The organism is Mongoliibacter sp., from assembly GCF_007692705.1.
Taxonomy (GTDB): Bacteria; Bacteroidota; Bacteroidia; order Cytophagales; family Cyclobacteriaceae; genus Mongoliibacter.
Map to the genome: position 1 here is coordinate 1 of NZ_REBN01000165.1, position 42392 is coordinate 42392.

At 39.1% G+C, this 42392-nt stretch carries 31 protein-coding genes; 23 read left to right on the forward strand and 8 right to left on the reverse strand.

Annotated features, from left to right (window positions below):
• The 7 genes from EA341_RS10775 to EA341_RS10805 form a co-directional block, all read left to right on the forward strand.
• Positions 1 to 408 (forward strand): hypothetical protein (locus EA341_RS10775; RefSeq protein WP_293014040.1); only part of this gene is annotated, 408 nt, incomplete at its 5' end.
• 529 nt (positions 409 to 937) lie between these two features.
• On the forward strand, positions 938 to 1318 hold the full coding sequence (locus tag EA341_RS10780; protein WP_293014043.1) for a hypothetical protein: 381 nt from the start codon (positions 938 to 940) through the stop codon (positions 1316 to 1318).
• 270 nt (positions 1319 to 1588) lie between these two features.
• Entirely contained in the window at positions 1589 to 5467 is a 3879-nt protein-coding gene (locus tag EA341_RS10785; protein ID WP_293014046.1) for an efflux RND transporter permease subunit, read from the forward strand.
• Positions 5468 to 5626: 159 nt separating this feature from the next.
• Positions 5627 to 6034, forward strand: a complete 408-nt coding sequence (locus EA341_RS10790) for a four helix bundle protein (protein ID WP_293014049.1) — start codon at positions 5627 to 5629, stop codon at positions 6032 to 6034.
• Positions 6035 to 6236: 202 nt separating this feature from the next.
• Positions 6237 to 7670 carry a TolC family protein gene (locus tag EA341_RS10795; RefSeq protein ID WP_293014051.1) on the forward strand — a complete coding sequence of 478 codons (1434 nt, stop codon included), beginning with the start codon at positions 6237 to 6239 and terminating at the stop codon, positions 7668 to 7670.
• Between the two features lie 129 nt (positions 7671 to 7799).
• A complete protein-coding gene (locus tag EA341_RS10800) occupies positions 7800 to 9542 on the forward strand; it encodes an efflux RND transporter periplasmic adaptor subunit (protein WP_293014053.1) in 1743 nt (580 codons plus the stop codon).
• 321 nt (positions 9543 to 9863) lie between these two features.
• On the forward strand, positions 9864 to 10445 hold the full coding sequence (locus EA341_RS10805; RefSeq protein ID WP_293014056.1) for a DUF2911 domain-containing protein: 582 nt from the start codon (positions 9864 to 9866) through the stop codon (positions 10443 to 10445).
• A 21-nt stretch (positions 10446 to 10466) separates the two neighbouring features.
• Here EA341_RS10805 and EA341_RS10810 read toward each other — a convergent pair whose 3' ends face one another.
• Positions 10467 to 11507 (reverse strand): PAS domain-containing protein, encoded by a 1041-nt coding sequence (locus EA341_RS10810; RefSeq protein ID WP_293014058.1) that lies wholly within the window; start codon positions 11505 to 11507, stop codon positions 10467 to 10469.
• A gap of 85 nt (positions 11508 to 11592) precedes the next feature.
• On the opposite strand from EA341_RS10810, the gene EA341_RS10815 reads away from it, so the two are divergent.
• Positions 11593 to 12192, forward strand: a complete 600-nt coding sequence (locus EA341_RS10815) for an HD domain-containing protein (protein WP_293014059.1) — start codon at positions 11593 to 11595, stop codon at positions 12190 to 12192.
• Here the strand turns inward: EA341_RS10815 and EA341_RS10820 are convergent, their stop codons facing one another.
• The 3 genes from EA341_RS10820 to EA341_RS10830 form a co-directional block, all read right to left on the reverse strand.
• A complete protein-coding gene (locus EA341_RS10820; RefSeq protein ID WP_293014062.1) occupies positions 12193 to 13335 on the reverse strand; it encodes a hypothetical protein in 1143 nt (380 codons plus the stop codon). It lies immediately after the preceding gene.
• Positions 13336 to 13439: 104 nt separating this feature from the next.
• Positions 13440 to 14207, reverse strand: a complete 768-nt coding sequence (locus tag EA341_RS10825) for a C4-type zinc ribbon domain-containing protein (RefSeq protein WP_293014064.1) — start codon at positions 14205 to 14207, stop codon at positions 13440 to 13442.
• A gap of 3 nt (positions 14208 to 14210) precedes the next feature.
• Positions 14211 to 15311: a Nif3-like dinuclear metal center hexameric protein gene (locus EA341_RS10830; RefSeq protein WP_293014066.1), complete on the reverse strand. Its 1101-nt coding sequence runs from the start codon at positions 15309 to 15311 to the stop codon at positions 14211 to 14213.
• A gap of 41 nt (positions 15312 to 15352) precedes the next feature.
• Between EA341_RS10830 and lpxK the strand changes: the two genes are divergently transcribed.
• The 5 genes from lpxK (at position 15353) to EA341_RS10855 (ending at position 22121) form a co-directional block, all read left to right on the forward strand.
• Positions 15353 to 16402 carry a tetraacyldisaccharide 4'-kinase gene (lpxK, locus tag EA341_RS10835; RefSeq protein ID WP_293014068.1) on the forward strand — a complete coding sequence of 350 codons (1050 nt, stop codon included), beginning with the start codon at positions 15353 to 15355 and terminating at the stop codon, positions 16400 to 16402.
• Positions 16399 to 18369, forward strand: a complete 1971-nt coding sequence (locus EA341_RS10840; protein WP_367127311.1) for a putative porin — start codon at positions 16399 to 16401, stop codon at positions 18367 to 18369. Before lpxK ends, EA341_RS10840 begins: the two co-directional genes overlap by 4 nt.
• Positions 18370 to 18371: 2 nt before the next feature.
• Positions 18372 to 18983: a tRNA-(ms[2]io[6]A)-hydroxylase gene (locus EA341_RS10845; protein ID WP_293014117.1), complete on the forward strand. Its 612-nt coding sequence runs from the start codon at positions 18372 to 18374 to the stop codon at positions 18981 to 18983.
• Between the two features lie 203 nt (positions 18984 to 19186).
• Positions 19187 to 20431, forward strand: coding sequence for an ABC transporter permease (locus tag EA341_RS10850; RefSeq protein ID WP_293014070.1), 1245 nt, complete (start codon positions 19187 to 19189; stop codon positions 20429 to 20431).
• The gene (locus tag EA341_RS10855) at positions 20424 to 22121 is read left to right on the forward strand and encodes a GMC family oxidoreductase (protein WP_293014072.1); all 1698 of its coding nucleotides are present in this window, start codon (positions 20424 to 20426) and stop codon (positions 22119 to 22121) included. Before EA341_RS10850 ends, EA341_RS10855 begins: the two co-directional genes overlap by 8 nt.
• Here the strand turns inward: EA341_RS10855 and EA341_RS10860 are convergent.
• Entirely contained in the window at positions 22114 to 22467 is a 354-nt protein-coding gene (locus tag EA341_RS10860) for a DUF805 domain-containing protein (RefSeq protein ID WP_293014074.1), read from the reverse strand. The genes EA341_RS10855 and EA341_RS10860 overlap by 8 nt on opposite strands.
• Before the next feature lie 99 nt (positions 22468 to 22566).
• Positions 22567 to 23886: a tRNA (N(6)-L-threonylcarbamoyladenosine(37)-C(2))-methylthiotransferase MtaB gene (mtaB, locus tag EA341_RS10865; protein WP_293014076.1), complete on the reverse strand. Its 1320-nt coding sequence runs from the start codon at positions 23884 to 23886 to the stop codon at positions 22567 to 22569.
• Positions 23887 to 24118: 232 nt separating this feature from the next.
• On the opposite strand from mtaB, the gene EA341_RS10870 reads away from it, so the two are divergent.
• The 6 genes from EA341_RS10870 to EA341_RS10895 all read left to right on the forward strand — a co-directional run bounded on the left by EA341_RS10870 (position 24119) and on the right by EA341_RS10895 (position 31060).
• A complete protein-coding gene (locus EA341_RS10870) occupies positions 24119 to 26281 on the forward strand; it encodes a glutamine synthetase III (RefSeq protein ID WP_293014079.1) in 2163 nt (720 codons plus the stop codon).
• A 205-nt stretch (positions 26282 to 26486) separates the two neighbouring features.
• Complete coding sequence (locus EA341_RS10875; RefSeq protein WP_293014082.1) at positions 26487 to 26894, forward strand: DUF2116 family Zn-ribbon domain-containing protein; 408 nt, start codon at positions 26487 to 26489, stop codon at positions 26892 to 26894.
• Between the two features lie 47 nt (positions 26895 to 26941).
• Positions 26942 to 27691: an EcsC family protein gene (locus tag EA341_RS10880; RefSeq protein WP_293014084.1), complete on the forward strand. Its 750-nt coding sequence runs from the start codon at positions 26942 to 26944 to the stop codon at positions 27689 to 27691.
• Positions 27692 to 28044: 353 nt separating this feature from the next.
• A complete protein-coding gene (locus EA341_RS10885) occupies positions 28045 to 30219 on the forward strand; it encodes a DUF5916 domain-containing protein (RefSeq protein WP_293014087.1) in 2175 nt (724 codons plus the stop codon).
• A 32-nt stretch (positions 30220 to 30251) separates the two neighbouring features.
• Complete coding sequence (locus EA341_RS10890) at positions 30252 to 30485, forward strand: VF530 family protein (RefSeq protein WP_293014090.1); 234 nt, start codon at positions 30252 to 30254, stop codon at positions 30483 to 30485.
• Between the two features lie 365 nt (positions 30486 to 30850).
• Positions 30851 to 31060, forward strand: a complete 210-nt coding sequence (locus EA341_RS10895; protein WP_293014093.1) for a hypothetical protein — start codon at positions 30851 to 30853, stop codon at positions 31058 to 31060.
• A 136-nt stretch (positions 31061 to 31196) separates the two neighbouring features.
• Here EA341_RS10895 and EA341_RS10900 read toward each other — a convergent pair whose 3' ends face one another.
• Together EA341_RS10900 and EA341_RS10905 are read right to left on the reverse strand one after the other, a co-directional pair.
• Positions 31197 to 31727 (reverse strand): hypothetical protein, encoded by a 531-nt coding sequence (locus EA341_RS10900; protein WP_293014097.1) that lies wholly within the window; start codon positions 31725 to 31727, stop codon positions 31197 to 31199.
• Between the two features lie 302 nt (positions 31728 to 32029).
• Positions 32030 to 33094 (reverse strand): Fic family protein, encoded by a 1065-nt coding sequence (locus EA341_RS10905; protein WP_293014104.1) that lies wholly within the window; start codon positions 33092 to 33094, stop codon positions 32030 to 32032.
• Positions 33095 to 33598: 504 nt separating this feature from the next.
• Between EA341_RS10905 and EA341_RS10910 the strand changes: the two genes are divergently transcribed.
• The 4 genes from EA341_RS10910 to EA341_RS10925 all read left to right on the forward strand — a co-directional run.
• The gene (locus tag EA341_RS10910; protein ID WP_293014106.1) at positions 33599 to 34168 is read left to right on the forward strand and encodes a porin family protein; all 570 of its coding nucleotides are present in this window, start codon (positions 33599 to 33601) and stop codon (positions 34166 to 34168) included.
• 489 nt (positions 34169 to 34657) lie between these two features.
• Positions 34658 to 39760 carry an adenylate/guanylate cyclase domain-containing protein gene (locus tag EA341_RS10915; protein ID WP_293014108.1) on the forward strand — a complete coding sequence of 1701 codons (5103 nt, stop codon included), beginning with the start codon at positions 34658 to 34660 and terminating at the stop codon, positions 39758 to 39760.
• A gap of 31 nt (positions 39761 to 39791) precedes the next feature.
• Positions 39792 to 41981 carry a lipoxygenase family protein gene (locus EA341_RS10920; RefSeq protein ID WP_293014110.1) on the forward strand — a complete coding sequence of 730 codons (2190 nt, stop codon included), beginning with the start codon at positions 39792 to 39794 and terminating at the stop codon, positions 41979 to 41981.
• 3 nt (positions 41982 to 41984) lie between these two features.
• On the forward strand, positions 41985 to 42392 hold a 408-nt coding region (locus EA341_RS10925; RefSeq protein WP_293014113.1), incomplete at its 3' end, for a hypothetical protein.

Genomic DNA, 42392 nt, shown 5'->3' on the forward strand with positions numbered 1-42392 from the left:
TTTGGTTTGTTTATTTCTCGAAATGGAGGTCAAGTTGGGGAAACAGAGATTTTGGGAGATTTTTTTGACAGGGTAAATTGGCAAAGCCAAGGAGGCATGTTGTTTTATGCAATTCCTTTAACCGATAAGTTTGTCATTGAAGCTGGTCTGGGAGTAGCGGTCAATACCATGACCCATTTTGATGGGGAAAATAAATTCAGATTGAATTACCATAGTTTCTTTCAAAGAACCAGGTTCAAATATCAATTGCATCAGTTAGAAAATAGAAATGCCCTGCATTTAATTTTAAGCGGAGATTTGAATATGGTAAGAGGTCCTCGGATTCGAATAAATGAGGATGATAGAAAATATGTTCAACAGGGACTTTATTCAAATTTTTCCCTTGGTCTGGCTTTTTCATTTTTTTAATCCAAGTGGAATAATTTCTTCTTTGTCAATACATAAATCCAAACAGCCATAAGGGAATCCGGTTCTGATTTCCGTATTCGATATCATCTGCTGCGATAAAGCTGTTTTTGACTCCTTGAATCTGCTTATTGCTTATATTTTTTCCAACTACTCGGAAGGTGTATGTACTGTCAATGTGGAAATCACTAACTTTTTCAGAAATCTTTCTTCAATTGATTCCATTATATTGCTTAATAAAGAAAACGATATTTGACTTTACACTCATTATTTACTCATAAAACTCATTAAATGCTTAATACACTAAGCAAAAAATTCAATAATTACTAAATATGTTAGCTAACTACTAGGAATGACCTGAGAAACTTTTGAATCGCTGTGATTGTCACGTATACCTTTTCATCTCTGTCTATCTGACAATCAGGATTGAGTGAATTGCATATGTCAAAAATTGCCTCATTATTAATTCAAATAAAAATTCTATACATTTACTAGGTAAAACCTTCTTACATTTGAAGCGTAAATAGCAACCGTGAAGTCATTTATAAAAATAGCACTCCTTGTTTTCTATGTGTTTTTCAACGCAGGGCTGAGCTATTCCATGCATTATTGTGGAGATGATTTTCAAAGGATCAATGTTTTTTCTGAATACAAAACTTGCTGCGAATCCAATACACCGATGCAGGGATGCTGCGATGATATTTCTAATTTAGAGCTTCCCAATACTGATCAACAAATTTCTGATGTGTTGAATCTTCAACATCAGACTTTTGAATATTCAAGTCCAGTTTTGCAATTTGAATCACCTTTTTACACATTCGATATTGATGAGAAAACAGCCTTTGCTGATTCTTCTCCACCCTTATTTCACGATACAGCGATTTATATTTTTTGTCAGGTATTCCTGATTTAGTTTCTCGCCAAGGTCGCCAAGAAGCAAAGACCGCAAAGTTTTAATTTAAAGTCACATCCCAAATTCAGGTGATTTCTTTAATTGTAGACCTAGCAGGTTTTCAAAATCTGACAGATTTATCCTACTTCTAATTTGCTCTTAGCGGTTCCTTTCTTTAACCTGTCTTGTTTTAAAGCAGACAAAATATCTATCAATATCTAGTATCCACTAATATCTGTTTCTTCGATTCAAAGAGAGTTATCAGATATAAAGCATTTAGTCCAAAGAACTATGCTAAATAATATCATCAAATTTTTCCTCGAAAATAAACTGGTGACAGTTATCCTCCTTTTGCTCGTAGTAGCTTGGGGGATTGTGACTGCTCCTTTCAATTGGAATACAGGTTTTCTTCCCAATGATCCTGTACCAGTGGATGCCATTCCTGATATCGGGGAAAACCAGCAAATTGTCTTTACCGACTGGATGGGCCGATCGCCACAAGATGTGGAGGATCAGATTACTTATCCCTTGACCACTTCCCTGTTGGGGATGCCCGGGGTAAAGTCTATCCGGAGCACTTCTATGTTCGGGTTCTCTTCCATCTATTTGATTTTCGAAGAGGATGTTGAGTTCTACTGGAGCCGTTCCAGAATTTTGGAAAAACTCAACTCTCTGCCTTCTGGATTATTGCCTGAAGGAGTACAGCCTAAGCTTGGACCTGATGCAACAGGATTAGGCCAGGTCTACTTTTACACCTTAGAAGGGAGGGATGAAAATGGTAATCCTGCCGGCGGTTGGGATTTACACGAACTTCGAAGTATCCAGGATTATTATGTGCGCTATGGTTTGGCAGGTACTGAAGGAGTTGCTGAGGTAGCGAGCATTGGGGGGCATGTGAAGGAATATCAAGTGGATTTGGATCCTGTGGCCATGAAGGCACACAATGTTTCCATGATGCAGGTGATGAATGCGATCAAGCAGTCCAATCTGGATATTGGTGCCAACACCATGGAAATCAATCAGGTGGAATTTATTGTGCGCGGGTTGGGCTATGTAAAGTCATTGGATGATATTGAAATGGCGGTGGTTAAAATGACAAATAATGTCCCTCTACGTATCAAAGATATCGCTAAGGTAAATATTGGTCCAGCCAGCCGTGCCGAAAGAGCGATTTTGGATAAAGGAGGTGCTGAGGCCGTTGGTGGGGTAGTAGTAGCCCGGTATGGTGACAATCCTTTGCAAGTCATTGATGCCATCAAGGCCAAAATAGATGAAATTTCTCCCGGACTTCCTACCAAGACTTTGGAAGATGGAAGTATTTCCAAGGTAACCATTGTGCCTTTTTATGACCGCTCAGGTTTGATCAAGGAAACGCTCAATACGCTGAATGAAGCCATCAGTTTGCAGATTCTGATTACCATTATCGTGATCATGGTGATGGTGTACAACCTCCGGGCTTCCATTTTGATTTCCGCACTATTGCCCTTGGCAGTATTGATGTGCTTCATCATGATGAAATATGTAGGGGTAGATGCCAATATCGTAGCCCTTTCAGGGATAGCTATTGCCATTGGAACCATGGTGGATCTGGGGATTATTTTGAATGAAAATATACTCCGTCATCTGGAAGAATCTGATGGGCAAAAAACAAAGCTTCAAATTATTTATGATGCAACCACTGAAGTGAGTTCGGCAATTCTGACAGCAGTAATGACTACTATCGTCAGTTTCTTGCCTGTATTCACCCTACAGGCCGCAGAAGGCAAACTCTTTGGCCCATTGGCTTATACCAAAACATTTGCTCTGATCGCTGCATTGATTTTCACCTTGGTCTTTATGCCTGCCTTTGCGCATTGGGTATTTGGGGCTAAGGTCAAATCCAAAAACTTCAAGACTATTCTTAATATCGGAATGGCTATTTTGGGCTTAGTACTCTTGTTTTATTTCCCTTGGCCAGGAATGGTGTTATTGGCTTTTGCTGCGAATCACTTGATCCATCATTTCTTCCCTACACAGACCAGAGAGGGTAAATACAAAAACCAGATAGCCATGTTGATTGCGGTTGTTGCGGTTTCAGTTCTTCTGGCTTTTGAATGGAGACCACTAGGGCTTACTCAGTCAGTTTTCATCAACTTCCTATTCATTGGTCTGGTTATCGGATTGGTATTGGGTACATTCTCACTTTTTATCAGGTACTATGCTGTTTTATTGAAATGGTGTCTGGAGCATGCTAGAGTATTTTTTGTCATCCCAGTCCTGATCATTCTTTTTGCAATTAATATTTGGTTGGGTTTCGGCTCTGTTTTTGGATTTGTCGCCAAAGGCTTTGATCAGGTGGGTTGGAATATCCGCACTACCTCAGTTTGGTCTGGACTTACCCATGCTTTGCCAGGAATGGGCAAAGAATTTATGCCAGCTTTGAATGAAGGCTCTTTCCTATTGATGCCGACTTCCATGCCACATTCGGGCGTAGAGGCCAATATGCAGATTGTGAAGCAGCTCGACATGTTGGTTCAGGCGATTCCTGAAGTAGAAACGGTAGTAGGAAAAGCAGGACGGGCAGAAAGCCCTCTGGATCCTGCGCCTATGTCCATGTATGAAAACATCATCAATTACAAGACGGAATATATACAGGATGACAATGCCCAAAAACTCCGCTTTAAAGTAGATAGAGAGGGGAATTATCAACTTCAAGTGGATGGCAAAAACTGGTGGTTTGACCGTCAGGACGGAGCCATCTGGGATGATGATAAAAACTATATGGAAGAATCCAGAAGAAGGGGGATAGTACGGAATGTTGCCAAATACTTAGTTTCTGATGAAAGAAGAGGACAATATTTCCGTCAATGGAGAGATGAAATCCGCACGCCGGATGATATCTGGGATGAAATTCAAATCCGAACTTCCAATATCCCTGGCGTGACTTCCGCACCAAAACTACAACCTATCGAAACCCGCTTGGTCATGTTGCAAACAGGCATGCGTGCTCCTATGGGGATGAAGGTTTATGGGCCAGACTTAGAGACCATTGAGAGTTTCAGTTTGAAACTGGAAAGCTTACTCAAAGAAGTGGCCTCTGTAAAAGCCGAAGCCGTCTTTGCTGACCGTTCTTTAGGTAAACCCTATCTGGAAATTGATTTGGATAGGACTAAGTTGGGTAGGTACGGGCTTAATGTAGCTGATGTGCAGGAGTTTATCGAAGTAGCGATAGGAGGTATGACCTTGAGTACCACGGTAGAAGGTCGTGAGCGTTATGCCATCCGTGCCCGATATGCCAGAGAGTATAGAGATGATCCAGATGCCTTGAAGCGGATTTTGATCAGCACTCCGACAGGAGCACAGATACCACTGGGTCAATTGGCTGAGATCAATTACCGTCCTGGGCCGATGATGATCCGAGGGGAAAATACTTTCTTGGTTGGTTATGTGCTTTTTGATAAGCGAGATGGATTTGCTGAAGGTACAGTGGTAGATGATGCCAGGGCATTTATTCAAAATAAAATCAACTCTGGAGAATTGGATGTTCCTGCTGGAGTTTCTTATACTTTCTCGGGAAGTTACGAAAACCAAATCCGTGCAGAGAAGCGCTTGGCGATTGTGATCCCACTATCCTTGGCGGTAATTTTCCTGATTTTGTATTTGCAGTTCCGTTCGACAGCCATGGTGCTGATGATTTTCTCTGCCATAGCTATGGCCTTTTCGGGAGGCTTTATGATGTTGTGGTTTTATGGGCAGGATTGGTTTTTCGATTTCAACTTCCTTGGTACCAATATCCGGGAACTCTTCCAGATGCGCACATTCAATCTTTCTGTGGCGGTATGGGTAGGTTTTATTGCCTTGTTTGGGATTGCCACAGACGATGGTGTAGTGATGGGAACGTACCTGAAACAAAGTTTCGAAAGAATACAACCTGAGAATGTCAAAGAAGTCCGCAAAGCAGTTTTGGAAGCTGGCTTGAAAAGGGTTAGGCCTTGTTTGATGACAACAGCAACCACTTTGTTGGCACTGCTTCCTGTATTGACAAGTTCAGGCCGAGGGTCGGATATCATGATCCCAATGGCAATACCTGCTTTTGGGGGAATGACGGTGGCGCTTATTTCTTTGTTTATTGTGCCGGTGCTATATGGGAAGTATCAGGAAACGAAGTTGAAATATGCTAAAGCGAAATAGAGTTGAAATATGCTTCGCGAAATATGCCTTCGGCGAAATAGGGTTGAAATATACTTCGTGAAATATGTCTGGGACGAAATACAGTTGAAATATGCCTTCGGCGAAATAGAGTTGAAATAAGGATTTGCCGAAATATGATTGATATATTTAAATAGAAATATGATGGATGGGAAAAAGAATTTCATTCCGCTAAAGGATCTGGAGATATACCAGTTATCAAGGAAGCTGTCGGCAATAGCATGGGAGATTTATAGCAGGCTATCATATCAAGAAAAAAAGACTTGGGGAGATCAGATGCTTGAATCTATAGATTCTGTAGGGGCTAATATTGCGGAAGGATATGGTCGATATCATTATTTAGAGAAGATGCGATTCTATTTTATTTCCAGGGCTTCTTTATCAGAAGGGAAAGAACATTGGTTAGATCTTGGATTCGAAAGAGGTCAGATTTCTCAGGAAGAATGGGATCAAATCTGTGCAATTCATAAACCCCTTCAAATAAAATTGAATAATATGATTTCAAAAACTTACGAATCAAAGAAAGGAGGAGAAAATGGAAGGAATTAAAGATATGCTTATTCACATAGAGCAGCCAAATACTTTCAAAGGTTTAGAGAAGAGATCTATTTCAACCCTATATAAAATGGTAAATAAAAGGGATAAAGGTCTGATGTTTAATATTATTTCTATCATATTTCAATGTATTTCTACCATATTTCAATTTCTGATCAATTTCTCCCAAAAGGTTACAAATAGTAAAAATGGTCTGATGCTTAAAATTATTTCGATAATATTTCTATGTATTTCCACCATATTTCAAGCCAATAGCCAGTCTCTAGATCAATATTTAGAAGAAGCCACAGAAAATAATCCATCACTTCAATCTTCATTTACGGTTTATAAGGCTAGCCTTGAAAAAGTGAATCAAGTAACCTTAGAAAGCCCCCAATTAAACATCGGTGTATTCACCAGACCTATGGAGTTATTGATGGGGAATCAGCGTGGGGAAGCATCCGTGATGCAAATGTTTCCTTGGTTTGGGATGCTTAAAACCCAGAAGGATGAAGCGACGCTGATGGCAGAAGCTAAGTACGAGGAATTCAGACAACAAAGGAATGTCCTGCTGTATCAGGTCAAAGAGACTTATTTCCAATTGCAGCAATTACAAAACACTATTGATATCACGGCTTCCAATCTGGAGATTTTGAAGTCTTTGGAAGAATTGGCCATCATCCGATATCAGGGAGGCAATACTTCTGAAGCAGCCTCTTCTGTTTCCAATGCTGTAAGAAGCTCTTCTAGAACAGGTCAATCTAATACTTCTGACGGTATGGGTATGGGAGGAAGTGGATCTTCTTCGGGAGGATCAGCCCCATCTGGAGGCTCGTCGGCAATGTCTACAATGGGCTCGGGTGGAGGCTCTGGCAAACTCACAGATGTTCTGCGCCTACAAGTTCAGATCAAGGCCTTAGAGTCTGATTTACAACAATTAGAAGTGGACAAAAGACCCTTATCGGCAAGGTTCAATCAATTGCTGGGGAAAGGAAAAAACGAACCAATAGCCATTGATTCGGACATTTTGACGGAAAAAGGGACTGGTTGGGAATTGGCTTTTCTGGAAGAAATTCTAGAGACTAATCCCATGTTGTTGATGCTGGAAAAAGAAGGTATGGCTTTTCAAAAGCAGGGTGAAATGGCGAAACTGGAAGGCAAGCCCATGTTTGGTTTGGGTTTGAATTATATGGTCTTTTCTCCAAGAGCTGAAATGGGTGTACCGGGAGGAATGGGAGGTATGGATTACATGCCTGCCGGTATGGGTAACAACATGGTCATGCCTATGGCAACTGTTACTTTACCGATATACAGGAAAAAATACAAGGCGATGGAAGCGGAGTCTAAGCTTTATTGGGAAGCCAATGAAAGGCAAAAAGAAGATTTACAAAGAAACTTGGAAACCGAATTTGAAAGTATCCTGGCTAATATCAAAGATTCTGAAAGAAAGATAAGGCTCTTGGAAGAACAAATTGAATTGACAGAGCAGACCATGGAACTTTCTGTCACATCTTATGCCACTGAAGGCAGTTCTTTCGAGGAAATTCTTAATATCCAAAGGGAATTATTGGATTTCAGGTTGAATGCTTTGAATACAAAAATTGAAAGGGAAATACAATTGGCTAAAATGGAGACTTTGGTTGGTGTTTAATAATTGAAATACAGTAGAAATAAAGTTGAAATAAAATAGAAATAAGGTTAATCCTAAGGTTAAGTTAGTCTTGAATCTTGCGTCTTATGTCTTACATCTTCAAAAAAAATGAACAATAAAAAACAAATCTTGATAATAATCCTCGGCTGCCTATTCTTTGGCGCAGTGGGAGGATACTTGATTCGTGGGGGTGGGGAAGAACATCCTGATCACGAACATACTCATATTGACGAAAACGGGGTGGAATATACTTGTTCCATGCATCCGCAAATCCGTCAAAATGAACCGGGGCAATGCCCACTTTGTGGCATGGCACTTACTCCAGTAAGTAATAAAAAAAATGGAGAATCCAGTCCTTTTATCCTGGAGATTACGCCTGAGGCAGTTGCTCTTTCCAATGTGCAGACCACGCGTGTGAAATCTGGATCTGGCTCTGGGAAACTCACCCTCACAGGTAAAATCCAGCCTAACGAGCAAAGGGTAAAGAGTCTGACGGCCAATTATGCTGGACGTGTAGATCAGCTTTATGTGAACTTTACCGGTCAGGAAGTAAGAAGGGGAGAAAAACTTGCTACGCTTTATTCTCCAGAATTGGTCAATGCTCAGAAAGAGCTTTTGGAAACAGCCAAAATTAAAGACCGTCAGCCTGCATTGTATCAGGCTGCCAAGGAGAAATTGAAGCTCTGGAAAATCTCTGATGATCAAATCGCGGCTATCGAAAGTTCAGGTCAGGTGAAAACCCAATTTGATGTCTTTTCAGATGTTGCAGGAGTAGTAACAGCCCGAAATATAGCTGTGGGAGACTTTGTCAATAGAGGTTCAGCACTTTTTGAAATCGTGGACTTGAGTTCTGTTTGGGTAATGTTGGATGCCTATGAATCTGACTTGGGTGCTATCAAAAAAGGAAATGATTTGACTTTTCAGGTCTCTTCTTATCCTGGAAGAGAGTTCAAGGCTAAGGTCACGTACATTGACCCTGTGCTCAATCCTGATACCCGTACAGTTGGGGTAAGGGCAGAAGCGGTCAACCGTAATTTTGAATTGAAGCCTGAAATGTTTGTTTCCGCTAATATTTCCACCTCCCAAGCCACTGCCTCTGGTTTGATGATTCCTAAAACTGCCATTTTGTGGACTGGTCCGAGGTCTGTGGTGTATGTTCAAGTAGGCGATAAAGAAGCTCCTGCTTTTGAAATGCGAGAAATAGAGATCGGAGCAAGAGTAGGAGATGATTATTTGATACTTTCTGGCTTGGAGGAAGGTGATCAGGTAGTTTCCAATGGAGTATTTGCTATTGATGCCGCAGCTCAGTTGAGCGGGAATTACAGCATGATGACGAGGCCTGAAGTGAAGACTTTAGATGTACCCGAGGAGTTTAGAAAGCAACTGACCACCTTTGTTCAAAGTTACCTGCCCATCAAAGATGCTTTGGTGAAAACCGATGCCAAGAGCACCCAAGCTACAATTAGCCCTGCCAAATCTAGCTTGAGTAAAGTGGATATGAAACTATTGGATGGTAAAGCCCATGATATTTGGATGGATTTGTTAAGGCCTATGCAAAATAGTTTGGATAAAATTGCCCAAACTTCAGATGTGGAGGAGCAGAGAAAGCATTTCGAAATCCTTTCTGATAACCTGATTGATGCAGTAGAATATTTCGGAGTGGTAGAGAACACCATTTATCGTCAATACTGTCCAATGGCATTTAAAGATCAGGGTGCATACTGGCTGAGTTCAGAAAAAGAAATCCGAAACCCCTACTTCGGAGATATGATGCTGACTTGCGGGGAAGTGAAAGATACTTATCAGCCTGGGAAAAGGGTGACTTCATCGTCCGGTAATCAGCCTGAAGTGCAGGTGGGGCATGTTCATTAGAAATGAAATATGGTTGAAATAAAGTTGAAATATGATTGAAATAAAGTAGAAATACGATGGGAATATAATGGAAATATTGTTGAAATAATGTAGAAATACAACGGAAATATAGTTGAAATAGATACTGTTCATTTAAGGGTTTTATCAATAAATTCAGTCACGAGTAAATCAATTATATTCCTTTGAACCTGTCTGGAGAAGGAATAGTCATATTTCAATCTTATTTCACGAAGTGTATTTCAACAATATTTCGCCGAAGGCATATTTCAACTTTATTTCACGAAGTGTATTTCCAAAAATGTAATATTCAAACTTTAAAATATGAAAAATAAATTAATCATCGCCGCTCTATTATTATCCATCTCTTGTTCTTCACCAAAGGAGGAGAAAGTAGCAGAGTCCAATGGGCATGAACATCATGACCATTCAGCCCATGCAGGAACATCCAACGCCAAGAGTCCTAGGACAGCTGCGATGGCCAATATAGGATCTAATCATGTGCATATTGATTATTCTGCTCCGAGTGTCAGGGGAAGACAGATTTTCGGAGGCTTAGTAGCTTTTGATGAAGTATGGGTAACCGGTGCGCATACCGCAACAAGCATAGCTTTCAATAAAGATTTGATCATAGAAGGTGAAAAAGTTCCAAAGGGGAAATATGCACTTTTTACAATTCCTGGAGAGAATAGCTGGACGGTTATCCTAAACAAAAATTACGAGCAACACTTGGCGGATGATTATGATGAAGCTGATGATGTATTGAGGATCAAAATTGAAACTTTCACTCCCGAAGTTCAAGCAGAACAACTTAAGTTTGAAGTAATTTCTAAAACTTCAAATTCAGGAGTTTTAAGGTTTTCTTGGGATCAGACGGCTTTTGAATTGGATATTGAAGTGGAATAGCTTGAATTTATGAAAAATGAATCAAGCTGAATCTTCAGGAGAGAAATGGCTAGAGTCGTGAATACTCTCCTGAAGCACTTTATCGAGTTTATTGGCTTCAGTTTTTAGGATATTTAAAAGTTCTGAAGCTTCTTCTGGTTTTTTTTTCATGTCAATGACTTGTAATATGCCAAGAATATTTGCCAATTTAGCCCTCATCAGGTGAGACTGATTAAATGCCAGTGTTTTCAGGAATTCATTCTGTTTTTCAAGTAATGCCTCTGACGCTTTCTTTTCTGAAATGTCAAAAAGACCTCCAACCATAAGTTTTGGGGTGCTCATTTGTGTCCAGTTTATGACTTTTCCATAACAGACCACATATTTTATTTCATCTTTGAGATTTAAAATTCTAAACTCACAATGAAAGGGGATTTTTCCCATAGAAGAAATATGCTCCTTTAATTGAGCTTCAACCTTATTGCTGTCAGGTGGGTAGACATGTTTTTTCCATTTTACCTGTCTATTTCTAGAGTCAAAATCATTTGGATCATACCCGAGAAAGATAAGAAGAGAAGCGCTAAGCTCATCTTTTTTTCGATTTAAATCCCAAAGCCAAAAACCCAATAAATGGTTTTCGAATAGGCCGTCCAGTACTTCATTTTTTACCTGGAGTTCATTCATTGTTTCAGGAATATCCCAATGATTATGGCGGTGATTGGGTATAGTGTGTGCAATACCAACATATAAAAATCCCTTCTCTAAAGAAGTGACTTTGAATTCCCAACTGGTCCAGATAAAATCATTTCCCTTATTATTGAGTTTTCTAAGCTTGACTTTGAAACTTGTTTTTTGGCTAGTTAGTGCTTTTTCTAATAAATATTGATAATTTGAAAAATCTTGAGGAAAGATTATCTCTGAAAAAGACTTACCTATTATAGGTTTATCTAAAAATGAGAGTTGCTTATTGAAGTTTTTATTGGCTTCAATAATTAAGTGATTTTGATCCAATACCACAAAGTAAATTTGATCTGAATTATTCAATAATTCAGGAAGAATATTGTGACTGTTGGGGAAAGGATTCACTTAAAAGCTTAGATAATTAGCGCTAATATATATAGAAAAAGCAAAATACAATATTTAAAATACAATAAAAGTTATTTAAAAGTTTATGACTGGATCTCTTATTTTAAATAGACAGGAATTTGGTTCTTCCGAAAACGATGGGAATGTTATGACTCGAGAGGAAGCAATGGTATTACTTTCGGATTGGGTTAAAAACGATAAACTTGCTTTCCACATGAAGCAAGTTGGACATCTGATGAAATCCTATGCTGAGTCCAAAGGTTATGATAATCAAACACAGCATAGGTGGTATATCGCCGGTCTACTTCATGATGCAGATTGGGATCGATGGCCAGATGAGCATTGTAAGAGAATTATTGAGGAGTTAGAAAGCAGGAATCAAGACCCGCGGATAATGAAGGCAATAGCCAGCCATGGTCCAGTTCATTTTGGGGTAGAACCGGAATCGGAAATGGATAAAATGCTTTATGCATTTGACGAGCTATCAGGATTAATCCATGCTTATTCGTTGATGAGGCCTCAAGGTTATGATGGCATGGAAATTAAAGGAGTAAAGAAGAGGTTGAAAGACAAGGGTTTTGCCGCTCAGGTAAGCAGGGAAGACATCGCTGATGCCTCAGTAAGGGCAGGAATACCTGTGGAGGATCTCATTAAATTTATAATTAACAACCAGTTGCGGGCTTGATCAGGGAAGTCTCACTTCTTCCCAAAAGTTTTCTTGGCTTTTTACAAACAGCCCATTTCTGGTAGCGACATAGACTTTGCCGCCAAAAAACTGTACATCATATATTTGTGCACTGTTTAGCCCTGTTCTGTCCAATTCCGTAAGTTGATGATTAGAAACAGCATTTTCCCGGAAATTTTCCAGAGAAGAAAGAACTTCAGTTCCAGGAATGAAAATCAATCCTTTGTCCCCATCAGATCTGATGATCAATGGACCATTGAGTTCGGTGATGTATTCCTTGGTTTCGGACAGGGGTGAATTGGAGTAAGAAATTCTTCCTACAGGGGATTCTGAAATCAAATATTCCAAAGGGGATACCTGAGCAAAATCGTAAAACCTGAAATTCGTACTCCCTGTGGAGGGGCCTATAAGTTTCTGTGTACTTCCATCTTTGGAAATCAGGTATGAATCTCCTGATTCGGGTTCATCGCCCTCTTTTCTAATGTGGGCTACCCATTGGTCTTCCAGCTTTTTGACACTTTGTATAATCAATCCCTGACCATTTTCGTCAGAAGATAACCCCAAACTTAATGGATTGATTTCCGCAACCTTACTTACTTCAATCCTGCCAAATCCAGTTCCAAAGTCTATTTCAAGAATAAGGATTCGATGATGTCCGGCATTTACAAGGTTCAGGATTAAATGATTGCCGTTAAGGTCAAAGGTTCTTTCGGGATGGATAAGTTCCTTCTGAGTATCTGATACCAACAGTCGATCGGCTCCATTTTCATTTAAATGATCAGCAAAAATTAATCCTCTTGTTTCTCCAAAATCTGTCGGGAAAATAGCTAGCCCTTTGAGGTTTTCGCTTGGGTGAAGAATATAATCTTCGGTAAAAGAAGGCCTGAATCTTCGGTTTAATCCACTTGTAAAGCAGCAAGAAAAAGTGATGGAGCCTTCTTTATTGATGTATCCCGGATAACTTTCATGGAGAAAAAAAAGCTTATCATCAATGATTTCCATCCCGAAAATAAAACCCCGGTTAAGAGTAGAATTATCAACTTGCTCGAAGTTTTCCGGATCAACTTCTATTACAGGTTCTCCAGGTTCTGAACAAGAAAATCCAAAGCAGATACATATAGTGAAAACAAAAAATCTTTTCATTGCTTGAATAATTAGATAGTAGAAAGTCTAAATTTATAGTTTATTGAGCATAAAAAAAAAGTCCGAAATATCTATTTCGGACTTTCAATTTATGAATCAGCCTGTTAGGACCTGCTGCTTCTTTTCTTTTTTACTGGTTCTTCCTCGATCTCGTCTTCAACTCCAGCGAATATTCTTCCACAATGCTCACACACAATAAGCTTTTTCTTTTCTCGAATATCTGCTTGCCTTTGTGGTGGTACAATATTGAAACAACCTCCACAAGCACCTCTTTTAACCATCACCACAGCCAAACCATTTTTGGCATTGTCTCTGATCTTGTTATAAGATTTTAAAAGCCTGTCTTCAATTTTTTTGGTTGCTTTCTCTCTGTCGTTTTTGAGCTTAGATTCTTCGTTTTCACTTTCAGAAACGATAGTATCCAATTCTTTCTTCTTTGTGTCAAGATCTTTTTGTCTTTCACTTAAAACTTCTTTCAAAGCCTCTACATCGGTGTTTTTACTCTCAATTCTAGCTTGAGATTCTCCGATTTTTTTCTTTGAAACCTGGATTTCAAGATCTTGAAGTTCAAGTTCTTTGGTGATGGCGTCATACTCCCTGTTGTTTCTGACATTCATCTGCTGCTCTTGATATTTCTTGATCAGCTTTTCAGATTCTTTGATATTTTCCTTAAAGGTTTTAATATCATTTTCAAGGCTACTAAGATCATTATTGAATTTCTCCAATCTTGTCTCGTATCCTATTATCTCATCTTCAAGGTCTTGGACTTCTTCTGGAAGGGCTCCTCTAACTTTAAAAATTGCGTCGAGTCTGGAATCTAATTTTTGAAGGTTTAATAAGGCTTCAAGCTTTTGTGAAACTGTACTTTCCATGTACTATATATAAGTTATGGGATTCGTAACTACTTTTGTCAAATAGAGTGCAATATTACTAAAATTTTGCGACAATAAATCCCTGAGTAGGTCTTTTGTGTAAATTTCACTTTCATAATGGCCAATATCGCAAATAATAAGCTGATTTTCAGCATCAAAGAATTCATGGTATTTTACATCTGAAGTTATAAAAACATCAGCTCCAGAGTTTTTGGCATCATTGAGCAAGAAAATCCCCGCTCCCCCACACACTGCTATCTTTTTGATAGGTCTGTCAAGTAAATGGGTGTGTTTTATTATTTTGAGGTTCATTTGTTTTTTGAGATACGATAAAAAAGCTGCTTCATCCATTTCAAAATCCAGTTCACCTACCATTCCTGCACCGACTTCCTGATTTTCATTTTCAAGCTTGGTGATAAAGTATGCAACTTCTTCATAAGGATGGGCTTTTTTGAGTGCTGACAAAACCTTCCTTTCCAAGTATGAAGGCAAAAGAACTTCTATCCTTAGCTCCTCTTCCTCGTGAGGTTCCCCTTTCTGCCCTTTGTATGGTTTAGACTTTTCCGACGGTGTAAAGGTCCCTATACCTTTACATTGGAAACTGCAGTCACTGTATTCACCAATCGCACCTGCACCTGCCGCAAACATTGCTTGGCTTACATCATTGACTGCATCAAGAGGGCAGAATGTCACCAATTTAGAAAGCAATTCTTTTTTTGGCCTAAGAATTCTTGTTTTGTTCAGGCCCAGGATATCACATATTTTTTTGTTTACGCCATGTGCTACATGATCTAGATTGGTATGTATGGCAAAAATCGCTATGTCGTTTTTTATGGCTTTTACGATAGTTTTTTCAACGTAATTTTTTCCTGTAAAACTTTTAAGCCCTTTGAAAACAATGGGGTGGTGGGCAACAATCATGTTGCACCCCAGATCTATGGCTTCATCTACAACAGCCTCAGTTGCATCCAAGCTACATAAAACGCCTTTTAATTCATCTTTTGGGTTGCCTGTGATCAATTGTGCGTTGTCATAAGACTCTTGGTAGCTAGGAGGAGCTATTTTCTCCAAATAAGAAACAATATCCTGAATCGTGTAAACCATATTTTTTCCATTACTTTGTCCCAAAATAAGTAAAATTATCCATGCGATGGTATGATCCTTTGCTCTATCCTTTAAGCTTATGTTACGATGCGGTTACCAAAGTCCGCAATCGGATGTTTGACTTGGACATTAAGAAAAGCCATAATTTTGAAGTTCCCAATATTGTAGTAGGGAACTTGAATGTTGGGGGATCCGGAAAAACTCCCATGGTTGAGTTTTTGGTGGAGCAGTTTGCCGAAAAGCACCAATTGGTGGTTTTGAGCAGAGGGTACGGGAGAAAGACTAGTGGTTTTTTGATGGTCAATGAAAACCTTGGGCCATTAGAAGTAGGAGATGAACCGTTTCAAATTTTTTCAAAATTCAAAGAAAAAATTCAAGTAGCAGTAGGTGAAAAAAGAGTTTCAGCAATTGCCAGTATTTTGAAAAATTATCCTGACACTGATCTCATTTTATTGGATGATGCGTTTCAACACAGGTATTTAAAAGCTGATTTTTATATTTTACTGACGACCTATCAAAAACCTTTTTTTGATGATCAGGTTTTGCCTCTTGGTAGGCTAAGGGAATCAAAAATGGGCGCCAGCCGGGCAGATGTGGTGGTGGTAACCAAATGTCCGTCAGATATGGGAGCCACAGAGAGAAATAGCTACAAGAACCGGATAGCGGAATTTACTTCAGCAAAAACTATTTTCTCTATGATCCAATATGGAGAACCTATTTCCGTTTTGGAAAATGGCATTCATGTCAAACCTAAAGCAATTGTGGTATCGGGGATTGCCAATGACAGTTTGTTTGTCCAAGAATGCGAAAGGAGGTTTGAGGTGGTTGAAAAAATAAACTATAAAGACCATCATGAATATAAGGTTTCGGAAGTAAAACACATCATAGGTTTGGTAGCTTCACATAAGGATTGCATGGTTATTACCACCGAAAAGGATGCTGTAAAACTAAAAAAACCAAGCTTTCATGATTATTTGGTAGAAATTCCGATTTTTGCCTTGCCGATAAAAATAAAAATGACTGAAAAGGATCAAAAATATTTGCTCAGTCAAATATCAAATATGATCGCCGAAAAAGCCTACCGTCTGTGAGATTACGATTTGCCATTTTCTTTTTGATATGCGCTTGCCTGATTGGTATTGAGGTAAAAGCACAGATACGGCCTATCAGTCCGACTACTACACCTCCTGGTCAGCAAAATCAGGGCATGCAGCAGCGTCAAGAAAGGGATCCTGAGCAAGAAATGCAGCAGGAATCAGGTGAGAGAAAAAAGCTTATTGATGATTCAACAAAGATGGTCTTTGGGCCAAAGACGACTTTGTATTTTTTTGAAAAAGATGTCAAACGAAATAAAGACATCAAACATGAAATTGATACACTGCTTAATAATTTTCATTATTACGAACCTGTAGCCAAAACCGGTTGGAAATACCAGGACTTAGGTAATATAGGCAGTGCTGCCCAACCTATTTTCTATCAATCACCCAAAATGATTGGTGTGACATCAGGATTTCATGCCTACGACCTCTATCATAATTCGTCTGACAGCATGAAGTATTTTGATTCCAAGTCTCCCTATACTGAAATGAATGCTTTTTGGGGAGGTGGAAACAGGAATATGCTTGATTTGGCTTTTGCCAGAAATGTGAATCCAAGATGGAATGTTGGTTTCAATCTGAGTACCATCAGAGCGAGAAAAACACTCAACCCCAATGCCAGAGATGATAATTTGACTGATCAGAACTCATACTCCCTGCATACCAATTACCGGTCAGAAAACGGGAAATATTTTTTATTGGGGAATTTTTCAAGGATGAAGCATCAGGTAAGGGAGCAAGGAGGCATCATTCCTCCTGAGATTGATGAAACATCTATATTGTTTGCCTACGAAGATGCAAAAGTATGGCTTAGGAATTCTAGGGCAGTAGATTTAAGGCAGGAATTACATCTTTATCATGAGTATGAGTTGTATAAAGGTCTTCAGGTTTATCATGTGTTGGACCGCAAAATCCAACAAATGGATTTTACTACTAATTTAAGGACGGGTGATTCTACTTATTTTAATTTGACCAATCCTGTCCGTTATAATACAACGGATAGTACCGCCAATAATTTCCGGTTTACCGAATGGAGAAACGAAGCAGGGTTTAAAGGAGATTTAGGACCGGTTTTTTACAATGCCTTTATCAGGTATAGGACTGGTAATATGTCCAGCCAATTTATGGTCAATCCAAATGGATTTGACGAATTGTACTTGGGAGGTGCCCTGAGAGGCGAAATTAACCCTCAATGGAAGTTTGAAGCAGAAGGAGAATACCTGCTTCCCGGAGCTTTCCGTATACACGGCTTATTCGTTTCGCCTTGGTTGGAGGCTTCATACACCAAAGCCCTTTACAAACCTACCTCAATCCAGCAACTCAACAGAGGCAATCATCATCGCTGGTCAAACAGGTTTGATAATATAGGCCTGGATCAGGTCAAGGGGGTTATCAAGGCAGATTTCAAGCATTGGAGCCTAAGGCCGAGTGTCACGATTAACAGAATCAATAATTATGTCTTTTTTGACGAAAATCAGCAAGCTGCACAGGCAAATGCGGAAGCATTTATGTTGATTCCTGGTTTGACATATTCCTTTAACCTCAGGAATAAATTTTTCTGGGAGTCTGAATTATATTACACTTTACTTTCTGGTGGAGGGGCTGAAAATTTCCGGATACCGGAGTTCTTTGCCAACAGTAGGATATTCTACGATAGCCCAATGTTTGATGAAAACCTATTCATACAAATTGGATTTGAGGGGAGGTTTAGAAGTGATTATTTTGCGGATGCCTATAATCCAGCCTTGCAAAATTTCCATTTGCAGAATGATTTTCTTGTTTTGGCTTATCCTGTGGTTGATTTTTTTCTTAATGCAAGAATCAACAGGACTAGGATATTGGTAAGGTTCAACCACCTTAATATCAATACCCTGAGTGAGCCAGGATATTTCGTTACCCCATATTATACCGGTCTCAAAAGAGCACTTGACATAGGAATCAGTTGGCCTTTATTTGATTGATGATGAACTGGATAGAAAGTACCAAAGAAAAAATGCTCAGCTTAAAGCTTCCCACAGATCCCAGGTGGGTAAATATTGCTGAAATGAATATTGAGGATATCTTGGTAGATCATGCCTATTGCGAGCAAAAAGCAGCCTCTTCATGCATTTCTATGATTGTACTGTTCAATGAGTTTGAGAAATTGGTGGATGAACTTACTCCTGTGGTTGCTGAAGAATGGGGGCATTTTGAGCGGGTTTTAGAACAATTGAAAAAAAGAGGTTTTAAATTGGGTAAAGCCAGGAAAGACGAATATGTCATCAGGTTGAAGGATTTCGTCAAAAAAGGAGGAAATAGAATTCAACAGGTAACAGAGCTGTTGATGATGAACGCATTGATAGAAGCCAGAAGTTGTGAGAGGTTCAAGCTCCTTTCCAAAAATATTCAAGATGAAGAATTGAAGGCATTTTACTATGAGTTGATGGTGTCTGAAGCCGGACACTATGTTAATTTTCTGGAACTTGCCAGGTACTATGGAGAGCCCGAAAAGGTGGAAAAAAGGTGGAAGGAATGGTTACAATATGAAGCTGAAGTCATCAAGGGCCTTGAAATTAGGGGGGATAGGATGCATTAATCTTGGTTCTGGGATTTTCTTAGGCTATGCATTATGAAAATTCAGGATTCAAACTCTACCGTGTTTAAGTTGAAGATTATTTGAGTTTATACAAGATTTTTCAGTCAAAATTTATCAAAGGTTAATTATATCGGATCTAATTTTTTAATATTAAAGCTTCATTGCATTATACATGCAATATTCTGTACAAATATGGACACGTTATGAATCTTGCAGAAAATATAAGAGAGTCTCTGAAGTCAGTTAAGGTCAATTTACTCAGGACCATTCTGACAGGTACTATCATTGCGATAGGAATTACTTCTTTGGTAGGTATGCTTACAGCGATTGACGGAATCAAAGCACAGATCGATGAGAGTTTTTCTGGCCTGGGTGCTAGTAACTTTGACATCAAGTCAAGAGGTTTTTCGGGCGGTAGAGGAGTAAGAGATGGTGTGGCAGAGCGGAATTTCCCGCCTTTACGCTATAAGGATATGCTTGAATTTCAGCGCGAATTCAGTAGCACTGGTCCATCAACTGTGTATTCTACGGTCAGTTCAGCAGTCGAAGTGAAAAGGGGTTCAAAGAAGACTAACCCTAATGTACGTGTGACAGGTGGGGATGATCAGTACTTAAACTTAAAAGGTCTTAAAGTAGATAGCGGACGTAACTTTAGCAACACTGAAATAAGGTATGGGAACAATGTCTGTATCATTGGTCAGGACGTTTTGGAAACCCTTTTTGATAAAAATGAAAACCCTATAAATGATTACATTACATTTTTTGGAAGAAGATATACAGTAGTAGGTGTATTGGAGAAGCAAGGCTCGGTAGGAGGTGGCTCAGGAGCAGATAGGGCCATTTTTATTCCTGTAGAAAATGCGAGCAGGTTAGATACCAGAGGTACTTTCCGTTATTCCCTTACCGCCAAAGGGACAGATCCATTACAGTTAGATTACGAAATGGGACAAGCCACTGGTATTATGCGGAAAATCAGACAAGACAGGATTGGGCAGGAAGATTCTTTTGAAATCACCAAGAGCCAATCGGTAGGTGAGAGTTTAGAACAGGTAGCTGGATATTTGAGGATTGGTGGATTTGGGATTGGGTTTATAACCTTACTCGGTGCTGCTATCGGTTTGATGAATATCATGATGGTTTCCGTTACAGAGAGAACCAGAGAAATCGGTATAAGAAAAGCACTTGGTGCCACACCTTTGAGGATCAGACAGCAATTTTTGATTGAGGCTATAGTGATCTGCTTATTGGGAGGAGTACTAGGTGTGATTTTGGGCATTGGAATTGGAAATATTGTGGCCAATACTATAGGTCCGGGAGGATTTTTAATTCCATGGTTTTGGATTTTGGTTGCATTTATCATTTGTATAGTAGTCGGACTTGCATCTGGATATTTCCCAGCCTATAAAGCAAGTAAATTGGATCCCATCGAATCATTAAGGTATGAATAATGGAAAAAACACTTTTGATGCCATAGTTATAGGCTCAGGAATCAGTGGGGGTTGGGCAGCCAAAGAGCTTTGTGAAAAAGGTTTGAAAACTTTAGTTTTAGAAAGAGGTAGAGATGTGCAGCATCTTAAAGATTACCCAACCATGACTTCACATCCATGGGATATGCCTCACAGGAATGCTATTACATTAAAAGATAAAGAGGAAAATCCGGTAATAAACCGTTGTTATGCTTACAAGGAAGATACGGAACATTTTTTTGTAAAAGATTCAGAACACCCCTACAAACAAGAAAAACCTTTTGATTGGGTGAGAGGATATCAAGTCGGAGGGAAATCTTTGATTTGGGCCAGGCAAACCCAACGTTGGAGTAAGTATGATTTTGAAGGGCCGGCAAGAGATGGTTTTGCAGTTGACTGGCCGATCAGGTATGATGATATCGCTCCTTGGTACAGTTATGTAGAAAAGTTTGTAGGTATAAGTGGCAATAGAGATGGTGTTGAAACCCTCCCAGATGGAGAGTTTTTGCCTCCTTGGGAGATGAACTGTGTAGAAAAAGAGGTCAGGGATAAGATTATGGCCCATTATAAAGACCGCTTTGTGATGATTGGGCGCTGTGCACACCTTACTAAGCCTGCTGAGCATCACCTGAGTCAAGGGAGAGGTCAGTGTATGGCAAGGAACCAGTGCTATAGGGGTTGCCCTTTTGGGGCATACTTTAGTTCTAATTCTGCCACACTCCCCGCCGCTGCAGCTACGGGAAACCTTACTGTAAGGCCCCATTCGGTGGTGCATTCGATCATATATGATGATCAAAAAGAAAAGGCTACAGGTGTCAGAATAGTGGATTCACTCGATGGTAGCAGCAAGGAATATTTTGCAAAAATTATTTTCCTGAATGCCTCTGCGCTGAACTCTAACCTTATTTTGCTCAACTCTACCTCTGGAAGGTTTCCGGCAGGTTTAGGAAATGACAGTGGGGTATTGGGCAAGTATATTGCATTTCACAATTATAGGGGGAATATTGCAGGGGATTATGAAGGTCCAGCCGACAAATATTATTTTGGAAGAAGGCCAACGGCCGTGATGATGCCTAATTTTAGGAATGTTAAAAAGCAAGAAACGGATTTTTTAAGAGGATATATGTCTTTTTACACCGCAGGAAGGCAGGGCTGGGGTGCTCAGAAGAATGTACCTTTTGGGGAAGAGTTCAAAGAAAAAAACTCAGTTCCCGGAGATTGGTCGGTTTTTATGATGATGCAGGGAGAAACTGTCCCGATTGAATCCAATCAGGTAAATTTGGATCCTTTGGAAAAGGATAAATGGGACATACCTCTTTTAAATATCAGCGTAGATTATACAGAAAACGATGAAAAACTTCTATCGGACTTTCTCAACCAGGGTTCTGAAATGCTCGAAAAGGCAGGCTGCAAAAATATAAGGTCTTGGGACACCCATCAAGCACCTGGGCTTGATATCCATGAAATGGGTGGGGTCCGGATGGGTAGGGACCCCAAGGCTTCAATGTTGAACGGATGGAATCAGATGCATAGCTGTCCCAATATTTTTGTAACAGATGGTGCCTGTATGACATCTACAGGCACTCAAAATCCGTCTATAACCTACATGGCACTTACTGCCAGAGCGGTTGCATATGCTGTTAATGAATTAAAAAAGGGTGAAATTAAATGACGTCTGTTTTTCTTGGTTCTTCTCCAAATTCATTTTTTTCATGTTGACCTTCCTTGATACCCAGCCAAATAAAACCAATAAAATTGATTGGAGGTGGAATAAGAAGGTATAAAGCATACTTCCAATCCAAGCCTATATCATGAAGTCTTTTAATTGCCTGAATCAAAAGCAAAATGATGGTAGTGATAAGTACTACACCAAAAACTATAAATGAAACAATATCATTTATATCGTATGCTTCGTACATTTTTATTAAGGCTAAAAGGTTGGTCCAGTAAAAGACAATAAAAAATAGCCAATACTTTCTTCTGCTTATTCTCCCTTCTGGGTTAAAGAAACTGCTCATGATTGTTTGGTTTTTTTGTACATCAATATAACATTTTTGAACAGGAAATGTTCAAAAATGTATGTGAAATGTTCTAAAAATGTAATGAACGCAAGTTAATCAGTGACTTTCATATGCTATTTCCGGTTCCCAAACTTCTACATTTCCTTTATCATTGACTTCACTTAGCGTTACTTTTTTCAATTCATTGATCAGTATCGGGTCGTATTTTGCAGCTATTCGGATATAATTATCGGTAAAGCCATGCATTTTCCCGTCTTCTATATCTTCTTCAAATAGCACCGTAAAAGTCTTGCCTAAATTTTCTTCGTAGAATTTTCTCTTTTTCTTTTCGGAAAGGATTCTCAACATTTTTGACCTCTCATTCCTGACCTTTATGGGAACGATGTCCTCCATTTCGGTAGCCCTAGTATTGGCACGCTCGGAATAGGTGAAAACATGCAAATATGAAATGTCAAGCTCATTTAGGAAATTATATGTTTCGAGAAATAGCTCGTCAGTTTCTCCTGGAAATCCTACAATAACATCTACTCCTATGCAGCAGTCTGGCATCAGAGTTTTAATTTTGGTTACCCTGTCTTCATATAATTCCCTCAGATATCTTCTACCCATACTTCTTAGAATAGTATTGCTACCGGATTGAAGGGGGATATGAAAGTGGGGGACAAATCTCTTTGAAGTGGATACGAAAGAGATGATTTCATTGGTCAAAAGATTAGGTTCAATAGAAGAAATCCTGATCCTGTCAATTCCTTCTACTTCGTCTAAGGCGCGTACCAGGTCTTCAAATTTTTCTTTTCTTTTGCCTTCCTTAATGCCGAAGTCACCAATGTTTACACCTGTCAATACGACTTCTTTGACATCAGTTTTCGCAATTTCTCTGGCAGATTGCAAAATGTTCGCAATACTGTCACTCCTACTTTTGCCTCTTGCCAAGGGTATAGTACAGAAAGCACAGCCATAGTTGCATCCGTCCTGGACCTTTAGAAATGTCCTGGTCCTATCATTGATTGAATAAGCATTGTTGAAAGTGTTTGCCTCTTTGATCTCTGAAGCAAGTACTTTGGTTTCCTGTTCTTTGGCAAATCCATCTAACAATTCGATGAGACGGAATTTTTCAGCAGCTCCCAAAACGGCATCTACACCTTTTATTTCAGAAATTTCATTCGGTTTCAGTTGTGCATAACATCCTATAATGGTCACATAAGAATTGGGAGAGATTTTTTTGGCCTCTTTGACAATTTTCTTACACTTTTTGTCAGCATTCTCGGTAACAGAACAGGTATTGATGATGAAAATGTCGGGGTTTTCCTGAAAATCCACCTTTTGATAACCTTTCGCTTCAAACATCCTGCTAATAGTGGAGGTTTCGGAATAGTTTAATTTACAACCCAGCGTATAAAATGCTACTTTTTTCACTTCAATCTGATTTTTTCAAGCCTCAAAGGTAATCAATATTGCCAAGTTTTCAATTTTCTATTTAGAGAGCCATTTTGGTACTTTATTGAGGCTATATCAGTAAAAAAGACCCATTTTTTTTAAAAAGAATGTAAATATTTGGGAAAATGGCACTAAAAAACACCCATGACCTTTAAATTTGATATTATTTCTTATTTTTGCAAGTATAAAATCAAACCACTTATTGTAAAAAATGGCAACTTTAAGACAAAGTGCGCTTCTGATAGCGCAAGGAAGACAAAAAGTCACGGTCGTTCCACCATCAAGCAAAATTTCAGACTTCTATGGGAGCAATGTATTTGGAGTAAAGCAAATGCAAGAATCTTTAGCCCCATCAGTTTTCAAGAAAGTTGTAGAAGCAACTGAAAGAGGCGGGAAAATAGATCCATCCACAGCAGAAGAAATAGCATCAGCTGTAAAAACCTGGGCACTTTCAAAGGGAGTTACGCATTATACGCACTGGTTTCAGCCTCTTACAGGTTCTACTGCTGAAAAGCATGATTCTTTTTTCGATGCACACGCAGGAATTGAAAAATTTAAGGGTTCAGCTTTGGTTCAACAGGAACCAGATGCTTCATCCTTTCCAAATGGAGGTATAAGATCTACCTTTGAAGCAAGAGGATATACAGCATGGGATCCTTCTTCTCCCATTTTTATTTTTGATAAGACATTGTGTATACCTACAATTTTTGTAGCCTATACTGGTGAGGCCCTTGATTACAAAACACCTCTACTAAAATCCATGGAGGCTATCAATAATGCAGCCGTGGAGATTTGCCAGTTGTTTGATAGGAATGTAAAAAAAATAACCCCTTCATTGGGAGTCGAGCAGGAATACTTTGTGATAGACAAAGCTCTTTTTGCTACCAGACCTGATTTGGTTATGTCTGGTAGAACTGTTTTTGGCCATAATCCTGCGAGAGGCCAACAATTGGATGATCATTACTTTGGTTCTATCCCTACCAGGGTGAAGGACTTTATGATGGACTTTGAAATCGAAGCACTTAAACTTGGAATACCTGTTTCAACACGACACAACGAAGTAGCTCCAGGACAATTTGAGGTAGCGCCTTTGTTTGAAGAAATCAATAAGGCTGTTGACCATAATCAATTGTTGATGGACCTTATGGATAAGGTAGCTGAAAAGCATAACCTGAAGGTGTTGTTCCACGAAAAGCCATTCGCAGGTGTCAATGGAAGTGGTAAGCATAACAACTGGTCTCTGATTACGGATACCGGAGTGAATCTTTTCCAGCCAAGTAATTCTGCAAGAGAGAATCTTCAGTTTTTAACTTTTGTCATCGCTACCGTAAAGGCAGTATATGACAATGCAGATTTATTGAGATCATCCATTGCCTCAGCAAGTAATGATTTCAGGTTAGGCGCAAATGAAGCACCTCCTGCTATCATGTCCGTTTTCTTAGGATCTACTCTAACTTCCGTATTGGATGAATTGGAGAAAAACGGTAATGTCAAAATAGAAAAGGGAGATAACATGTATATGAAATTGGGTATCTCCAAGATTCCTGAAATCATCCTTGATAATACAGATAGAAACAGGACCTCTCCGTTTGCCTTTACAGGTAATAAATTTGAATTTAGGGCAGTTGGTTCAAGTGCCAATTCTGCAGGGCCAATGACTGTTTTGAATGTGATTGTGGCTGAGGTGCTTCGTTCCATGGCCAAAGACATAGAAAAAGAAATCGCATCCGGTAAGGAAAAGAAAATTGCAGTAGTCAATGTCCTTAGGAAATACATTAAAGATTCAAAGAAAATAAGATTTGAAGGTGACGGTTACTCAGAAGAATGGGCTAAAGAAGCTGAAAAGAGAGGACTTTCTAATTTGAAAAGCACTCCTTATGCTTTGGATACCTATTTGGATAAAAAGACTATCGAAATATTTGCCAAGCATAATGTTTTAAGCCAAGTAGAACTTCATGCAAGACATGAAATCATGTTGGAAAATTACCTTAAAAAGGTACAGATTGAGTCCAGGGTAATGGGTGATTTGGCTTTGAATCATGTTATTCCTACAGCCATTCAATATCAAAATAAGTTGATAGAAAATGCCAATGGATTGAAAGGTCTGGGATTAGACAACACTGCTGCTATTGATACAATTAAAGAAGTCAGTAGGCATATTGAAAACCTGAAGCAAGATGTCATGGATATGATCGATGCTAGAAGATCATTGAATAAAGAGGAAGACATTGTCAAACAAGCTAAGGGATACTGTGACGAGGTCAAGGAAAAGTATTTCGATAGAATTAGATATGCGGCAGACAAATTAGAGCTTTTGGTTGATGATGAATTCTGGCCATTGGTTAAGTATAGAGAAATGTTATTTATTAAATAACAGATTCGGATTTTTGAAAGTCAAAAAACCTGTGGTCTTTATTGCCACAGGTTTTTTTTGTGTAAAATCCTGATAAGCTACCATTTGGTGATAAAAAATACCCAATATTGGGTATTGTTTCTATATAAACTTATTATTACTTTTCTATTCGTTTTAAGTATCAAGGATTTCATAGTATTTCATCAAATTTTTAAATTTTATTTTTATGGAGGTACAAAGAAAACAATGCATGTACTGTGGTTCAGTGATCCACGGCAGGTCAGACAAGAAATTTTGCAATGACAATTGCAGAAGTAGTTACAACAATCAGCACAAAGATGAGGAGGGTGATCAGGTAAAGACCATCAATCATATCTTAAGGTCTAACCGAAAGGTATTGATGGCAATCTTGGAAGATGGTGTAGAAACGGTAAAGGTACCGAAAGAAAGGCTAGCTCAGCTTGGTTTTAATTTCAAATACCATACCCATCACTTCCCACATTCACCCTCTAAAAATTTCTGGTTTTGCTTTGATTACGGATTTCTGGATTACTATAATGGTTGGATCCTTGTCGTCAGAGATATGGGAGAAAGTTACCTGGAAAGTTTAAATAAGTTGGTCAGTAGTCATTGATATCCAAACGTCTTACTTTCCGTATAACAGAGAGAATTTAAAGGTTAATGGAAAGTAAGACGTATTTACAGGATGATATGTATGAAGAGCTGGCTTTTGCAGAAATGTCTGCATGGCTGGCTAAAAATCATCAGAGGCCTTCACTTGTTAATTTGATTACCAAAGGAACGCAGAAAACCATTAACCAAATCATACCAGAAAAGGTACACCAAGCTTTTACTTTTGCTATTGAAAATATGATTAAGGGTGTTCTTTTTGGTACAAAGTACCTCACTCCTAAACCGCTGGGTAGTATTTCCCTACAGATGAGAGAAGAAAAGGTGCGAAAAATCATCAGATTTTACAAAAACACTGCTTCTGCTGAAGGTGCCATAACTGGGGCGGGTGGGATTTTGATGGGAATTGCCGATTTTCCTGCATTTTTAACGATCAAGATTAAAATGCTATTTGAAATCGCCGCTGCATATGGTAAAGATGTTAAAGATTTTAGAGAGAGGTTGTTCTTACTGTATGTTTTTAAATTGGCATTTTCAAGTCAGGAGTCCAGAAATGAAACCATCAAAATTATAGAGGATTGGGATTTAGAATCTATGAATTTCCCAAATAGTGTAGAGGATTTCGATTGGCGCGCTTTTCAGTTAGAATACAGAGATTATATGGATTTAGCCAAATTAGCACAGTTGATTCCTATCATTGGAGCCGGGGTAGGTGCAGTAGCCAATTATCAACTTAGTGGCAAGTTGGGAATTACAGCACTCCAGAGTTTTAGGGTTAGACATTTTAGATGGGATTTGTAAAGTAAAGAGAAGTGCTGCACGCAACACTTCTCCATAAAAAAACCGTGACTAAAAAATGTAATAAGATAATACAAGTTAATAATTGAATGTGCTTGATGAAATACCCACTACAGGGTATTTTTTCTTTTAAATTAGGGTTTATACCTAATTTAATATTGGAATAATTCAGAAATTGATTTTACAGGAGTTTTATATTTTCCAGGTTCATCAATACTGTTGTAAAATAAGTAGGAGATTGTCTTGACTTCAGCACTCAATTTTTCCTTCCTTACCAGCATGTAGACTTTCGCAAAAAAACTGTTAAAGTTTTGTTTTTCAGTTTTACATTTGACCTGAAGTTTACCACCCGCATCATGAAGAAAGCCATCTTTTTGGTTTTAACTGTTTTCAGCCTTATTGATCTTTCAATTGCCCAGAGAAAAATCAACGCAGACTATCGCTTGCACATTAAAGAGATTTCTGACCCTATTACTATAGATGGTGTGATGGATGAAGAAACTTGGCTGCAAGCTGAAGTAGCTACAGATTTTTACATGATCATTCCTATGGATACCTCTTATTCCAGTGTGAGAACCGATGTGAGAATGGCGTATGATGACAAGCACATTTATATTTTGGTCGAAAACTTCCATGCCCTTGACGGGCCTTATATGGTAGAGTCCTTGAGAAGGGATTTCTCATTTGGGAAAAATGATAATTTTATCTTTTTTATGGATCCTTTTGATGACCAACTGAATGGTTTTTCCTTTGGAGCCAATGCTGCAGGTGCACAATGGGACGGTATCATGTTCAATGGAGGGCAGATTGATTTGAGTTGGGATAATAAGTGGATTTCAAAAGTAACCAACTATGATGATCGATGGGTATTTGAGGCTGCGATTCCGTTCAAATCCATTCGATATAAAGGCGGCATCACCGAGTGGGGGATTAATTTTAGTAGGATGGATTTGAAAACCACCGAAAAATCAGGTTGGGCGCCAGTTCCCCGGCAATTCCCTTCAGCTTCATTGGCCTACACGGGCGTTTTGGTTTGGGATACTCCTCCGCCATCCCCCGGTCCCAATGTATCTGTGATTCCTTATGCTTTGGGCGGGATGAACCAGAATGTACAGGAAGGCCAGGCGGCTGAGTTTAGGAATGCTTTTGGCATGGATGCAAAAATAGGCTTAAGTTCCTCTATGAATTTGGATTTAACTGTCAATCCTGATTTTTCCCAGGTAGAGGTGGATAGACAGGTTACCAACCTGGATCGCTTTGAGCTTTTCTTCCCTGAAAGAAGGCAGTTCTTTCTTGAAAATGGAGATATCTTCGGGAACTTCGGGTATGAAACCATTCGCCCGTTTTTTTCAAGAAGAGTAGGCTTGGATGCACCGATTCTGGGTGGGGCAAGACTTAGCGGGAGGATCAATAAAGATTGGAGGGTAGGAGCGATGAGTATGCAGACTGCAGCGGTTCCGGAAAACAATCTTGGAGGTCAGAATTATTCAGTGATATCACTTCAGAGGAGGGTTTTCTCAAGATCAAATATCGGTGCAATTCTGGTCAACAGGCAATCAGCACCTTTTGAGCCTGGAACAGGGGAATCCAAGACATTCAGCGAATACAATAGGAATTTTGGAATGGAATTCAATTATGCCTCATCAAACAACCTTTGGACTGGCAAGGCCTTTATGTTGAATTCATTCAGTCCTGTTCAAGGCCATGGAATGGTATATGCCTCCAACCTGAGGTATTCCTCAGGTAATCTTACCTGGAATTGGAGACATGAATATGTTTCTGACAATTATACAGCTGAAGTGGGTTTTGTACCGAGGACTGGATTTTACAAAGCCAGTCCAAGTGTGGGGTACCTCTTTTTCCCAAAAAGTAAAAAAATACTGAGTCACGGACCTGAGGTTAATGTCAACTTATTCTATGATACAGGTTGGGAATTGACGGACAATGAGTCCTTTTTGGTTTATTCGGTGAGGTTCAGAAGTCAAAGTAATCTATTTATTTGGGGTGCATACGATTACATCAAGCTTCAACAACCCTTTGATCCTACCAACTTTTCTGGAGATTTATTGGAATCAGGGACTGAGCATCAGTGGTATTCTTTAGGTGGTGAGTTCAGGTCAAAACCGCAAAGTCTCTTCACTTATTCCTTTTCCGGTAGAGTAGGGGGGTATTTTGCGGATGGTGAAAGGTATAATTCAGTAGGTGAAATAGGTTATAGAATCCAACCCTATTTCGGTATGACAATGAGTGCCAATTACAATGAAATTCATCTTCCGGAGCCTTGGTCAGTTACAAGCTTTTGGTTGATAGGGCCAAGGATAGACCTGACTTTAACGAATACATTTTTTATAACCACATTTGTGCAATACAATGAGCAGATTAAAAATATCAACCTCAATGCTCGTTTGCAGTGGAGATTTGCGCCAGCATCAGATATATTCCTTGTCTTGACCGACAACTATCTACCTGCTCCTTTTTATACCAAAGACAGGTCTGTCGCCCTAAAGTTTACATATTGGTGGAATTTATAAGGGAGAATTCCAAAGAATGAGTAGTTTTGGACATGGATAATCATCAGGAAAGCCAGCCTAATAACCCACTACACGGTGTGAGGCTGATCGACATTTTGGAAGACCTTGTTGAAGAACATGGTTGGGAATATATGGGAGAAAGAATCAATATCAGGTGCTTTACCCACAACCCTTCGATCAAATCTAGTCTGAAGTTTTTGAGGAAAGAGGATTGGGCTAGAAAGAAAGTGGAAGAACTTTATCTAAAGTCCTTGAGAAGGAGATAGTTCTCTGTAATATCTGATTATTAATTGATTAAGTATAAAAAAAATTCAAAAATTTATTTTTAGGCCAAACGCTCGATTTGTAACACGAGATACAATTTTTTTGATTCAAAATCCAGATTTCCTTAACTGTCTCATTTTCAATACAATTTATACTTTTATTTCAAGTGATAAATAGTTTGTTTTTTGGTTTTTTTGTAACATATTCGAATCCGAAATGTAAGATTTTGAGGATCAAGCTTCTTCATTGGTTCGGTCAACAAAGTTTTAATAGGTATAATAATTGAGTGAAGGAACTTCAAAAAGAAGAAGACCTATTTTATTTTGAAATATTACCTGTAGCAATAAAAAAACTAAATTATAGACACATGAAAAACACAACAAAACTGATTCTAGCCAATATGTTTGCGTTGGTTGCGGTCATTACAATCATCTCTCTGTCCAAGATACAGGGGGTAGAGCTGGGCTTTAGTTCCCAAGCATTGGTGCCATCGGTATTGCTTCTGATTATTCCACAAATGGGTTTTGTATACCTATACTGGAAATCTTTGGTAGATAGGAAAAAAGTAATGGCTTAAATAGTAGTATTTAATCACCCTGATTTTATAAAGTAAAACCCGTCTCAGCTTCTGTTGAGTACGGGTTTTGTGTTTTTTAGTATGTTTATTTTAAAGGCCTTACATAGAAAAGATATGCTTTGGTGAAACCCGGTTTTTAAGGCTTATCTTTCACCTTGATGACTTTACTTGGAAAAAGCTCAGGAATACCATTGTTGTATTGAATCACATCGAACCCCTGAATATTGGGGTGTATAGATTGACTTGGTGTCATGGCCGGAATGCCATTCTGTGTAGGAAATATGTCAAACCCACCCTGTGGGTTGGACTTGATGCTTTGGGAGGGACTGATATTTGGAATACCATTACTTGTGTCAAAGACATCATAACCACCAAAAGTGTTGGGCTTCATGACTTGAGCGGCTGTGATTTCAGGAATACCGTTAGATGTATTGTAGACAGATTTGGTCCCTGTATTGGGATTTGTTTTGATGATTTGATTGGGGAAAATATCCGGAATTCCATTATTGCTGCTATATACATTTTTGGTATTTGGTGCTACTGTTTTTACCGTTTCTGTGGGAAAAAGGGAAGGAATTCCATTCTGTGTTGTAAAAGTGGTAAATGTTTGAGCTGAAAGTAAGCCAATACATAGAGAAAATAGAAGAGTGAATATTTGGGTTTTCATCGCTTTGATAGTTTGGTCATACCTTAATATAAGTAAAAAATGGCAAAAGGTTTTGTTTATTTGGTTTTAAGACAAATAAAATTGTAAGTATATGAGTGGTTAAAATATTTGAATTTAAATAAAACAACAAGAATTTTAAATCTGCCTCAGGCTTTGCAGTCAAAACGTGTGTATGGTTATTTACCCAACATTTTCCATAAAAAATAAATGAACAATTCTCATTAATACCCTAACTACCCCCATCTTCAGCTAAACATAGTATTTCAGCATCAAAAATATAATCACCTACATAATCGAGAATGTTATTGGGCCAATGCATTGATCAAGTAAGGATTGATATAATAGTTGGGCCGTCCTTCCCGCTTGATCAGCACCCCATCTGCAGCGAGATGATTGAGGTAGCTGGCCGCGGTTTGTCTGGATTTAAGCATCAAGGCCTCTTGCACATACTCTATCCGTGTATAGGGATGGTTAAATAGATGATTGAGCAGATCCTGACTGTAAAACTTATAGTTTTGCCTCAGCACGTTTTTAAGTTCTGCCATGGCGGATTTGATCTGGGTTACCTTTTTTTGTATATGCCATGCGGTATTTTCCACCCCTTGAATCATATACAGCAACCATCCTTCCCAGTCATCCTTTTCCCTTACGTTCTGCAAATGCTGATAGTAAGCGCTTTTGTTTTGAATAATGTATCGGCTAAGATATAAGATCGGCAGATCCATTAAGTCCTGCAAAACCAAATACAGGATATTAATGATACGACCCGTGCGTCCATTGCCATCATAAAAAGGGTGGATACTCTCAAACTGAAAATGAATCACAGCCATCTTTACGATTGGGTCAAGGTCACTCATTTCCGAATCATTGATGAAGCGCTCCAAGTTCTGCATCAATGCCAAAATGGTGTCAGCATCCTGTGGAGGCGTAAAGACCACTTCTCCGGTTCTGTCATTTTTGAGTGTAGTGCCAGGAAGTCTGCGGAATCCGGCATTGTTTTCTTCCAGGATTTCCTGAATTTCCAAAATATGATTGCAGGTGAGCAAATGGTGTTTTCTCACCAGGTCAAAACCTCGTTTAAGAGCAGCCACATAATTTCTGACCTCTTTGGTCTCAGGACTGACATTCTTATCTATTTCCAAGGTGGACTTATAGAGTTCATCGTGTGTGGTGACGATGTTTTCTATTTCTGAACTGTCTTTAGCCTCTTGAAATATCAAGGAGTTGATTAAAATATCCTGTCTCGGAATACTTTTCGCCAATCCTTGGAGCTGACCCAGAGCTTTATGCGCCTTGATCAATGCTTTCAGTACCGCTGGGGACTCTAAGTCATGGGCATAAGGAAGGTTTGTAGGTTGCCAACTCATAGGAATTTCTTTTAGTGTTAAATAAAGCAAAAAATTTTAACACTATTGCTATTAGTGTTAAATAAATTTGATTTCTTTAACATTATCAGGTAACATTGTAAAAGATTTCTCATTTTTTTAACATTAGCTCCAGTGCTTCCAGATCTTTCCGGTTTTCTTCCATTAGTTCTTCCAGATAGCGTTCATCTAGTTTGGAGAATTTTACGTCTCCTTTATCCATTCTGTTCATCTATGCCACAGCAGCTGAGCCGTAGCCATATTTTACTTTTTTAAACGTAAGGTTGATGCCTTTGGGCGGATTCATTTAATTTTTCCATTACCGAATCTCATGCTTCAATTTTTTAATTAACATAAATTAGCAATCGGGGCACCATTAATGCTATATACCTATCCAATTGACTAGCCAAAAAACCTAAAATACTTTTAGACTAGAAAACTTACAGACTGTTTCAAACCCAGCTTTACTGTTTTGCAATTGGCTTAACGCTTAAACAATAAAAATTTATGAAATTACAATTGATTGGATTGCTATGTGCCATCATGATGACCGGGACCTTGAGTGCCCAGCATGTCAATATTGGTGTTAAGGGCGGACTTAATGTTTACAATGTCACTAATGGTAATTTTAGCCCAAGAAACAGTGTGCATCTTGGATTATTAGGGCACCTTCACTTGACAGAGAATATTGGTCTTCAGCCCGAGATTTATTATTCGGCTCAAGGGGCCAAATTAGCCAACTCTGCAAATACTCTCAATTTGGACTATATCAATGTTCCTGTTTTATTACAGTATTTCTTTAGTAATGGATTCAGATTACAGGCGGGACCTCAGCTTGGGGTGTTGATGAGCGCAAATACTGTTGCTGGAGACACAAAAGTAAATGTGAAAAACGATTATAAAAGTATTGATATTGGACTCGGAGTGGGTGGAGGTTATGTTCATACCCCATCAGGATTCGGTGTGGATGCCAGGTATAACCTTGGGTTAACCAATATCAGTGAAAACGCATCAAATGATTTCAGAAACAGAGGCTTTCAATTGGGAGTCTTCTATCTTTTTGATCACAAAAACTAAGTAAGCGAATAAACTCAACTTAACCTGTCCAAAGTAAAATTTGGACAGGTTTTTTTTGTTACTCTGAGCCTTACAATGGCTGATTGGATTGTAATTAAAAGGTGTTGTTTATGGTTGGCACCAAGAGAAATTGATTAAAATCTATAGCTAAGACCCTCGATTTTTTAAGCAAATAATATTCAAAAGTAAAATTAGAGATTCAATCTCCCCATAGAATGATCTATAAGGGGCTATTTAATTTTTTCAGTTTATTTATAAGTCAGGATAGTATTATGTCAAATGTTTTTCAACTAAACTGAATAATATAAATTTTTTTTGAAATATGATAATAAATAAAGATAGGCTGACAGATCAGAAATGTTTTTCAAAATAAAATAACAGCATCTTCTTTTTAAATATGTCTGTATATTGATTATATTTAATTGATTCTGTGTGTTTTAATGGGTTTCACAGATTTCCATTTTTTCAATATTTGAAAGATCTTGATGTATGGTAACGGAACAGCTTATTTACGAAAGCAAAAAGTCAAAGATCTACTTTTTGGAAGAATCAGAATTTGACAAGCCGGTTTTATTGAAGATTCTCAATTATGAATTCCCGACCCCCAAAGACATTGAGCAATTCTACAATGAATTTGAAATTATAGATGGTCTCGGCATTAAAGGAACGCGGATGTCCTTAAAAAAACTCAAATATAGCGGTAAGCATGCCATGTATTTGGAGTGGGTCAAGGGTAAGACTGTCAAGGAAGCTTTCAAAGGCAAGCAAAAAGATACTTTAGACTTTCTACATATTGCCATACGTATGGCAGAGGCTATTGCTGAACTTCACGAACAGAATATTATTCACAAGGATATTTCAGGCAATAACATCATTGTGGATATTCAGGACAGGTGGGTTAAGATTATAGATTTTGGTTTAGCCTCAAAATTATCCCTCAAACAACAACACCTGGGAAATCCAGAGCATCTGGATGGGACACTGGAGTATATCAGTCCGGAACAAACCGGCCGAATGAACCGGGTCATAGATTACAGGACAGACCTATATTCATTAGGGGTAGTCTTATATGAAATGCTAACAGGTGCTACGCCATTTGTTGGCTTAGATCCTTTGGGGATAGTTCATGGGCATATTGCCAGTGTACCTCAATCAGCTCAAAGTAAAAATCCTTTGGTTCCGAAGCAGATTTCGGATATTGTCGATATTCTATTGTCTAAAAAATCTGAAGACAGGTACCAATCTGCCTACGGTTTGAAACATGACCTTGAGCTTTGTTTAAAACAAGTTCTGGAGAAAAAAGACATAAGTGAATTTCCGCTTAAGACCCAAGATTTTTCAGGCAAGTTCAATCTTCCCCAAAAATTGTATGGAAGGGAATCCGAGCTGGAAATTCTTTTAGGCAAGTTTGAAGACGTAGCAGAAGGAGGAACGAGTCTGGTGCTGGTTTCGGGCTATTCAGGAACAGGAAAATCGGCTCTAGTGCATGAAATCCACAAGCCCATAACGCAAAAATCAGGATATTTTATCGAAGGTAAGTTTGATCAATATCAGCGGGATGTGCCATATTTTGCTATTTTACAGGCTTTCGAAGAATTGATTGAAATTCTTATGGGTGAAACCCACAGCCGTCTGAAGGTGATCAGAAAAGATATACTCGAGGCAGTAGGAGAGGAAGGGAAAGTGTTGACAGATGTATTGCCTGGACTTGAGTTGATTGTTGGTTCGCAGCCTGAAGTACCTGAACTTGGAGGAAATGAGGCAAAGAACAGATTCAATTATATTTTTAAAAAGTTTGCCAACGCGGTTTCCAAAAGAGAGTACCCTGTTGTGATCTTTATTGATGATTTGCAATGGGCAGACTCGAGTTCGTTAAGCCTCTTACAATCACTAGTAAGCGACCCTGAAAATTCCCATATGATGTTCATTGGGGCCTATCGGGACAATGAGGTCAATGCAGCCCACCCCTTTACTATAATGGTCAATGACCTTAAAAAAGCAGGCAATGACATTTATGACCTGAAAATCGGTAACCTTTCTTTGGAGGACGTTACCGATCTGATAGGAGATGCTTTGGAAAGAGATGTGGAAGAGGTCAGGGGCTTAGCCGGATTAGTCCACAATAAAACGCAGGGAAATGCCTTTTTTCTTACTCAATTTTTGAGGTCCCTTTATGAAGAAGAATTATTGTTTTTTAACAGGTCTGGAAGGGTTTGGGAATTTGATCTTCTTCAGATCAAGGAAAAAAACATTACAGACAATGTGGTGGAGTTGATGGCTGGCAAATTTCTGAAACTTCCTCCTTCTACCCAAAATGTGCTTCGGGCCTCAGCCTGTTTTGGAAATCAATTTGACACAGAAACGCTGACACTGATTCATGAAGGAGATCAGGAACAGACAATGAAGGATTTGAAAGCTGCATTGGCAGAAGGACTGATCCTGCCTAAAGGCGAAAATGGATTTAAATTTGCGCACGACCGCATCCATCAAGCCGTTTACAGCCTGATAAATGACGCTGATAAAGACATCACCCATGTGAAGATTGGTAAACAGCTGCTGCAAAATATTTCCGAAGAAAAGCTCCATCTTCATCTTTTTGATATCGTCAATCAGCTTAATCGTGGCGTAAAACTTATTCTCGAACCATGTGAAAGAGAAAGGCTTTGCAAACTCAATCTTAGTGCGGGAATTAAAGCCAAAGAATCTTCAGCCTACAAAACAGCATATGATTATTTTATTAATGGAATCAATCTGTTGAGGGAAAATTATTGGAAAGACCAATATGAGCTTTCTCTTCAACTTCATGCACTTGCTGGAGAAACAGCCTACCTGAATGGTGATTTCCAAAAGATGGATGTAATGATCAGAGCGGTTTTAGACAATGCTGTAAACCTGCTAGAAAAGGTCAAATCTTACGAGATTAGGATTCTGGCTTTCAAAGCAGAAAATAAATTGCTTGAAGCGATCAAGACAGGCTTGGAAGTATTGGAACAGCTGGGTGAAAAATTCCCCTCAAAACCCACTATGGCCCATGTGATGGTTGCTTTGTTAAAATCTAAGATTCAACTTAGCGGCAAGAATAACGATACCTTGGCCAATCTGCCTCCCATGGAAGATGAAATTAAGATCGCCGCAATGCGGATCATGGCAGGTATAGCTTCTTCCAGCTATTGGGCTACACCTACACTATTTCCACTGATCATTTTTCGTATGGTCAGCCTTTCTCTGAAATATGGGAATACCCAGGTATCTTCCTTTGCCTTTGCCACTTACGGGGTGATCATGTGCGGTGTCTTGGGGGCGATGAAAAGTGGATACCAATTTGGTAAGCTTGGTCTGATTCTTTTGGAAAAATACAAGGCAAAAGAATGGAAAACGCAGGTTTATACTCCAATATATTGCTTGATCATTAATTGGAATGAACACATAGATAAGACCCTAAAGCCCTTGCAGGAATCTTACCATATAGGGATGGAAACGGGAGCTATAGAATTTGCCTGTATCAATACCAATATTTACTGCATTCACAGCTATCTGAGTGGAAAACCATTGGAGAGACTTGAGGTAGAGACAAAGGCATATAGTCAAAGTTTTCTCTTATTCAATCAAGAAACCAACCTGAATTACAATGAAGTCTACCATCAGAGTATGCTTAATCTGATGGGACAGTCTGATGATCCATTGCTTTTGAGAGGAACTGCTTATGATGAGGAAAAAATGGTGGTTCAAAACGAGGAAAGGAATGATAAAACAGGCATGTTTTTTCTTCATTTCAATAAACTTATCCTCAGCTATATTTTCGGGGAATATGAATCCGGGATTAAACATGCGGATGAATCCCGCAAACTTTTAGAAGCTGTTTTGGCAAAATTCGAAATCCCCAACCATCATTTTTATGAAGCGCTTACCATGCTCGCACATTATGAGCAAGCTGAAAAAAAGACCAGAAAAAGATATAAGAAACGTATTCTGTCCAATGTCAAAAAATTAAAAACCTGGGCCAAGGATGCCCCCGAAAACTTCCAGCACAAATATGATATTCTGATGGCAGAATTGTATAGGCTTAAGGGGGATTTTGAAAAGGCAGCATTATTTTATGATAAGGCAATTCAAGGAGCCAGTCAACAGAATTTTATCCATGAAGAAGGGATTGCGAGAGAATTGACGGGGAGGTGTTATATGAATCAACATGCAGAGTCATTGGCAGAGTTTTACCTAAAGTCCTCCTACAATGCTTACCGTGAGTGGGGAGCTTTGGCTAAGCTGAAAGAAATGGAAATCAAATATTCCAAATATGTAACCGGAATTGGTTCCGGACCGGGTCTAAATTCAATTACGATGATGGCCACTACTTCCGTGGAAAGGACCACTAGCTCTAAGTTGGACCTTGCTACCATTTTAAAAGCTTCCTCATCCATTTCCCAGGAAATCATCCTGAGTAAGCTGCTGAAAAGACTGATGTCTACAGTAATGGAGAATGCAGGAGCGGATAGGGGGTTATTGCTTTTGAAAAGCAACGGTAAATTATTTATTGAAGCACTTGCAGAAAATGAAGGTAAAGATACTCAGGTACTTCAGCATATCAATTATAAGGACTCGGGGCTATTGTCTGAATCAATCGTGTCCTATGTAACCCAATCAGAAAAAAGTATAGTCGTACAGGATGCCAAAAACGAAAGAAGATTTCCCCAGTGCGGCTTTCTAAAAGATTCTCCGGTGCTTTCCGTTCTGTCCTTGCCAATTATGCACTTAGGAAAAATGGTAGGTATACTGTATCTGGAAAACAACAAGTCTACAGCTGCCTTTTCGCAGGAAAGAGTGGACCTTTTGGCTTTGCTTTCCGGACAGATTGCGGTGTCTATCAATAATGCTATTCTCTATGAAAACTTAGAGCAGAAAGTGGCTGAAAGAACGGTGGAGCTGGAGGAGGAAAAGAGAAAATCAGATGACTTGTTGCTGAATATTCTTCCTGCAGAAATAGCGGATGAACTGAAAAGAACCAAAAAAACTACTCCCCAGTACTTTGAAAAAGTAACGGTCATGTTTACCGATTTTAAAGGGTTTACCACTTCCAGTGAGCTGATGTCTCCAGAAGAATTGGTAAATGAGTTAGGGGCTTGTTTTAGTCAATTTGACAGTATAATAGAAAAATATGGTATTGAAAAAATCAAAACCATAGGGGATTCATATATGTGCGTGGGTGGGCTTCCTGTACCCAACTCCACCCATTCCATTGATGTGGTCAATGCCGCCCTTGAGATCAGAGACTGGATGGATGAGCGCAATGAGGCCGCAAAACATACAGGTAGCCCATTCTTTGAAATAAGAATAGGGCTGGATACCGGACCTGTGATTGCAGGGGTGGTGGGTACCAAGAAATTTGCCTACGACATCTGGGGAGATACAGTAAACACGGCTTCTAGAATGGAATCATCGGGAGAAATCGGGAAAATCAATATTTCTGGAAAAACTTATGAAACCATCAAAGATGCCTTTGATTGTGAATACAGGGGGAAAATTGAAGCCAAGAATAAGGGCTTGATCGACATGTATTTTGTAGAGCCCGTTAAAGAGAAGGCTCGAATAGTATGACAGAATTGTTCAATTATCATTAATAAAAAATATGAGTTTATTTCCCCCTGGCTGTTCCGAAGAGGATATAGAAAAGGTTTACCTGGAAGCACATCAGGAAACCAAAATTGGTTTCACAAATTCGGGAAACTATTTTGCTCCCAACCTGAAAAGTATCAATCATTTAGAAGTAGGCACTTCCAAAGTGATCAATAGTTTTTTTGTGAGGGCTGTTGAGTATTTGCTTACCATTTATCAGCGATTTTTAAGCTGGCTCAAAAGGAAGTATCATGGTCTTTTTCCGAGGAAAGAACATATTATTGGGCATGCCAAGAATGCCTACATCACCGGAAGACTGACTTTTGCCAAAAGAACAGATTATGCAACGCCCATACATCATGTTCCTTTGGAACTTTGGGCCCGTACCCGATGGGGAGCCTGGCGCTTATTTGCCAAAGGTGAGACAGATAAAAACGGTGTGTTCAAATTAGAATTTGATTATATCCTTTCAAGACGATGGAGATACAGCTCTTTTCATTTTGAAATCTATCAGATTCAACATGTGTTTTTTGACCAGAATGACCGTAAGGCGGACGTCAGGCTGGAACTGTTTGAAAGGATAAAAATCCCAAAAGGAGATCTTACAGGTCTGGGCTATGACTTAGGGAATTTACAATTGTTTTTATGGGAGTACAGAGATGATACCATGCTTCCCCGGGTGGTGATCAAAGACCATGAGGAAGATGCTCCGGAATATTACTCAGAGGGAAGAAACAATGCTATTCAACAGCAATTTGTCCCCATACAGCTGACCAAAGACAAGCACATTATACAAATCAAGAAAGACAAGGCGCACATCAGTATTTTGGATATACAGAAGGATTATCCAAAAAACCTGACAGTAGCCATGGAGGAGAAACTGAAATATTCCACAAGATGTGATTATTGGTTTGGAAGGAGGATGATGAACGGCATGAACTCTGCGACTTTTGTCCCTGACGCAGAAGAACCGGAAAGATATTGGGTCAGATATTTTGGAGCTTGCGATTATGAAGTCAATGATGAATATGCTTTTCCCACTGTTGAAATCAAATTCCATATTGCTCCTGATAAACTTCCTGTCCCAGAACGGATTATTATTACCGGGCCTGTCAGTATCTATGATAAGTCACCTTTTCAGACCCGTACATTTACTGCCTCAGACGGAGAAAGTTGGGAGCATGCCAAGAGAGTCGTCAGGGTTACAGGAGCATTGTCTACTGAATTGGATGACCATTTTGCAGGAACCCATGGCAATACTGAGCAGTTTGCCATAGCAGCTAGAAGGAATCTGAGAAAAAGCCCTCTGACTACCTTACTTTTTCCACATCTCAAGGAAGTCGCACTTATCAATCATGCTGCAGATACCATATTGATAGGACCTGGGTATATACCGAGGGCATCAGCCTTGACTTCGGATGGGATTGAGCAAAGGGTTACAGATATGATGGGTACTTTGGATTGGAAGAATTGGGAACCCATGGAAATCATCAATTCCCGCCATACCTATGCGCAGGCTGAGAATTTATTCTGGGAGGTTGTGGAGGAATTTGTGGATTCGTTTTTTGAACAAAATGAAGGTGGGATCATCAAGGAATGGTACGAGGTTTTTAAATTCAGCGAAGACTTGGTAAATAATTCCGTACCTGCATTTCATGAAAGGAAAAAAGGGGAACTACTCAGTCCTGAGGAGCAGGAATTTGAAAATAAGAGGGTGGAATACTATCATGCCCGATTTAGATTCGATCCCGAATTGCCCAGAAGAGTCATAAATGGGGTGAAAAAGTCAGTTTCCCCAATAACGGAAAACCCCGAAGAGCCGACAATAGAAGACTGGGAAAACCTAAAGCAGGCCTGTAAATACATCATCATGCAGGCTACTTTTATGCATACCTGGGTCAATGAACATCAATATGAAGATATAGGAGAGATTTTATATAGTAGTTTGGGTTTGAGATTTGGTAGCCGACCTGAGGGGGTCTTTCTTCCTGAAAGTGACTATTCCATTTCCCCGGACCTGACCAGGGCTACTCAAATGATGTGGTTTAGCAACTTGCTTTCCAGGACTGAATATGGATTTATTACAAGAAATGAGGAGAATGACATTGATCCGCTGTTTGCAGAAATATTAGAAAGGCGCAGGCCGGATTTTAAAGCGCTTTATGTTGAAATCGACAATATTGAATCAAGGACTAATATATAAACCATGGAAAGCAGCAGTAAATTTATCAAGCACAGTGTATGGCGTGCAGTGACCGGTGCCAAGGACAAAATTTATTTATGGCTTTTCTGCCAGTTTTTCAGTTGGGTCATCGTATTGACATTAAGTCTTTTTTACCGAAGGAGAATGTCTCATGACAATGGAATAGCCGGTATGGGAAAGCTGACTATAGTGCCTGACCCAAAGTTTCCGGCACATGATTTTTTTGCACCGGGTAGAGTGTTTCCTGCCAGAATCCGTCATGCTTCTGCTACATTTCTTGATGACGCCATGAATTGTATCCGCAGTATGTCTATCAAATTCAGTGACCATCATTTCAAGAGCCCTTTTGATATAGAAATGAATACGGGTGAAATCAGTCTTTTCTGGTCAGCTTATAGCTTTTTTCAGTTT

Excerpts from the sequence above, each read along its gene's own strand:
- EA341_RS10845 (WP_293014117.1), top strand. The coding sequence starts at position 18,372 with ATGAACTGGATAGAAAGTACCAAAGAAAAAATGCTCAGCTTAAAGCTT.
- lpxK (WP_293014068.1), top strand. The coding sequence starts at position 15,353 with ATGCGATGGTATGATCCTTTGCTCTATCCTTTAAGCTTATGTTACGAT.
- EA341_RS10915 (WP_293014108.1), top strand. The coding sequence starts at position 34,658 with ATGGTAACGGAACAGCTTATTTACGAAAGCAAAAAGTCAAAGATCTAC.
- EA341_RS10825 (WP_293014064.1), bottom strand. The coding sequence starts at position 14,207 with ATGGAAAGTACAGTTTCACAAAAGCTTGAAGCCTTATTAAACCTTCAA.
- EA341_RS10795 (WP_293014051.1), top strand. The coding sequence starts at position 6,237 with ATGCTTAAAATTATTTCGATAATATTTCTATGTATTTCCACCATATTT.
- EA341_RS10820 (WP_293014062.1), bottom strand. The coding sequence starts at position 13,335 with ATGAAAAGATTTTTTGTTTTCACTATATGTATCTGCTTTGGATTTTCT.
- EA341_RS10875 (WP_293014082.1), top strand. The coding sequence starts at position 26,487 with ATGGAGGTACAAAGAAAACAATGCATGTACTGTGGTTCAGTGATCCAC.
- EA341_RS10830 (WP_293014066.1), bottom strand. The coding sequence starts at position 15,311 with ATGGTTTACACGATTCAGGATATTGTTTCTTATTTGGAGAAAATAGCT.
- EA341_RS10805 (WP_293014056.1), top strand. The coding sequence starts at position 9,864 with ATGAAAAATAAATTAATCATCGCCGCTCTATTATTATCCATCTCTTGT.
- EA341_RS10850 (WP_293014070.1), top strand. The coding sequence starts at position 19,187 with ATGAATCTTGCAGAAAATATAAGAGAGTCTCTGAAGTCAGTTAAGGTC.
- EA341_RS10855 (WP_293014072.1), top strand. The coding sequence starts at position 20,424 with ATGAATAATGGAAAAAACACTTTTGATGCCATAGTTATAGGCTCAGGA.
- EA341_RS10910 (WP_293014106.1), top strand. The coding sequence starts at position 33,599 with ATGAAATTACAATTGATTGGATTGCTATGTGCCATCATGATGACCGGG.
- EA341_RS10900 (WP_293014097.1), bottom strand. The coding sequence starts at position 31,727 with ATGAAAACCCAAATATTCACTCTTCTATTTTCTCTATGTATTGGCTTA.
- EA341_RS10920 (WP_293014110.1), top strand. The coding sequence starts at position 39,792 with ATGAGTTTATTTCCCCCTGGCTGTTCCGAAGAGGATATAGAAAAGGTT.
- EA341_RS10815 (WP_293014059.1), top strand. The coding sequence starts at position 11,593 with ATGACTGGATCTCTTATTTTAAATAGACAGGAATTTGGTTCTTCCGAA.
- EA341_RS10785 (WP_293014046.1), top strand. The coding sequence starts at position 1,589 with ATGCTAAATAATATCATCAAATTTTTCCTCGAAAATAAACTGGTGACA.
- EA341_RS10860 (WP_293014074.1), bottom strand. The coding sequence starts at position 22,467 with ATGAGCAGTTTCTTTAACCCAGAAGGGAGAATAAGCAGAAGAAAGTAT.
- EA341_RS10880 (WP_293014084.1), top strand. The coding sequence starts at position 26,942 with ATGGAAAGTAAGACGTATTTACAGGATGATATGTATGAAGAGCTGGCT.
- EA341_RS10895 (WP_293014093.1), top strand. The coding sequence starts at position 30,851 with ATGAAAAACACAACAAAACTGATTCTAGCCAATATGTTTGCGTTGGTT.
- EA341_RS10885 (WP_293014087.1), top strand. The coding sequence starts at position 28,045 with ATGAAGAAAGCCATCTTTTTGGTTTTAACTGTTTTCAGCCTTATTGAT.
- EA341_RS10890 (WP_293014090.1), top strand. The coding sequence starts at position 30,252 with ATGGATAATCATCAGGAAAGCCAGCCTAATAACCCACTACACGGTGTG.
- EA341_RS10870 (WP_293014079.1), top strand. The coding sequence starts at position 24,119 with ATGGCAACTTTAAGACAAAGTGCGCTTCTGATAGCGCAAGGAAGACAA.
- EA341_RS10905 (WP_293014104.1), bottom strand. The coding sequence starts at position 33,094 with ATGAGTTGGCAACCTACAAACCTTCCTTATGCCCATGACTTAGAGTCC.
- EA341_RS10790 (WP_293014049.1), top strand. The coding sequence starts at position 5,627 with ATGATGGATGGGAAAAAGAATTTCATTCCGCTAAAGGATCTGGAGATA.